Raw genomic sequence first — 44,737 nt, 5'->3', positions numbered from 1 at the left:
CAGCCGAGGGATCCGCCGGCCGAGCACACGCACTATGGCTGCAGATCCAGGAACCGGGCCAGGCACTCATTACCGGCGGAGTAATCCTCAGGATGCGCTCCCAGATTCCTGGTGAAGGCGGACGCCCGTACAGGCAAGCTCAGCGCCTGATCACCCGACTACGAGCCGAGGTGGCAACCAACGAGACGATGCCAACAGCCAACGAAAGATGACTCTGATGCTGCGGATTTGGCGTGGGCAGAAAGGCCCTGCTACGAGGCCCGGCATGTATTCGGTACGGATTCGGGGACCGCTAGAAGCATGCCGGCGGGCCTGCCGTACCCTCTGCGCATGCATGTCGCGGAATGGAGCGGAGGTCAGCTAACGGTAGTGCGCCCCCCGTCGGGCGGGTTCCCGCGGCACAGCCACGACGAGTACGTGATCAGCGTCAACCTCTGCGGCCTGGAGCGGGTCCGGCTGGATCACGCCTCGTTCGACGTGAACCTGGACGAGTTCACTGTCTACAACCCCGGCCAGGTCCAGTCGTGTACCACCCAGGTCCCGGCCGACGCGTCGTTCGCGGCCGTGAGCTGGTACGTCCCGCCAACGGTGGTGGAATCGCTGACTGGCGACGCCCCGGTCGACTTCGAACGGCCCGTCGTCCGCTCTCCACATCTACGCAACGAGTTCCTCGCTGCGGCCAGAGCATTCCGTGAGCTAGCACCGGAGGTGCACCCTCCGCCTGCCGAATCCGCGGTTCTGATCCAGGAGCGGCTCATGCTCGTGCTGTCGCAGCTGCTCGACCTGGCCACAGGGCGGCGCGCGCGTGCTCCAGAACCCGCTGACGCCCGGATTGCCGCGGTGCTCGACCGGCTCCGCGCTGACCTGTCCGGCGCGCCCCGGCTGGGCGAGCTGGCCGACGAGGCCGGGATGTCCCGGGAGCATCTGATCCGGACGTTCACTCGCACCACTGGCACCCCGCCCTACGCCTGGCACCTGTCGGCACGGCTGGCCGAGGCGCGGAGCCGGCTGCGCAAGGGAGAGCCCATCGCCGACGTCGCTCACGCGCTCGGCTTCGCCGACCAGGCGCATTTTCACCGTCACTTCGCCGCGGCCTACGCCACCACACCGGGCCGATACCGTCGGCTGTCCCAGATCAACATCTGACAAGACCGTACGCCCCGCCCCCACAACAGTGGCCGGCATGACTGAGATCTTCATGGTGGCTCTGTGGTTGGGCCTGGTGTTCAACGCGGCGCCGGGTGCGGTGTTCAGCGAGTCTCTGCGGCGGGGAATCCGGCACGGGTTCGGCCCTGCCTTCGCGGTTCAGGTCGGCTCGCTGGTGGGCGACGCCGTCTGGGCGGTGCTCGGCCTGGCGGGGGTGGGGGCGCTGTTCGCGGTGCCGACCTGGCATGTGCCGCTCACTGTGGCCGGGTGCTTGTTGCTGGCCTGGTTGGGGGTGGCGGGCCTGCGCGACGCGCTCGCGAGGAAGGGGTCCACTCCGACGGCAGAGCCGTACGCCAAGCAGGACCGCAAGGCCATGGCTGTGGGGGCGGGCATGTCGCTGGCGAACCCGTGGAACGTTGTCTACTGGTCGGGCATGGCTGGTGGGGTGGGCGCCGTACTGGGCTCGGGCGGCGTGGCGGAGCTGGGAGTCTTCTTCGCCGGGTTCATGGCCTCCTCGATGCTGTGGTGCCTGATCGCAGCGGGGCTCGTCGTGGTGCTGCGCAGGGCGCTGCCACCCCTGGCCGTACGTGTGCTCGAAGCCTGCTGTGGTGTCTCGCTACTGGTCTTCGCGCTTCTCCAGCTGAGCCAACTCATGTGACCAGTACCTTCGACAGGTTTGCGCATCAGGAGCTGCTCCCCGCACCCGAGGGGATGGTCCATCTGCGCACGAAGGGAGCACGACCCCGCTGCCCTGCTCCCTGCACTCGCGGGGATGCGGGTGACCCTGACCGAGCGGAACGGCACGGCGCTCTTCACCGGGCTGACCGCCGGCAGCTCGTACACCTACAAGGTCGTCCGGGTCGGAGGGAACATCACCCCGGCCGAGCGCCGCGATCGCCCGGTGGACGCCCTGCAGGTCCTTGCCCCACTGGCCGCCCATCGCCGGGCGCTCCCGCAGGTCGGCCAGGGCCTCGGTGGACAGTTCATCCAGGCGTGGGCTGCGATTCAACAGCAGCACCTGGCAGATAACAGCCTCCAGCTTCTGGGCATCGCGGCGATACCCCCAGTCGGCAAGCACCGTGCAGACCTGCTCGACCGCCGCGTCCACGGGCTCAATCCGGAAGACCCGACGGGCCAGGCTCGGCCGCATGAACCGGCCGAGCCGCTCGAAGGCCGTGAACTCGCCGAGCAGGAGGCGTAGGCGATCAGGAACGGCCGGGCATTGGGGCCGATCTGCCCACCCCAGGAACGCCGGAACTCGGCGCCGTCCGCGTTGATCAGGTCCGTCCACTCGTGCACCGACCAGCTCCAGAAGGCCCGGCGGAGCTCACCGCAGCGAAGCAGCACAACTCCTGCCGCATCCCGCGCAAACTGCCGCTGATGGCGGTCCTCCGCTGGCCAGTCATGGCTGGCGCCGCCATCCGATGGGTGTCGGGATTCACCCGCGCTAACCGGCTGGACGCCCTCGGCTTCCTCGCGACCTCAGTACGGTCCGATGACACCGAAATCCGCGCAGGTGCCTCCTGCGGAGGTCAACCAAGAACGGTCGGAGAATGCCGACCCGTACGATGGGCCTCGTGATCCATGCTGCGTCGCCGACAAGCCGCCGCACCAGCCGCGTGTTCGCGCTGCTGGTGATGGCGGTGCTGGCTGGTGTGCTGGGCATGCACGCGCTGGCTCCCGGCGGTGCCTCCGAGGCGCAGGCAGCCTCCGGCCACGACATGGTCACCCATCACTCGACGAATGTGCCTGAAGCGAGCCCGGGATGCTCGCACACCGACGGCGGGACGAATCATCTCGACCACGCGGACTCGACCTGCGCGGCGGCCGGTGTCGGTTCCCCATATGCGCCGCCGGCGTTGCCCGTCGCAGTCGAAGTCGTGCACACCGCCACTGCGCTGAGCGGCATCGATGGGACGGGCGTGGCCAGCCGGGCCCCGCCTGACCTGTCGGAACTGCAACTTCTGCGGATCTAGAGCGGCCCGCTCGGCACCCCTTGGCTCCAGACCTTCGCTGGAGCGGTGCCGTGTCTGTGCATGCCCTCATTTCCGTGAATCCGCGCGCCCTGTCGTGGGCTGCGCGTCAAGGAGTTGCACCACCATGAACAAGAAGCGTTCTCTCATCCGCCGTAGCGCCGTCGCCATCGCGGCTGGCGCGTCTGTGCTCGTACTGGCCGGCTGCGGCGGCAACAGCAACAGCTCGGCTGGTAACGAAAGCCAGGCGTCCCCGTCTGCCGCGTCCTCCGCAGCGCAGGAGCAGCATGCCGCTGCGGACGTTGCGTTCGCCAAGGGGATGATCCCGCACCACCGGCAGGCAGTGGAGATGGCGGACCTCGCAGCCTCCCGTGCTCAGTCGGCCGAGGTGAAGAAGCTCGCCGCGGACATCAAGAAGGCGCAGGACCCGGAGATCCAGACGCTTTCGGGGTGGCTGACGTCGTGGGGCGAGGAAGTGCCGGCCGAGGGAGCCATGGACCACTCCATGCACGGCATGGAAGGGATGATGAGCGCCGAGGAGATGGACAAGCTGCAGCAGGCGTCGGGCAGGGCCTTCGACACGGCGTTCATGCAGATGATGATCAAGCACCATGAAGGTGCGGTGGCCATGGCCAAGACCGAGCAGGCCAATGGCGCCTACGAGCCCGCCAAGAAGATGGCCGACGCCATCATCACCTCCCAGACCGCGGAGATCACCCAGATGAAGAAGCTACTGAGCCAGGGCTGACCGGAGAACGAGGGCGGGCGTCCATGGGCGCCCGCCCTGCCTACCGGATACATCCCAGCGTGAGGCTAGGAGGCTTCCCGACGGATGACCTTGGCTGATCGGTGCAGCCGGGACTCGCTGAGATGCCGCGGCGCCTGCAAGGCTTCCGGACCGACAAAAAGAGCGGGGGAAGGCCTCGCTGGAATGCCCTCCATCTCGCCGCCGGACAGCGCGGCTCGTGCGGCGGCCTCGGCCAGGCGGCCGACCGGTTGCAGGTGTACGAGCAGCAGCAGCGTGGCCAGCAATGTGATCAACAGCTTCGCGATCACCAGGTGGTGGCGGAGGATCCCCCACGCAGTCCCCACCGACTGCACCGGACCGTTCAGCAGCGAGACGACGGCAAGCAAGACGATCACGGTCCAGCCCACCAGGTCCATGGATATGTGGGCGCCCCGGATTGTCTGGGGGCGACTGCTCGCCAGACCGGCGATGGCCAGGGCGAGGTAGGCGGCGACCGCGCCGAGCCAGCCGAGCGAGAACGTGACGTGGGCGGCAGTACCGCCTTGCGCACACGCGTGGGGAACGGCCTCATGGCGTGTGTCCCACCAGGCCGGCGACTTTCGCAGCGACGTACCGCGCGACGAGCTGGCGTCCTCCTGCCTGCACGCCGTTACCGCGGCTTCTGCGGCGGCCACCGAATCGGCAGTCGACCGACTCGTCCGTGTAACGCTGCACGGCTTGCACCCAGCCCCCTGACGGGCGAGACGCCACCGTCAGTCGGGCGGGTGCAACCCATTACGACGTGTGGACGTGCTGCGAGCCGTCCCCCAGCAGCAGGGCGACAAGGCGTTCGGTGGTCTCCCGCGCGTTCAGCGCAGCGTCGGGGCTGCGGGTCATCAGCAGGTGGTGGACGGTGCCGACGAGCGCGAGCGCGGTGGTGTCGGTATCGGTGTCCTGCGCCACGCGGCCGAGTTGCCGCTCCGCCTCCAGGTATCCGGTGATCGACTGCTGCATCGCCGTGAATCCCGGCGCACCCGACTCCAGTGCTTGGCGGGTGTGGAGTGAAGCGCCAGGACGCGTCATGGCCAGTCCGACGACCGCCGGGTCCAGGGAATCCAGCAGGGCGAGTGCGACCTCGGCGAGATTGTCCGCCACATGACCGTGACCCACTCGCCCGTTCAGCTCCTCGGCGTGCCGGGCGCTGCGCGCGAAGCGGTCCAGGACGAGCTCTGAGATGAACTCGTCCAGACCGGCGAAATGAGTATGCAGGACTCCTTTGGCGCAGCCCGCCTCGGCTGTGACCGCCCGGCTTGTCAGCGCCGAGGCGCCGTCGCGGGCCACCACCCGTTCCGCAGCCGCGAACAACCGCTCCCGCAGGTCGGGAATCGCCACTCCACGCGGTGACATCAAGACTCCTTCCGGCGAACCCCATTGCAAGTATGGGCGAACGCCCATACTGTTTGGGCACACGCCCATTCTAGGGCCGCGGCACATCGTCCGGTCGACAGGCTTGGAGGCATCGCATGGATCACCTCGTCAACACGAGTCAGGCGCAAGCATGGAACGGCTACGAAGGCAGCCAGTGGGCACGCAACCAGAGCCGCTGGGATGCCATCAACGACGGCTTCAACCAGCCGCTCCTCGACGCGGCGGCGATCGGTGACCGGGACCATGTCCTGGACATCGGCTGCGGAGCCGGCCAGACCACACGGCTGGCCGCCGACCGGGCCCCCAAAGGCCGGGCCCTGGGTGTGGACCTCTCGGAACCCATGCTGGAGCAAGCTCGCACGAGCGCGCGGCACGAGGGGCAGGTCAACGTGTCCTTCCATCAAGGAGACGCCCAGGTCCACCCCTTCACGCCCGCGGAATTCGACGTCGCCCTCAGCCGCTACGGCGTCATGTTCTTCACCGACCCCGTCGCTGCCTTCACCAACATCGGACGCGCGCTACGCCCCTGCGGGCGCGCGGCGTTCATCTGCGCGTCGGAACCCGAGGCAAACGAGTGGATCCAGGCCTTTGACGAGCTGCGTGGCATCCTGCCGGTCGGAGACTTCGGCAAACCGGGAGCGCCGGGAATGTTCTCACTCGCCGACCTCGATCACTCGCTCGGCATCCTCTCCGCCGCCGGCTTCGAAGGCGCCAAGGCCGGGCGAGTAGAGGCAGCCGGCAACTGGGGAAGGGACGCAGAGGACGCCGCAGCGTTCATGCTGAACTCTGGCCCTGGACGACACATGCTCGCGCAGGCGGAACCGGAGCACCAGAAGCTCGCTCACCGCACCCTGACCGATGTATTGCGGGTCCACGAAGCGGACGGTGCCGTATGGCTCCGCAGCGTCGCGTGGCTGATCACCGCCAGCCGCCCTGGGGATCGGCGGGCATGAGCGAGAACCGAATCCATACGGTGGCGACAGTGAAATCAGGTCGCCCGAAGGGTGGGCGGATCCTGGTCGTCGGCGGCTACGGAGCCGTCGGTGCGACGGTGACGGCCGTGCTCGGCGATTGGTTTCCCGGCCGGGTGGTGGTCGGGGGCCGCAGCGAGGCCACGGTCCGGCGGCTCGGTGGCGTACGCGTAGACGTCGCCGATCCGGCCGGCTTCCGGAAGACACTGGAGGGGCTGGGGGAGGTGGCCGTGGTGGTGCTGTGCGTCGAGCCGCCCGACACCGGCGTGGCGCGTGCCTGTCTGGAACGCGGCGTCCATCTGGTCGACATCGGCGCCACTCGGGGATTGCTCGAGGGCGTGGCCGACCTGCACGACCTTGCCGCCCGCGCCCGAGCGACAGCGGTGCTCAGCGTCGGAGTCGCCCCGGGACTGACCAACCTCCTCGCCCACCGGGCGCACGAAGCCGTCCAGGGTGCGGAGCGGATCGACCTCACGGTGCTGCTGGGCAGTGGCGAGCGGCACGGTATCGATGCGGTGCGCTGGACGGTCGAGGGCCTGGCCGAACCTCCGGCGGCTCGCCCGGAGCGGACCGTGCTGCCCGGATACGGGCTGCGTACGGCGCACGCGTTCCCGTTCTCCGACCAGCACACGCTGCCCCGGACGCTCGGCGTGGGGCGGGTGACCACCCGTCTGTGCCTGGACTCGCGGCCGTTGACCTCGGCGCTCTTCGGGCTGCGGCGTGCCGGGCTACTGCGGGCCGCCCGTCGGCCGGGTGTGCAACGCGCCCTCACCGGGATCTTCAGCCGGGTCCACATGGGTGGCGACGGATTCGCCGTCCGTGCCGACGCCTGGCGCGGCGGTCACCACACGGCGTATGCGCTCACCGGACGGGAGCAAAGCCGTGTCACGGGACTCGTCGCGGCGCATGTCACGAGGGAGTTGCTCACCGGAACCCCGCCCGCCGGGGTCCATCACATCGAGCAACTCCCGGCCCTGGACTCGCTCCTCGAGGTGCTGGCGCCACACGGGGTCTCCCTCCAGCGCCTCTGAGAGCCGAAGTCTTGTCGTGCCCGGGCGCGCCGCCCTGGCTGCAACGTTCGCAGTCCCTCGTCGGCAAGGCAGCGTGCCCTGCGGTTAGCAGCAGCCGGAACCTCTTCTCAGAAGAGCGCCGGCCGGCGATGGTGTCGAGTTCGGCCGCACGGGGGCGTGGGAATCCGCGAACCTGCGCGCTTTGCCGTGCACCGCCGCCAAGCTCGCCACCACCATCCCCCGTCCCGGCTGCGGACCTCTGCGTCGGACCGTATCACCGACTGTGCCGACGAGCCGCTCACGCCATCGCCAGCAGCGCCGGCACAGTTCTGGTTCTCTCCGCGACCCACGGCTTCGTGACGCTCGACGAGCCGCTCACGCCGTATGAACTACACATGGGCGAGCCCGGCCCGACCAGTTGGCGCCCAGGCCGTGCGCCTCGGCCTCCACCACACCGCCCAGCTGGTATCGCCCTCGGACGCCCTGCAGAAGCGAGCCCGCGCGCTGCTGGCCGACCAGGGCATCGGCTACCACGCCGCCCTCAACCTCGCCCGAGAGCACGCCGAGTCGCCGCGCACGTCGACCTCGGGGTGCGTGAACCGCACGGTCTTGCCCAGTGACCGGGCGTAGGCGATTTCGGCTCGGGTGCTGTCTCCGATGTAGTCGCCGACTACGAGCACCTCATCAGCGAGCCGGATCTTCGCCCGGTGCAGATCGTCGAGTCGAACCTTCAGCGCCTCGGCCTCGACAGGATCGGCCCAAAGTTCGTGCGGCGACTTCATGTCACAGCCTGGTTTGACGACAATCTTTCCGTCTTTGGTCTCCCGCAGATCGGCCTCGTTCATCTCGGTCATGAAGCGGGTGGAGCCGCAGATCACGACGATACGCGGGAGGCTCAACAGCTTCTTCGCGTCGGCGAGCTTCTCCTCGGGGGTGAGCAGTTGCGGGTATGACACTGGTTCCTCCTGGTGGTGTGGTCCAAGGGGTGCCTGCGGAGACGAGAACGAGGGTGTCCAAGATCGTTTTGTGACGAACGACGTGGACACCCTCGCGACAGCACTCTATGCGACGACCGTCGACATGCTGAAGGAGTATCCCGACCTGGCGCCGTGGCGCCCCGAGCGACGACGTATGGGTCGTGGACTCCACCCCGGTGGAATGCGGCCGCTGCCGCGAGACCGTCAAACGCTCCGACCTGGCAGGTTGGGCCGATTACGGCTACTGCGCCAGCCACAGTCGCTTCTTCTAGGGCCTGTGCCTGCACCTGGTCTGCACCCTTCAGGGCCTGCCCATCGCCTTCGCCTTGACCGGGGCCAAGGGCGCGAGACCCTCCTTGACCTCCTGGCAGCCGTATGCGAGCTTCTGCGAGAGCGCCCCCGACAGACTCTCATCGGCGACAAGCACTACTTCGGCCGTGGTTTCGAACGCGAACTGTCCGAGCATGGAGTCCAGTTGCTGCGGCCTGCCCGTAAGGGTGAACGGGAACGGTCTGGCGCAGCCCTGTTCAACCGCTGCGACAGGTCATCGAATCGATCAACGAGACCTTCAAGGGACAGCTTGACCTCGAACGGCACCGAGGGCGCGCACCCGGAGGTGTCATAGCCCGCGTCATGCAACGCATCCTCGCGCTGACCGCCGCGATCTGGCACAACGACGCCACCGGACAAACCGTCCTACGCTCACTGATCGCCTACGATCACCGACCCCTTGGAATAGATCATCTAGGCAATTTTCCTGACAGGGAGGACCTGTTGACACAGCAGGAGCCCCCGAAGGCCGCGAGGCCTTCCGAAGCTCCTGCGTTCCCACCCACGCGAATCATGGTGACGGTGAACGAAGCCGCCAATGCAGTGCACCAACAGTAGTTCGATGCTCGACTGCCTCGCCAAGGGAACCAACTGCGCCCGGTCAGGGGCGGACGACCGTCAGGCCTACCGCATCCGCGGCCCAGCCCGCCGCCACCGCGCAGAGCACTGGAAGCACCAGCAAGGCCACACCCATCGCCGACGGAAACCTCCCTCGCTCGCGCACAACTTCACGCGGCGCGAACGCCTTGCCCGTCGCGGCCTTCGTGTGCGTCGTCGACACCGGAGTGGCGACGCTCAGAGCCACCAAGGCCACCTCACGCCAGCGCAGTCGTTCGTCCCCGTGCACCGGGAGGGTCCACGACGACACCCAGCCCCGGAACGGCAGCAGCGCCAGGGCGAGACCGCACAGGAAGCCGACACACGCTGCGAGCGTGCCGGGCCAGGGCTCTTGCGCCACGTACCGAATGAGAAACGCCACCACGACGATCGCCGGAACCGGGATCAGCAGCGGTATCGGCTACTCACGTCGGTCCGGGAGCCAGCGCAACAGCAGGCAGGAGAGCACGATCTCGGGGATCAGGACAGCAACGACCCACAAAGTCAGGGGCATGGGACGTTCCGTCAGATGTCGAGGAGGGTGCCGAGCGCGGCGGCCGTCAAGAGGGTGATGGTGAAGCAGGTGCCCAGGAAGACCACGACGTGCTTGGGCGTCGCGCGCTCCATCGTTCCGCCGGCGCGGACCAGGGCCACTTGGCGTCGGATGTACTTGGTGAAGACGGCCATGGCCATCAGCAGGCCCAGCATCCAGACGGTGTAGAGCTGCAGCGCCGTCTGCACATCCTCGCCCCGCATCGCGGTGTCCCCGACCGCCGAAAGGCCGCCGGCCAAGCCGGGGGCTGTCGCGAGGAACACCTTCCACTTCCTCGTCGTCGCCCAGGACTGCATGACCGCGCCGAACACGATGGCCACCGCGGCAGCCGCGATCCACCAACCAGTGGTGGAGGACCAGAAACTGAACACGGAAGACCTCCTAGGTGCTGCGGGACCGCCTGGATGGGGCAAGCCTGCGACTCGCCCCGTCCACGCGTCTGTGCGGGCTGCTTACCAGGTGAAGATACAGATCACGGTAGTCGTGACGTCGTAGCCGATGTCCACGATCTTCTCACCGATGACCTCTCGTCGATGCCTGCTCTGCGGAGCATGCTCCTCGTCAGCTTCGACTTGCCGATGAAGCTTCCGCCGAGCACGAAGAGGCCGAGAGCGGAATGGAACTCCTTGCTGTCCCAGCCGTATCCCCAGCACGCCAGGCCGGCACCCGAAAGCTACCTTGCCGGACTCCACCTCCGCGCCTCAATGATCTGGATCGACAACCTCCTGACGGCCGCCGACTGATCACAACCTCACACAGGCCCTAGATCCACGGGTGTGTTGGCCGCGATCTCCCGCGCGCCACGGCATGCTCGAAGACGATCAGCAGCCGCTCCTTTGAGGGGGTCAGGAAGTTGCTGCGGATGCAAGCCTTCAGCACCGGATCGGCGGCGAAGTCAGCGAGCAGCCCCGGGAGCGCCGCCGCAGGGGCAGGTGCGTGGAACTCGTCGACCAGGCCTCTCAGCAGTGCGCTCAGGTCCCCGGCCAGCGTCCCGGTGTCTGGGGTCGGAGCATGGTCCGTGGTCGTGAACACGGCCTCGAAGACCAACTCCGGCTTGCCCCGCCACCGCCGGTAGACAGTGTCCTTGCCGACACCGGCACGGGCAGCCACCGCCCCGATCGATGTCGCGGCGTACCCGACCTCGATCACCAGCTCTGTGGCCGCGCTGACGACCGCCTCGTGCGAGCGGGGATCCCTGGGACGTCCCCTGGGGCGATCGATTCGCCTGCGCACGGGGACAGTTGGAGGCCGTCGAACAGCGTTCGTCCGCCGATCCGATGACCGAGCCCGGTGACCTCCGGTACCGCCCGCGTGTCTGCGGCGGTGTCCTGTGCTGTCTGCATGGGGGGTCGTCCTCACCGTGTTGTCGGTGTCCGGGAACGCGAAAATGCGGTGGGGCGCTCTGGACCGCCCCACCCCATCACTGCGTCCTAGAAGCCGTCACCGGGGCGGTCGTCATTGCCACAAGTGTCCGGGGTGAGCCAGAGGTTGATGCAGGCGGTCACCTTGCGGACGTAGTTGGTCTCGTCCATGCCGCTTCTGACCGTGTTGCCGCTGCCCCTGGAGTTGTCGAGGCGCAGGCCGGTGTTGTTCCGGCGGTCGTACAGCGTGTAGACGGAGTAGCCGTCTCCCGCGGTGTCCTTGATGGCGACCTGGCCGTTGGTGCCGTGGCTCCAGGCCTTCGTGCCTATGCCCGATGAGTCCAGGTTTTCCCCGGCGCCGGCGAATGCCTGTCCGGCCCCGGACAGTGCGAGTACGGCTGCGCCGCCAACCAGGATCCTGGTTGCAGTTCTGCCGATGGACATGAGCTCTCCCCTGTTGGTCGATGCGCTACTGAAGACGCGGACGCGGTGACGACTCTTCGCTCACCGTCCCGGCGCCGTAGGTCCCCCTGCGCCGGCCGCCGCGTCATCGACTCTCTCGCGGCCGCGGCGCAGCCACCACCGTCATGTTGTTGCACTGCACGAAGCTGAGCCGTGCAGGGGCATCCCTGCGCGGACGTCGCCAAGGCCAGGCAGCTCATAGAGTCTTTGAAGGTCTTTGCAGCACAGGGTCGGGTTGAGCAGGGCCGCGATGTGTTCGTGGACGTGCTCCGCTGGGGTTCCCACCCGAGCGGTTTGCGGGGGCAGCTGAGTTTCGGCGACATCATCAGGACTCGCGCGTGTGGGCGGACAAGGTCAGCGCCTTGGGCGCAAGCCCGAGCTACGGCGGGCCCTCGTCGCCGCCTGCCTCGGAGCGTGGAAACCGGCCGCGAAGCTTCTCGCCGAGGCCGGACAGGTCTGAGAACGGCGTGCCTACTACCAACATCCGTCCGCCCTCTGCGGGCGGGCGAGGGGCCGCTGGCTACGGGCCTGGAACGCTGCGCGCCCGAGCGATCCGGACGTGCCACTACTCAAAGCACGTGCCCGAATCCACTACGCGTGGAAACTGCGGGGTGCCGCCCGGGCCCGCCACACCTCCGCCCGGGAACTGATCGCGTCGCGCGAAGACATAGCGGTGGCAGCGTCCGTCAATCCGGACGACCCCACCCCATGTCACATCGTGCGTGCGGGGGAGGGCTGAGGGGGCCGGGTGGCGTCATGGCGATTGGCACACTGCGGGTGGTGCCGGGCTGGTGGGGTGCGGGGGTGGGTCGGGCCGTGGGTGCCGCTGCCGGTCTGGCCGCGGGTGGCGATGAGGGACCAGGCGATGGAGACGGTGATGGTGGCGGCGATGACGCTCAGGGCCGGCCCTGCGGTATGCGCGAGTCAGCTGGGCGGCTCGGCGGGTTCGGTAAGGGCGTCGATCTGGTCGGCGAGGCCGGGGTGCGTGGCCAGGTAAGGGCGGGTGGCACGGAGGGGAGCGAGGAGCGACACGGCGTCGTCGTCCGCGAGGGCCGAGTGGAGCCTGCCGAGCGGGCGGCGGGCCTCTGCCGGGAGGTCGGTGAGTGCGATGATCTGGCCGGCGAGACGGCGCAGGTCGGCCGCATTGCGGCGGGCCCAGGTGGCGGTGGTGCGGTCGGCGGCGCGGGCCTGTCGGGTGGCCTGGACGCGCTGTTCGCCGGTGGTCCCGGCGGGGCCGGGGCGGCCGCGCAGATAGCGGCGCTCGGCGGCCTGGCGGCTGGCGACGCCGAGGGGGTGGGCGAGGTCGGCCCAGCTGGCGCCCGCGTCACGGGCTGTTTCGATCAGGCCGGTCTCCCATCCGGCGAGCTGCTCGCGTACCTGCCGCAGCAGCATCAGGGAGGCCAGGGCCTGTTCCGGGCCGGGACCGGAAGTATCGGGGGCGTTCGGGGTCTCGTGCTGGGCTTCGCGCAGGGCGTCGTCTATGGCGTTAAGGGCCGCCGCGGCGGCAAGGAACGACGCCGGGCTGTGGGCGCCGGTGCTGGACGAGGATGGCTGGTTGGCCGGAGTCACGGACACCTCCCTCGGGTCGTCATCAGACGGACGACATCGTGCTTGTCATCCATTGGATGACATGTTACAACGGTGTCAGTGAAGCGCATTGGCAGCAACTGCCTGAACCGCTGGAGGTGTTTTCACGATGTTGATGCGCACCGACCCCTTCCGTGAGCTGGACCGGCTGGCACAGCAGCTGATGGGCCCGGGCACCTGGTCGAAGCCGTCGGCAATGCCGATGGACGCCTACCGCGAGGGCGACGAGTACGTGGTCGCCTTCGACCTGCCCGGCGTCACCGCAGACGCGATCGACATCGACGTCGAGCGGAACATGCTCACGGTCAAGGCCGAGCGACGGCCGGTGGCGAAGGCCGACGACGTGCAGATGGAGCTGTCCGAGCGGCCGCTGGGCGTCTTCTCCCGCCAGATCGTGCTCGCCGACACCCTCGACACTGAGCACATCAAGGCCGACTACGACGCGGGCGTGCTCACCCTGCGCATCCCGATCGCGGAGCGCGCCAAACCCCGCAAGATCTCCATCGGCGTCGGCTCCGGTCACAAGGAGATCTCCGGCTGACACCGGCGGGACAGGTGCGGAGGACGGGCACCTGATCTCCCCCTCACCCCGCCCTCCGCACCCCCGTGGGCAGTCCGAACACGAAGGGTGGCGGCCGAGATGACTCTGCGACGCGAAGCGTTCCTCGACCACGTCAAGGAACGCGGCGAGTACGGCACGCCGGAGGAGGCAGAGCGCGCGGCCCGTGTGGTGCTCGCCCTGCTGGGCGCGCACCTGGTCGGCGAGGTCCGCGCCCAGTTGGCGGCACGCCTGCCGGAGGACTTCGCCCTGATCCTTCTCAACCCGCTGACCAGCGCCGAACCGCTGCCGCCGGAGCGGTTCGTCCGGGCGACCGCAGCCTGGATCGAGGGCGCCACCGAGCAGACCGGGACCTGGGACGTCAGTGCCGTGCTGTCCACGGTCGCCGACACGGCCGGCGATGACCTGCTGGGGCAGATCCTGCTCCAGCTCCCCGTCGGCTACGACCTGCTCTTCGGCCGCCCCCAGCCCACCTGACCATCGGTGCCATACACCGGCACCCACCCCCACCTTGACTCCACGAAAGGCATGCACCGCAGTGATCACCGATGTGCGCGTACCGCTTGAGCAGCAGCAGCCGTACGGGACGGCGTACGAGCACATGCTGGAGAAGGTCCGCTACGAAGGCACCTACCCCACCCGTGAGAGAGCTGAAGAAGCCGTCCGCCTGGTCCTGGCAGGGCTGGGACGCCAGCTGACCGGCGACGAACGCGTCGACCTGGCCGCCTGCCTGCCCCTGGAGGCCGCACGTGACCTGACCGCGCAGATCCCCGACACGCAGCCCCTGACCGGCTGGGCCTTCGTCAAAGACCTTGCCGCCCGCTCCGGCGCCTCCCTGGCCACCACCCGGTGGGACACCGGTTCCGTCTTCGCGGCCGTCTCCGCCTACGCCGGCCCCGACCTGATCACCTGCATCCTCCACCAGCTCCCCACCGGCTACGCGCTGCTGTTCGGCCGAGCCGAACTCACCCCGGCCGCGTAAACGGCCGTGCTCTTCCAGCGCCAGGGGCGATCCGCCCGCCGTGGCGGCCGCCGCGGTCCAGCAGGTGCCCGCCCCGGCCCGTACGGGCCGGGGCGCTGGCTCCCGTAGCCGGAGACGAACCGTTCACCCCTCCGGCGCAGGTCGTCCAGGACGCCGGATCGCCATGTGAAGTGACGGACGCAGGCCAGGGCCGTCGGGCTCGTGGCCGGGACCCGGTGATTCCCGGAGGCCATCGTGACGTCCAGACCGTATGAGGACGATCTGGCGGGGTCGCCCTTCAGGCCCGGTCGGGGCCGGCCCCGGGCCGCCAGCAAGCAAGGCGTCCATCGCGGCACGACGGCACCGGCCCGTGCCCCGCAAGGAGAGGCCGCCGCAGCCCCGGCTGACAGCCGGGCTCCGGGTGGGGCCGGAGCCATGGTGAAGGCGACGTTGCCCGGGACACAGAGGCGTCCCGGGCAGTACGTGTCGGCGCCAGCCGCGAAGCCGCTTGGGCGGTCGCAGGTCTTCGCTGTCTCAGTCCGAGGCCGGCGGAGCGGATGATTCGGCGGCGCGGCGGTATTCGTCGTTGATGCGCTGGGCTTCTTCGAGCTGGTCTTCGAGGATGATGATGCGGCAGGCGGCCTCGATCGGGGTCCCGTGGTCGACGAGCTCCCGGGCCCGGGCTGCGATGCGCAGTTGGTAGCGGGAGTAGCGGCGGTGCCCGCCCGCGGAGCGGAGCGGGGTGATCAGGCGGGCTTCGCCGATGGCTCGCAGGAAGCCCTGGGTGGTGCCGAGCATCTCGGCGGCCCGGCCCATGGTGTAGGCGGGGTAGTCGTCGTCGTCGAGACGGCCGAAGGTGTCGTCTGCTGTCATTGCACCTCTCTGTGGAACACGCTTGAGGGGCCCTGGTGTCGTACGACACCAGGGCCCCGAAGGAACTGCTACACCATCTGCCGGCCCTGGTACTGCGCCGGCGTTCTGTTTCCGCTGGCCCGACGGGAATGCTGTCGGGGGCGCGGGGATCGCGGTTGCTTGACCGGAGACCACCTCACTATCGATGTCCTGCGGTACCCGGGCTCAAGACTTCCGCCCGGGCGATCCTGATGGGCGCCTGGCTCCTCCGTTCTTCCTCGGTGATCAACTACGTACTGCTGGTACTACGTACTGCTCAGCGGCCTGTGACAGCGCCGCCCTTCGGCAGCCGGCCCCGTCGCCCGTCTTGCATCTGCTCTGGCTTGGAACCCCACTGCGGAACCTCCCGGTGCGCGCGTCCGCAGCCGACGCCTTCACCGAGGTACTGCTCACTGACCTTCACTGCTGGGTACTGCGTCCTGCACTTACCGGTACTGCTCAACTGCGGTACTGCTCACGGCGGCCCCTGATCACTGCGGGCCACCCGGTCCGGTCGCCAGTCCCGTCGCCGTTCTGTAAAAACCCTGGCTTCGAAACTCCGCCACCGCACCGTCCTGCCAACTGCAACTGCGAGTACCGCTGCCCGGTAGTTCGTCTCTACCAGGCCCTGCCGACTTCCTTGACTACGAGAGAAACCATAACCAGGCCACCACTCAATGTCTACTCCGGTCAGCATAGATTTTTGGGCGTTCAGCGATGAGGTAATCGAACTCAGACAGTGATGACACGGCTGTTCGCATCACAGCCGGGCACAGCACCGCGCAGACAACCGGGCATCCGTTTACCTCCGCGCCGACTGGGCCCACCAGCTCGACCGCCGAGACGACGACGAATGCCCCAGCTACGCCCACACCACCGGCCAAACCCTCCTCCCGCCGTACGCGGCCGACATCGCCGCCCACCTCGCCCACCGCCGCGCGGACGGCGTCGGCACCTCCGCCGCTTCCTCGCCGACCCGAAGAACCCCGAGCTCGAAGCCTCCGACCGTGCCCTGACCGAGGTGATGCTGCGCACCTGCTGGCGCATCGTCGTCGATCCGCTCTGGCTTCACCGCGGCTCCTGCCAAGGCACACAGCTCGGCGGCGGCCCCGCCACGCCCACCGACTGGATGGCTGCACGTCGCCTCGACGTGGAGATTCTCAGCGACCAGGGCGCCGCCCTGTGACCGGCCCCGGCCCCTACAAGCCTCCGCGCTACAAACCCCGCGGCTGGGGCGAGGAACTGCGCCGCCGCCAGCACAACGCGGGGGCATGACCGCGTGGGAGCTCGCCGACGCTGCTCCCGCGCTGCGGCGGATGCGGCGAGCAGAAGCCGGACGTCAAGGCGTGCAGGACCCGTTCACCGAGGCCCTGTACCCGGGAGCCACCGACCACGAGACCGTCCACCTGTGCCCGCCCTGCGCCACCGCCCGCTTCGAGGAGAGCTGACCGCAGTCCCGTCACTCCCTCGCTGCCCGGCCTTCGGATCGGAGGCCGGGCAGCGGCGCGCGCCCCTCGCCACTGGGCCGTGGCCCCGCCAGCGCCCCATCCCTCAGTAGGCCCGCCGGGGCAGCCCGACCGCCGGACACCGCCTCACGACTCGTTGCCGAAAACCCACCCCGACATATGGCCAAAACTGGCACTGTCGGGTGATGATCAACCCACCCCCCACAGCACCACCCACCCATGGGGGCTGCCTTGACTCTGAACCCGCCCACCGCGCACACCCTGGCCCGCGCCACCGTCCACCGCGCCGGCCCCATCACCACGCTGGTCACCGTCCAGGGCTGGTACACCGAGCAGCTGCTGGCCCCCATTCGCACCGAGATACTCCTTGAGGTCACGGGACGGAGCAGGGCAGACCTCGCCGGTAGTTGCTTGTGGGTCATGGCCCGCCTCGACGCGACCACCCCCGCTGGGCTTGCCCTGCACGGCTGGTCCCCGGACGAGCCGGCCGCGCCCGGGCACACGAAAGCGGCGCCGCTCGGCGGCGGCGCAGACATGTGGGCCGGGACGTTGGCGACCACCGTGCCTGCCACACGCTGGGCCGCTTGACCTCAAGAATGGCCAGAGGTCTGCGGGTCCCTGGTGCCGATGGCGGGAGCTGGTCGGTGCCAAGGAGGGCGAGGGGCAGACCGATGTGTTCTACCGGCGGTAGAATCTTGCGTATGAGCAAGCCGACGAGCATCAAGACCAGCGAAGAAGTGCGCGACAGGCTGCGGATCCTCGCGGACGAGCGCGGCACTACGATCACGGAGCTGCTGGAGGAGCTCGCTACTCGCGAGCTCACGGCTGCCGAGCGCGAGCAGCGCGCCCTCGAGGCGGCTTCCGAGCTCGGCGTCGAGTACACCGAGCAAGTCGAGCAGGCCGGTCAGGACGCCTGGGCGAAGATCCGCGCCCATCAGGGCGGCGCCGCCGCATGAATCTGACGGCCGTCCTGGACCACACAGCGCTGACCGCCCTGTATCGGGCGGACCCCTTCTTCACCGGCCTGTACATCGAAGCCTCGCGCGGCACCGGTCGCGTCCTGGTTCCGTCGCTGTCCGTCCTCGCTGCCGAGCGTCAGGTTGCAGGAGCGGGCAAGCACGCCGCGTCGCTGCGGTTCGCGGAGAGCGTCCCCTTCAGCACGGCGCACGCCGTCGATGCGATGGACTGGCCAAGTGTGGACTGGCCGGTGGCTCACGCCGCGGCGATCGCCTGGCAGGCGGTCAAGGCGGGTGAGCCGCTCACGGTTTTGTCACTTGAGCCCGAGCTGTACGCGGGAACAGGGATCACCCCGCTGAATCCCACCTGAGCGCGTCGCATCCAGACGCCGGCGCACGTCGCAGGAACGGCGGCCGTTTCCACTGGAAGCGGCCGCCGACTCCATTCTCAGCGCGCGTTACGCAGGTACTCGCGCCGTGCGATGGCCAGCGTCCGCCATCGGCTGCGGGTGGGCTGCTCGCCGTCCAGCCACCGCGCCACGGATGCGCCGTGGAGAGAGCGGTCGGCCATGAACTGGGCGATGTCGACGTAGTACGCGTAGTCGCCGCCGCGAGTGAGACTTTGCAGCCGCGAGAGGGCAGCGCGGATCTTGTCGTAGTCGTTTCGGACGGCGTGGTGGAAGCACAGGGCGAGTTCCAGCGCGGCTTGTGCGGCGGGCAGGCCGGCGTTGCTGATTTCGGTGCGGAGCAGGCGGACGGGCTCGAGGCTGCTGATGGCCCCGGCGTCTCGTACGATGGCAGCGATCTTCGTGGTGAGGGTGGTGGCGCGGAGGTCGAGCCCCGTCAGCAGCTGTTCGGCAAGGTGGAGTTCGTCGTCGGCGGCCTCGGGGTTGGTGCCGGCCAGGACGAAGGCTCGCTGCTGGTGGCGCGTTCGCCGGCGACATTGTGCTGTTCGGCCTCATGGCGGGCGGCTTCGTATGCGGCGGCCGCGCGTTCCATGTCGCCGTGGGGCCAGAGGATGTCGCCTTCGACGCGGTGGTGGCGGCCTTCCCAGCCGAGAGTGCGGGCGTTGTCGTACGCGTCTGGGAAGTCGCCGGCGAGGCGGGCGAGGTGGGCCAGGCCGCGCCGGGCAGCGGCGACGAGCTGCATGCCGCGTCGGGAGTCGTCGGAGCGGCCGATGTCGCGCTGGGCCTTGGCGAGGTAGTAGACGGCCATCTCGTGCAGGTCGGTGGGGAGCAGTCCGGTGTTGACGACGGTGGTGAGCCGGTCGGCAGTGACGGTGCGGTGCTCGTGCTGGCGGCGGGCGAGCGCGCTGAGCAGTTCGACCAGGGCGTCGGCCGCGGTCTGCGACCTCTCAGTGTCTGGCCGGGCGAGTGGGGCGATGGGCTCCCATACGGAGTCGCTGACGTAGCTCCATGCCGCGCTGGCGAGCCAGTCAAGGTCGAGCCGGAAGTCGCGGGCAAGGGCGAGGCCTTGGCGCAGACACCCGACCAGCAGCACCCGGTCCCGGCCGGAGCCGGCGGCCCACTGCCCGCCGAGCGCTCCGAGGGCCCGTTCGGCGGCCTGCTGCCAGTCGCGCGGGGACCAGCGGTCGTCGGCCTGGTCGTCGGCTCCTCTCTGGCCGGTGGAGCGGATGAGGCCGTGCAGGTGGTACGGCCACAGCCCGAAGGGCTGCTCTCGGACGAAAGGCCTCTCGACCAGCCGCATCGCCGGCGCCTCGTGGGTCATGCCTGCCGCTCGGGTCGCCAGGGCGAGGTCGAACGCGTCCAGCAGCGCGACGGAGCGCAGGACGTGACGCTCATCCGGTGTGAGGTCGGACAAGGTGCGGGCGATCAGGGCCGGGAAGTCGTGGTCGAAGTCGCCCGGCAGCGGGTCGCGGCCCGTACGGCGGATTTCCAGGAACCGCATCACCGACAGGACAAGGTAGAGCGGCAGGCCGTGGGACCGGTCGGTGATGACCTGGCGGATCTCGTCGCCGATGAGGGCTGTCCGTCGCGGGCGAGCCGGCTGGCGAGGTAGTCGTCGCAGTCCTCGGGGGAGAAGTCGCCGATCAGCACCTGCCGCCTGCGGCCGCGGCCAGCGAGCGCGGATGTGGTGCGGGCAGCTGGGATGTCGTGCGCGACCAGGCCGGGCCAGGCGGTGGGCCCGGTGGAGTCGAGTTGGCCCTGGAGAGCGGAGTCGGCCCACTGCAGGCGGGAGCGGCCGGTGATGACGAAGAAGGCATTGGGCATGAGCCACACCACCCGCTGCAGCAGGCGCTCCATGTCCCGGTGGGTGCGGTCCCCGACGTCCTCGAAGGTGTCCAGCAGGATCACCGGCGTCACCTTCTTGTCCGCCGGGAGCTGGGCCAGCTCCCAGGCCAGCAGGTGCGGGTAGAAGGAGAGCGTCTCCAGGTCCGGCTCAGCTTCCAGCAGGTCGGCGAGCCGCGCGCATCTGGCGAGTGCCCGGGCGGTCTGCCGGCGCTCGCGCAGCGCCCGTACGAGGGAGCCGGTCACCGCACCTACCGCCGTGCCGACGCTGCCCGGTAGCAGCAGTGCCTGGGCGACGTCCGCGAGCGCGGACTGCATCTGCTGCGGCATTGCCTTGCCGAACCGGCGGGCCAGTCCTCCGCGGCGGAGGTACTCCTCCAAAGGCTCGCCCGGGTGCTGCTGCTCCCAGTAACGCCGTAGCGCCAGGTCGAATGCGGGCAGCGGTCGGCCGAGTTCAGCGAGCGAGGCCCGGATCGTCAGCACGACCTGCTCGAAGTCGGTGCCGGCGGAGCGGGCCAGGTCGATTCGTACGGGCAGGATCCGCTCACCGGACCAGGTGGGCTCCCCCTACTGGGCAGGCCGGTGCTCAGCACCGGCCAGCGCGGCCTCCAGCTTGCGGGACAGCGTCGTCTTGCCGATGCCACCGACTCCATGGAACACCTGCAGGTTGTCACGCGGTGCCTCGAGGTCCTCGGCGTCGAAGGCTGGGGCAGCGGTGCGCCGCAGGTGCTCGGCGAGCGCGGCACCTACCAACTCCCACTGAAACTGGCGGTTCGTGAACGCCTCCGCCGTCGACAGGCCGAGGTCATTCGTACTGAACAACGCCCTGAGATCCCGACCTGCCACGCCCAACCCCCCGAGAAACGTTGATCACCTGGGCCCAACCTATGCCGGAGCGAGCCCCCTTGAGGGAAGCATCCCCTGGATGCTGTGACGTGCGCAGGAGCTGCGCCCGCCGATCGTGGCGCGTCGCGGCACTGGGCCACCGGAATCGGCCAGGGAGACAATGGCCGTTTCACATCAAGATCAACACAAAGGTGGTAGTGCCGTGTCCGATACCCCCAACCGCGACTTCTCCCAGCTGGAAGGCGGCGATGAACTGCAGGCGGCTGACATCGTCCGGGACGTGGTGACCTGGTACAACACCCAGCTGGCTGCTGAACGCAGGGCGCCGGTTCCCGACGAGGACCGGATCGAGGAGCTCAAGCAGGCCCGGCAGGCCGCGCTAGCCGACCAAGCGCAGCTGGCGACCGCCGACCCAGAGGAGGCGGCCCAGGTCGCCGCTGTCTACGCCGCCCGGCTGAAGGAGCTCAACGAGTCGTAAGCCGGCGCCCCGCGCAGTACGGGCAGGGACCCGACGTGTGGATGCGGCCAGTCGATCCGGGCCGGCTGCACCCGCACGGGCATCAGTGGGCGGGCGAGCGCGGCGATGTCGTCCAGCTCCGCCCGGTGCTGCGGCAGAGCACGGCGCAGCGCCTGGTGGAGCCGGAGGAATGCGGTGGCCTCCTGCTCGGTGTACGGCCGCAGCCGTTCTGCGGCCAGAGCCCACGATGCGCGCCCGCCTCGTGGCGCAGCAGCGCCTGTCCGTCCCGCCGGATCACTGTCACGGCTGCAATCGCCGGATGCCGCTCGGCGAGCTCGACGACGTCGGCCAGCGCGCGGAAGCACTGGTCGTGCCCGGCCCGGGAGGTGAAGCGGGCGTAGCCGCCGATCTGCAGAGAGCGGGCGTAGCGCAGCGCCGTCGACAGCAGGCTGTCCGCCTCCCGGACGGCCAGGACCACCAGCTCGATGCCGTAGCGGTCGGTCGCAAGCGGCAGCGCGCTGGAGAGGAATTCGTCTGTGCTGCCCGGCGCGCCCTCGATGAGCATGTCGCCGCGCCGATGGCGCACGTACGCCTCGGCCTCGGCGAACCATGCGCGGTAGTCGGCCCGGATCGCGGCGCCGGCATTGCGGGGGTCCTCCTTCAGGAGTCGCAGGTAGTCCGGGTGCGACGCCTTGAAGTCGTCGCCGACCAGGTGAGTCGTCCCCGGCCTCATGGCCCGTCTGACCATCCTGGCGGCAAGCAGCTTTCCCGCGCCTGGCTGGCCCAGCACGTACACGGCTCGCGGGTCATCCCGGCCGACGATGTTGTTCAGGTAGGACGGGGCGAGCAGTTCGTCGAAGACCCAGCGGTGTTCCTCGGCGGACAGCCGGTGGTAGTCCACGCCCGGCGCCGTCCGGCGCGGCTGAGCGATCCGCCGGACCGGCTCGGCGAGCGCGGCGGCGCGCTCGGCGTCCCGCTGGACCGCAAGGCGCCGGTCCTCATCGGCCAGGTCGCGGTGCAGGCGCTGGTCGGTACGGGCCAGGTCACGACGGAAGGCTTCCGTCTCCCGGGCGCTCCACGGCCGCCTCCACTCGTACGTCACCGCTTTCTCGGCTGCGGGCCGACGCCGCCATGTCCCGGCAATGAGCTCGTTGTCGTACAGGACGGTGCCGTCTCGCCGTACGACGGTGATGCGGTCGGCCAGTTTGCTCGGCCTCGATGACCGACAGCGTCGTCAGCATCTCCTTTGCGCAGGAGTCATGGTTCTCCCACGACACGTACCGCCCGCCCGCTCCACTGATCGCCTCGGTCAGGAAGCGGTCCAGGATCCCGAGCTGGCTCAGCGCCTGCGGGGTCGCGAGCGCGACCACCTCGATCCGGGAGCCAGCCTGCCGGTACGCGGCAGCGGACGTACGGAACTCGGCGGGATCGGCCAGGGCCGACTCAATCACCGCGTCGAAGCCGTGAATGCGGACGTACTCCTCGACGGCAGCCTGCCAGCGGCGCGTGTCCGGCCGGACCTTGACTCCGGCCGTGCGCACATCGACGGCCAGGAGTGCGGCGTAGTGCTGGTGCGCGGCCTTGTACAGGTCACTGCCGATCCGCACCGAGCCACCGCGATGGTCGAGCACCGCCTGGACGAGGTCAGCGACTTGGGTCTTCCCTGCGCCCGGCTGGCCGCCGACGATCACGACGACCGGCCGGTCCTGGCGGGCAGCGCCTTTCGTCCACGCCGGAAGGATCACCCGGGTCAGTACGTCGCGGCTTTCGTCGTCGGACAGCGTGACCGATACGACGTCCCCGTCTCTCACCGGTTCTCCTGGGCAGCCACGAGCGTCTCTTGCTGAACTGCAAGTCGTGCTCTTCGTAGGTGTCTTCGTGTGCTGGCCAGCCGCCAGAACATAAGACAACTATACCATACACATATCACGATCGCAGGATGCGGCATGCCTGAAGGTGCCCGTTGTGCTGCTTGGCTGATGCGAGACGGGGGCGGCCTGACGATTCGCGGGCACGCAAAAGGCCGGCGCCCAATCCGCCGAAGCGGGTGGCAAGGGCGCCGGCCAACCGAAAACACACACTCCGCGGGAGAACCCGAGAGGTGGTCTCGCTGGCGAGTGTATCCGCCCGGCGCCACATGGGGCACGCGCTTTCTTGCCGACGGTGACGCAAAGACGGTATTGTTGTCTCGTTGGCGTGTCGTGGCAGCGCGCCAGCACCGAACACACACCTCACACCAGGAGCAGCCCGTGCCCATCTACCTCGCCCGGCGCGACACAGACGTTCGCGTCCAGGAACTCGAGGCCCCCCGCCGTCATCGACGCCGCACGCCACGCCGACTCTCACAGCGCACGCCGTTCGTGGCCGACCACCGCCGCAGCCGCGGCCGCCGAACTTGCCCGCGACCTGGCCGCCGACGTCACCGTCCAGTGGCACTCAGACGGCCTCCTCCTGCCGGACCTCGCTCGGCCCCGGGCGACACCGCTGGCATCCGCGTCCACACCACGCGCCGCGCCCCGCACACCCTCTACATCATCACCGCCACCTACCTGGTCCCGCTCACCCACACCGCCGGCACCCTCACCTACCTGCGGCCGCTCATCGACGCCGCCACCCGCAGCTGCGACGGATGCGAGGCGGAGCCCGGCGAGCCGTACCTGCCGAACCGCCTGCCAGACCCCGCAACCACCTGACGCCCGCCCCGGGCGGGGCGCCCTCGCCGACGCCCCGCCCGCACCGTGATGGAGAAACGAAGCAGATGATCCGCGCCGGACGCCTCAAGTACGCACAGACCATGGCCGACCTGGCCGCCCAACTGGGCATGCCGCTCGGCACCTTCCGCAACAAGAAACCCCACACTCAGGAAGGGCACCCCACCCCGATCAGCTCGCCGACCTCGAGGGCACTGCTGTGGGACAGTGAGCAGACCAAGGCATTCCACGCCGGCCAGAGCGTCCCGGTCCTGCCGAACGTCGACGACGACGAGGACCTGCTGGACCGCCACGAGGCCGCCGCCGAGCTCGGCGTCACGCCGGCCAGCTGGAACAAGTACAAGAGCGACCCCAAGCTGACCGAGCACGTTGTCCTCGTCCCCGAAGGAGACGGTACGGAACACTGGCCGCGCCACGTGGTGCGCGAGTACAAGGCCGACCGGCCCGGCCGCGGCGCCGGCGGCGGCCGCCGCACCGGCAGCGGCGACATGATCCCGCGCGATGAAATCCTGCCCCGGATTGCCGAACTCCTCGACGACAACCCGGCCATCACGCTCACCGAGGTCGCCGACACCCTGGGCGTCGCGAAGTTCCCCACCGCCCAGGCCGGCCTCGCCCAGCTCCGCGGCCGACGCATCGCCGACCTGGTCGAGGCCACCCCCGAGCTCACCCCGCTCGAGGCCGCCGAGCGCCTCGGCTACCCCACCGTCACCCACCGCGGCGCCGCGACGATCGCCGAGGCAGAACTGCGCATCCGCCGCGCCCGCCCGTACCTGCAGCAGGTCGCCGACGCCCTCGCCCAGGCCGGCGTCGCCGAGCCGGTCCAGGTCGAGGTGCGCCAACTCTCAGGCGAGCACCTGGCGGCCGCCGTCCCGCTCGCCGCAGGCCAGAGTTCGCCGGCGCTGGTGTGGGACGAGCGGTACGGATGGCGCACCGCGACCAGCCGGCGCCACCCGATCGGCAAGGACGCCGGCACCGCTCCGGAAGGCGAGGGCATCCGCTACCTCGGCAGCGGCACCCGGCCGGAGCCGGCCGAACTGCTCGAGCAGCTTGCCGACGGCCGCAAGGGCTCCAAACGACCCAAGGCCTGAAACCGCCAAGGAGTCATCCGGCCTGCAGGTAGCTCGCCGCAGGCCCCACCATGCCAGGGCCGAAGCGGGCGTTGAGCGCGTCGATGGCCTGCTCGGCGCGCAGCCGGTGCTCCCGGTCGGCGGCGAAGGACAGCTGTCCGGCCACGGCGGCCGCGTCCACCAGCTGCTCGCAGCGCAGGGCGACCGCCCGTACCCGAGCCCGCTGCAGCCTCAAGGCCCGGTACATGTCGTACGAGCAGCAGATGACCAGAACCCCTTGGTCCAGACGGTGAGTGAGCATCGCGTTCCCTTCACGGCGGCGAAACGGTAGTCGCCCAGCCCACCTTCTGTGATGCCCCGCCCGCCACACGCCACGCTGACCGCCGTACGGCCGGTGCGGGCTCCGCTGGGGCCGGCCGCAGCTGTGCAGGGTGCGGGCGCCTGGGAGAAGCTCTGCCACGCGCCGGCAGACCGGCACGCTCGGGTGTGGGAAGGGCGCCCCCCGCTGGTCTGGGCCGTCCACGAAGCCCGTATGCGCAGCGGCCACACCCTGATCCGTTCGACACGCGAGGAGGACCAGGGTGAGCACGGCTCTGAGAACGGGCTGCGGTCGAGCTGCCCGGGCAGTTTCGGCCGGTGCGGGTGGTGGTTCATCCGGCGGCGATCACCCCCGCTTCAGGCGCCGGAGCGGGGAGTTGCTGGGTGATGCAGTGAATCCCCGCATCGCCGGTGGCCAGCGCGGTCGCCTCGACACCGACGACGCGGTGCTCGGGGAACGCCTTGGCGGCCGCTTCCAGCGCCTCGGCGTCCCGGCTGGTGCCGGCCAGCGGCATGATCACTCCGCCGTTGGCGATGTAGAAGTTCATGTAGTTCACGACCGCATCCTGGCCGTTGACGCGGACCGGCTGCTGCGGAGGCAGTTCGAGAACCTCAAGGCTGCGTCCGGCTGCGTCGTTGGCGGCCTCCAGTACGGCGCGGTTGGCCTTCAGTCGGGCGTGATCGGGGCGTGCGGGGTCGCCGCACGCCTCCACCAGGACCCGCCCAGGCGCGATGAACTGGCACACGTGGTCGACGTGCCCGTCGGTGTCGCCGGCGAGGTGGCCGTAGGGCAGCCAGATAACCTCGGTGGCGCCGAGCAGGGCCTCGAACTCCGCCTCCACATCGGCGCGCCCGAGCCGTGGGTTGCGATTGGCGTTCAGGACGCACTGCTCGGTGGCGATCAGGGTGCCCTCGCCGTCGACGCTGATCGCGCCGCCTTCGAGAACCGTCATGGTCGCCCGGCGGTCGATGCCCAGGACGGGCAGGAGCCGCTCGGTGATCTTGTCGTCCTGCGCATACGGGTGGAACCTCTCGCCGAAGGAGTTGTAGCGGAAGTCCACGCCGACGCGGCCCCGCGGGCCGTGGACGACGATCGGCCCGGTCGCCCGGAGCCAGGCGTCGTCCATGGGAACGTCCACGGTGGTGATCTCGACCCCGCACAGGGCCCGCACGCGCTCCGCCGTGCCCGGCAGGACGAGCACGATCACCGGCTCGAAGGCGGCGATGGCCTGGACGATCTCCGCGTACTCCCGCTCGACGGAGCCGAAGCTCTCGCCCCACAGCGACTCACACGGCGGCCAGGCCAGCATGCACGCCTCGTGCGGTTCCCACTCGGCCGGCATGAGGAAGCCGGTCACGAGGCCCCCTGCGGCGTGGGGAAGGACCTGACGGCTTCCTCGGCGGCCGCCCAGTCGCCGTCGAAGCAGTCCGCGAGGACGTGCAGCCACCGCTCGATCCCGAACGCCACACACGAGGTGTGGGCCTCCTCGCCCGCGTAGGTGATGCCAGCGCGCTCACCGAAGAAGTTGCGGTGGTAGTTGACGGAGGCGATCGCGAGGCCGCCGTCGGCGACGAACTCCTCCTTGGTGGGGAAGAGCCGCTGCATCACGGCCCGTGAGCCGCCTGCGTCGAAGAAGGGGTCGGTGGCGACGTCGGTGGTGAGGGTGAGGCCCAGGTGGGCGGCGAAGTCGAGGACGAGGGCCTTGTGGGTGGTGAGGTGGTCCTTGACCGTTTCGGCGTCGCCGACGGCGATGATCTCGCGCATGGTGAAGCCGTGCAGGCGGCGCAGGCCGTCGTAGTGCGTCTCGCGCCGGAAGCACTGCGCGATGGTGGTGAACCTGGCCGGCTCGTCGATGTGGGTTCCCGTCAGTGACAGGTAGGCGTTGTAGCAGGCGGCCGACGGCAGGACCAGGCCGGCCTCTGCCAGCTGGTGGCCGCCGAGGGCGGTGCCCGGCTTGGCGGGGTGCGTCGGCAGATCGGCGATCGCGTCCGTGTTGACCGCCGCCGCGGCCAGGACCAGGTGCGGGAAGTTGGTGAAGTAGTCGAAGCGCGCCAGGTCGGCGACCGGGATCAGCGGCGGGTAGAGGACCTCGGCGGCACCAGCGGTGGCAGCCCAGCCGGTGAACACCGTGTCGAGGGCGGCCCGGAGCCGTACCGCGTCGGGGCCGAGGGTGACCAGTCCGTCGGTGACGGCGACGGGTGCGCGGAGTTCGGGGCTAGGTGTGCGCATGGCCGGCACCTTTCGTGAGCAGCGCGTTGATGCGGTTCAGGGTGCGGAAGTTGTTGACGTCCGTCGTGGCGAGGTCGACGGGCTCGCCGGTCAGTTCCTCGATGAGCAGGAGGAACTCGACGAAGGCGAGTGAGTCGAGGATGCGGGCTTCGATGAGGTCGCGGTCCCAGGCGATGGTCTCCACGGAGGGGCTGAGCTTGCGGAGGAAGTCGAGGACGGTTTCCATCGATGCGTTCGTGGCCGTCGTGGCGGTCGTGTTCTCAGGCGCTGACATGGTCGCTCCCCCAGGAGGTGCTGAAGATTCCGCTCGCGACGAAGAACCGGTCGACGCGGGCCATGAGCTTGACGTGGAACGCCTCGCGCACCGGGTGCGACAGCGCCTGGCGGCGGACCACGAGGGGGTTCTCGACGCCGCAGTCGCGGAAGATCTGCGGGTTGTAGAGGCTGCGCACGGAGTACGTCATGTAGTCCTTGACGTACTTCTCGATCTCGTCGCGGCGGTCTGGGTCGGTGGCCAGGGCGCGGTCGTAGAGGCGCTTGACGAGCTGCTTGCCGAAGGCGACGTGGCGGCTCTCGTCGTGGTGGTGTGCCGAGTGGATCTCGCGGAGGATGTCCGGGATCAGCGGGTCCTTGCCCATTCGGCTGTTGTAGTAGTCGAAGATCTCTTCGAAGATGAGGATGCGGGAGAAGACGATCACGTCGTCCCACAGGTCTCCGAACCCCTCGCGGCGCAGCGGGGAGGCTGCCTCGGGGTAGATGCCGCCGGTGTACCGGTAGCAGAACTCGGCGAAGAACCACATGTGGGCGTTCTCTTCGCCGATGAAGTGGTGCAGGTATTCGTTGTAGTCGGCGAAGTCGGGTGTGTGGATGCGCTTCGCGACCTCGATCATCAGCTCGCGGATTCCGTGCACGTGCAGGCTGAAGAAGTTGACGGTCTCGTAGCGTGCGAGTGCCTTCAGCGTCTTCTCGTCGTCGATCAGATCGGTGCCGGAGACGGTGAGGTAGTCGGAGTTCATCCACCACTGTTCCTCGGGCACGGAGTCGGGCCAGGTGAACTTGGTGTACGGGTTGTAGTAGTCGTCGCGGGACTTCTCGGAGAGACGCGCGAGCATGGTGCTGAAGCCGGAATCGTCCATGGTGATGCGTGCTTTCGGTTGGTGCTGGTACGTGGCGGCCGCCGGGACGGCGGCTCCGGTCATGCGGCGGAGTCGGCCAGCGTGACGAGCGAGTGCTCCAGTTCGCGCAGGAAGGACTCCATGGCGGCCTCGGTGACGTGCCGGATGTCGCAGGTCAGCGAGAACTCGAGGTGGGAACCGTCGTGCTCGCCTGCTTCCTCCCCGTCGTCGACGATGAGGTAGAAGGGCTCCTGCTCGGTGACCGGGAGCCAGGTGAGGACGGTGTCGGCCAGCATGGCGGCGGCGGACACGTCGCGCCGTACGGCCGCGTCCGCCGGCAGGGTGCGGCGGTCGTTGACGCAGTAGGGGAACCACAGCGGTGCGTCCGGGCCGTCGCCCAGCTCGGTGAGGAGCCGGTTCATGCTGTCGGCGTCGCACCCGGAGTTCTGGAAGGCGGTGATGGCCGACAGCCAGGACCGTTTAACCGCCTGGGGCAAATCGGCGCCCGCGAGGTCCACCGAGAAGTAGGTCTCTTGCATCAGGGTGGCCACGGCGGTGCGGCTGTCCCGGCCGAAGCGCTGCGAACTCGTCAGGTGCAGGTCGATGCGGTCGCTTCCGGTCAGGCCCCGCAGCAGCAGGGCCGTCGCGCCGACGATGACGGCCGCGACGCTCAGGCCGGTGTCGTCAGCGATACGGGCGGCCGCGTGGTGGGCGGCGCGCGAGCGGAGGGCCGCCTGCCGGTACGCCGTCTCGTCGGGGAGATCTGCCACCGCGGGAGGCAGCCCGAGGGGCGGCCGGTCGCGGTAGAGCGAGGCCACGTGGGCCAGAGTGCGGTCGCGCTTGCGGATGCCCGCGGGAGACTCCTGCCAGGCTGCCAGGCCGGCCGAGGTCATCGTGCCGGGCGGCAGCGGTGGCAGCGTGCGGCCGTTGCGGAAGTACTCGGTCACCTCGTCGTCCAGGTGCTGGAGGGCATACCAGTCGACCGCCATGTGCGAGAAGACGTACACCCCGCCCCACACGAGGCCGTCGGTGACCAGGAGCACCAGGCGCAGGGGTAGTTCATCGGCGAACCCGAACCGCCGGGTGGCGAAGAACGCCTTGATCGCTTCGATCTCCTCGCCCGCGGTCGTCAGCGTGTTCACGAACTCGACGGGCATGTGCCCCTCGGTCAGCACGCGCTGAACGACGCGGCCGTCCCGTCCTTTCGGGAAGACCGAGCGCAACGCCTCGTGACGCGAGAGGAAGAAGGAGAGTGCGTCGACGCAGTCGTCCTCGGTGGGTCGGGCGGCGGGCGGTACGCGGAACTCCTCGACGACGTTGTAGACGTGATCGTGGGGTGCCGACTTCTCGATCAGCGCCCAGATCTCCTGCTGGCTCCAGTTCAGCCCGGCTTCGACGGCGTGGTCTGCCGTGAAGGGGGCGCGGCGCACGCGCGAGGGGAAGGGCTGTCCGCTGAGATCCCGGTCGGCGTTCACCGCGTCACCGCTTCCGGATCCGTCCGGCTGGCTGCGAGTTCTTCGGCGATGGCTGCGGCGAAGGCGTCGACGTCGTCCGGTGTGGTGTCGAAGGAGCACATCCAGCGGACCTCGCCCGTCCGTTCGTCGCGCACGTAGAAGGGGTGGCGTTTCTGCAGGCGGGCGGTGGCGTCGGCGGGCAGGACGGCGAAGACCGCGTTGGACTGCACCGGTCGGACGATGCGTAGGCCGGGCAGGCCGGCGACGGCTTCGGCCAGGCGGAGCGCCATGGCGTTGGCGTGGCGTGCGTTGGCCAGCCAGAGTCCGGATTCGATCAGGGCGATGAACTGCGCGGAGATGAAGCGCATCTTGGAGGCGAGCTGGGCCGTGGCCTTGCGCAGGAATTTCGTGCCGCGGACGGCGTCCGGGTTGAGCACGATCAGGGCTTCGCCCAGCAGCAGGCCGTTCTTGGTGCCCCCGAAGGAGAGGACATCCACGCCGGCGTCGGTGGTGAGGGCGCGCAGGGGCACGTCGAGCGCCGCTGCGGCGTGGGCCAGCCGGGCACCGTCGAGGTAGACCGTCATGCCACGGTCGTGCGCGTAGGCGCAGATGTCGGCGATCTCCTGGGGGGTGTACAGGGTGCCGAGTTCGGTGGGCTGGGTGATGGCGACGACGGTCGGCTGGGCGCGGTGCACGTCGCCCCGCCCTCCTGCCTGCTGTTCGATCAGTGCGGGCGTGAGCTTGCCGTCCGGGGTCGGCACGGTGAGCAGTTTGACGTGGGCGATCCGCTCCGGGGCGCCGCATTCGTCGGTGTTGACGTGGGCGCTTTCGGCGCAGATGACGGCGCCCCAGGGCACATTCATGGCCTGGAGCCCCACCACGTTCGCGCCGGTTCCGGTGAGCACGGGGTAGACGCGCGAGTACTCGCCGAAGTGCTCGCGGAAGACGTGCTGGAGTCGTTCGGTGTAGGCGTCGTCGCCGTACGCCGCCTGGTGGCCTTCGTTGGCGGTGGTGAGGGCGGCCAGGATGTCTGGGTGTATTCCTGCGTAGTTGTCGCTGGCGAAGCCCCGCGACGCGGGGTCGTGCAGTCGGGAGATCAATCCTTCGTCCTTCACTCGCGCGGTAGGCCCTCGTCGGGGCGCCGCGGTGTCGGCTGGATCACGGGAAGCATGGGGATGCGGGAAGAAATGGGCCTGCAAGGGGTCACGGGCTGCTGATGGCAGCCGCACCTGTCCCAACTCCCCCCAGTCATCCGGTGTGGAGATCCTACGAGATGATCTAGTAATCAGCGCAAGTCTTCCGGCACACTTCCGTTCAAGAGGAAACTTCTGCCGTGCAGGCTTGACTTGCGTGGCAGTTACCCGTAAGCGCACACAGGAAGAACGGACCATGCGGAGTTCCCCGGCAAGCGCCCTGCGACGTGCCCACAGAGGTGTCGTCGCCACCTTCGCCCTCGTCGGTGTGGTGAACGGCATCCTGGCAGCCAGGTTGCCGGGACTGGCCACCAAATTGGGTCTGGACACAGGCGATGTGGGGCTGGTCATCCTGTCCTGGGGCGTCGCGGCCACGGTGACGATGCAGTGCATGCGGTGGATCGTCACGGCTCTGGGGAACCGGCTGTTGCTGCGCGTGGGTACGCCGCTGGTCACCGTCTCCGTCGGGCTCATCGGCCTCAGCCCGTCATTTCCGGTGCTGCTCGCCGCCGCGGCCGGCTTCGGGGTGACCTCCGGTGTGGCCGAGGCGATGATGAACGCCCAGGGCAGCCTGGTCGAACGGCGTGCCGAGCGGCCCCTGATGAACGGGTTCCATGCCGGGTGGAGCGCCGGCGCGGTGGCGGGCGGACTTCTCGCTGTGCTGCTGGCCTCGCTGGACGTCCCGTACACCGCCTCGGTGCTGGGCGTCGCAGCCGTCTCCTTCCCGCTCGCCTTGACGGTGGGTCGGACGTACCTCGACGAGCCGGCCGAGGAGGACGAGACCGAGCACCGGCGCGGCCTGCCCGGCATCGTCTACCTGATCGGCGCCGTGGCCTTCATGGCGCTCCTCATCGAGGGCCTGGTAGCGGACTGGAGCGGCCTACTCCTGACGCGGGAACTGCACACGACGGAGGCAGTCGCTGCCGTCGCGTATCCGCTGTACGAGGTCGCCACGTTCACCGGGCGGCTCTTCGGCGACCGGCTGCGTCCGCGCTTCGGCAGCCGCGGGATCCTCGCGGCGGCCGGAGTCGCGACCGCCATCGGGGTGCTCCTGGTGGTCCTGGCGCCTTCCGCCGTCTGGGCCATCTCCGGGTTCGGCCTGACGGGTCTGGCGGTCTGCGTTGTGGTGCCCCTGTGCATGTCGCTGGCCGGGGCCGCCGTCCCGGGCCGCTCAGACGCCGCCATCGCGCAGGTGTCGGCGATCGGCTACGCGGGGCTGCTCGTCGGCCCGGTGCTCATCGGCTTCGTCGCCGAGGCCACCACGCTGCGAACGGGGATCGCCACGGCCGTCGGCGTTGCCCTGTTCATCGCCATCGGGGCAAGCCGGATGCCGCGCGGCCTGCCCGTGGCCGAGCCCGCCGCGGAGCAGACCGGCCGGCCGAAAACGGTGGGGGCTCCGCGCGACAGCAGCGCGGCGTGACCTTCGCCGCAGCGGGCCCTTAGGTTCCGGAGCGCTCCCCGCTGCAGACGCAAGCTTCAACTCCGCAGCTCGCGGCCCGAAAACGGTTCGTGTGATCACTGCACGTGGCACGTGGGCTCCTCCTGGTGCGTTTCGGCGTTCCAGCCTCGGCCTCGGCCTCGGCTGCCGGAGGCAACGAACTCACCGCGCCAGAGCCTCGGGCGCAGCACCGCACCGTCACCGCGGGCTTCCTTGCCACCTGGCATGCCTACGCCAACACGCGGCGCTCACCGGCCACCTCTTGGCCTTCTTCGACGCCAATGCCTCCACCGTGGCCGCCCTCCTACACGTAGCCGCACCGAGCACCCCTCCGACTACTGGGCCCGAGCTCAGCGCCCGCCGCCGTCCGGTTCCCTTCCCTCCGCCACCTCCCACGGCTCGGCGATCGTGCCGTCGGGCTCCCAGCCGTACCGCGTCAGTCTGGCGGCCTCCTCGGCCCGGCCCATCTCTTCCAGCAGCTCCGCCATCGACCGCAGGGCATTGCGGTCCCCAGCGTCAGCGGCGCGCCGGTACCAGACCAGCGCCTCCGCCCGACGCCCGACGTCCCGCAGCATCGATGCCGCCCTGCCCAGCTCGCCAGGGTCCTTTGGCGCTGCACGCACGTACCAGGTGAGGGCCTCCTCCACCCGGCCCGCCTCCTGCAGGGTCCTCGCCACGTGCAATGGGGCGTAGGTGGCTCCCGCATCGGCGGCGCGCTCGTACCAGGTGAGCGCCTCCGCCTCCTGCCCCGCCAGCTTCAGCATCTCCGCGCCCCACATGTGGGCGAGCTCGTCGCCCGCTCTGGCCGCGAGGTCGTAGTAGGTGAGGGCCTCCGCCTTCTGCCCCGCCCGTTTCAGGATCACCGCGACCTCCCGCAGGGCCCCAGCATTGCCGGCCTCGGCCCGCTCCCGTAGCCAGGCGAACGCCGCCTCGTCCCTCCCTGCCTCCGCCAGCAGCGAGGCTGCCGCCCCAAGCGCGTGGGTGTTCCCCGCGTCGGCGCGCTCGCCGAGCCACGCGAGCGCCGCTTCCGTGCCGTGCGACTTCTCCATCAACTCCGCCGCGCGGTCGAGGAAGAGGAAACCGCCGACCATGTCGACGGCCCGCAGGTACCAGCCGAGCGCCTCCTCTCGCTGGCCCGCCGCATCCAGCCTGCGGGCAACCCACTGCAAGGAGCCAGAGTCGCCCTGCTCGAAGGACTTCTGGTACCAGGGCAGCGCTTCGTTCATCCGGCCCAGCTTCTCCAGAGTCTGGGCGATGTGCAGCGCCAACGGAGCACCGGCCTCGGCATCACGCAGGAACCAGACGAGCGCTTCCTCCAACCGTCCTTCCTCCTTCAGCATCCTGGCCGTGGCACGCACTGCGGCGAGGCTTCCGGCGTCGACGGCACCCCGCAGCCAGGCGAGCGCCGCGTTGACCCCCCGCGCCTCCCGCAGGATCCGCGCCTCGGTGTGGACGGCTTCGGCGTCATCGGCCGCAACAGCACGGCGGTGCCAGGTGCGCCACTCCTCCGTCCGGCCCGCGTCTTTGAGTAGGGCGGACGCCAGCCGCCATTCCTCGTGCCTGCCGGTGCCATCGCCGTCCGCGGCGGCGGCGTAGAGGCGCATCGCGATCCGCAGCAGGCCCCGGTCCCGGGCAGCGGTCGCAAGGCGGGCACGGTCGCCCGGGGCGGCGTGCCGGACGAGTGCGTCCCACGCCGCGGCGGGTACGCGGTCGCCGTGTCGGCGCTGTCGGCCGTGCTGTTCGAGGTAGTCGGCCAGGCGGTAGGCCGGCTGGTCGGATTCCGACCGATGCCCGGCCCGGGGGCGGATCCGGGTGAGTGGGCCCCGGGTACCGCGCAGCGGCATCGCCGTGTAGGCGAGGGCGCGTTCCAGCCAGTCGTCGTCCAGCAGGTCCCACTCGATGTCGGTGAGGTAGCCCTCGGTGCCGGCCTCCAGCAGGGGCTGCGGAAGCGCGAGACCGTGGCCCAGCCGTCGAGCGTCCATGGCGGCCTCGATCAGCGCCCGCGAGGCTGGCGGCGCCGCACGATAGCGTTCGATCAGGGCGGGTGCGCCCGCGAGGTACTGCGTGATCTGCCCTTGTTCGGCGTGCTGGAGGGCTTCCGCCAGGCGGCAATCGCCGGCGGCCGAGGAGCGGGCCGCCGTCAGGTCCTCACTGGTGAACACGCTGGGCACGGCAATGCTCCGGTTCTTGACCAGCTGGCGGGCCTGCGCGTGAGGGTCCGGGCCCCGACTCGACTCGGAGGTGAGGGTGGCCCAGTGCTCGGGCCAGATGGTGCCCAGGATCAGAACCGGCCCCCTGTCGGGCGCGTTGAGCAGGGCACGAAGTTTGCTGGCGACCTGCGCGCCGTGCTCCGGGTCGAGCAGGTAGTGCTGGGCCTCGTTCAGCCACACCACGGTCTGCGGCGCCACCTGGTCCAGCTGTCCGATCAGGGCCGACGCGCGGTCGGGCTCGACTGGGTGCCACAGTCGCCAGCCGTCCGGCAGCCGCCGGACCGCCTCCCAGCAGGCCCGGGTCTTGCCCGTCGATGAACCGCCGACCAGCACCGCGATGTCGCTTCGCCCGCCCGCCACCACGGCGGCGACCACCTCGGCCAGCTCCGCGTCGAACCCCCGGGCGGCGTAGGCGGGCAACGCGCCGAGCTCGGTGCCGGCGGCCGCTGGGGACAGCGCCGGGTGCACCTCCAGGTCGTCGAGGACGAGCCGGTCGTCGTACTCGCCGATCGGGCGGCCCGCGGGGACGCACATCAGCGCCTCCACCCACAGCGCGCGCACCCGTGCGGCCACGTCGTACTCGTCCCACCTGGCCCGGCGTGCCAGCACGACTGAGACTGCGACCGCGTCCGACTGGCCGGGCGGCAGGGTAGGCGAACTGATACAGCGTCCGATGGTGTCCCGGCTCGGCGCACCTGACAGTTCGTCGTCCTCGGCGACGTCCGCGGCCATCACGTCGAGGCTGGGCGCGCCCGCCGCCGCGTACAGCTCGTATAGCAGGTCCTTCAGGTCCCGCAACGGACCCGGTGCCGGCAGCGCCCGGTCCAGCGTCCGCGGCCGCCGGACCGGGCGGCCCCCCTTGTCGCGACTCATCGCATCATCCTGCCCGACGGGGGACCACGGCGGGGCCCGTTCCGGGTCGCTGCCGATTCGGTCAGAGTTGCTTGTCGCAACTGGGAGCTGATCTTCCTTCGGGCCGCAGCGTGGTGCCCAAGCCGACGCCGGCCGCCGGCCCGGCCCCGGGGACCCAGCCGTTCGAAGGAGAAGAACATGACGACGCCCAGCCGCCCCCTGCCGAAGCAGCCCGATCCGGCACCGTTCTTGACGGTGCATACCGCCCTCATCCTCCTCGCTGCGGCCTTCATCGGCTCGGTGGTCGGGGGCCTGACCTTCCTCAGCGGCGGGCCCGTCGCCAGCGCGGTCCTCGCCGGGCTGACTGGCTTCGGGGCGAGCATTCCGGTGCTACGATCCCTGATCCGCTGAGGCATGACCGACCCAGCTGAAGGCCTGCGGGCAGCACACGCGCACGGAGGCCGCGTCCCTGACGGACGCGGCCTCACGGGTTCCGGTCCGACAGCGGGACCCGTGCGCCTGCGCCGACTTCGGCACTTCCGTACAGGCGCCCAGGTCCCATGACGGATTCGGTCAGGTTGGAGACCAAGTGGCCGAATGACGAAGCTCGTCACGCATCAGCGCCCTGCCCTTGACGGAGCCCTTGCTCGTGGTGAACATGAAGTCGCCGCCGTCCAGCAGGAACCAGACGGGCGCGACATGCGGCCGTCCGTCGGCCCGGGTGGTGGCGATCTTCGCGGTCCTGGTGCCCTCGCTCACGAAGGCATGCCATTGAGTCTCGGTCATGGGTGTGGCCATCGGTCCTCTGCTTTCCGGGGGATGCGGGGGGGATGCGGGGCGGAGGCAGCCGCTCGCCGGCCCCGCCGCCCCGCGCCGTGTCGTGCGCCGGTGCGTCAGAAGAGACCGTTGCCGTGCGGCAGCCGACCGGGGATCGGGGCGATCACGTCCCAGTGCTCGACGATCCTGCCGTCGGCGATGCGGAACAGGTCGTAGTAGGCGACCGGACCGCCGAACTCGCCCTCCGCCTGCACCAGCGCGAAGTCCCCTTCCGCCATGACGCGGTGGATCGTCCGGTACACCACCTGCTTGCCCTCCTCGGCCCAGCGGGCCGCGGCCACCCCGAATCCGTCCAGCCCGTCGCCCGCCTCGGGGTTGTGCTGGAGATAGGTCTCGGTGGAGGTGAACACGCCGGAGAGCGAGTAGTCCGCGCCCTTGAGTACCTTCTCGGCGTACTCGGCGATCAACTCGCGGTTGGCTTCGGTGCGTTCCGGGTCGCCCGGCTCGGTCGGGCCGTCCGTCTGGGAACGGCCGCTGACGGTCACCTCGACGACGGGAGCGAGAGCGTCCCAGTGCTCGGCGAGCCTGCCGTCCTCCACCCGGTAGAGGTCGAAGGCGACCTGCGGCCCGGGGCCGAAGCCGTGATAGATCCCGTGCAGGGCGACGAGGTCTCCGTCGGCGATGGCGCGGACCGGCTCGTAGCGGAAGTCCGCCGGCAGCGAGCCGACCAGCTCGCGCAGGGCTTCGCGGCCGTCGGCGGCAAGGGCGCTGTGTTGCCGGTAGGCGAGTGAGACCCAGCGGTCCACGGAGGAGGGGTCCTTGTCCCCGAAGAGCTCCGACACGGCCGTCAGGACCAGATCCTTGTTGTTCATGATGCGCGTATCCCATGGTGCGGGGTGCGGCGGACCCGTCGTCCGCCGACTACCCTCCACCGTTGCCGGGGCCACCGCGCCGCACGAGGCCGATTTCCGAACCGGTGAGGTCACAATCGGACAGGAAGTCGATCATCCACCGGTGCGTGGGCGCACGGGGCGCCGCGCGGATGCCGCGCTCGTCAGAATTTTCCGCTGTTGTTGGCCTCGGCCGGACCGGGAACCGGTTCGGGGTTGTCCCAGTGTTCGACGATGCGACCGTTCTCGAGCCGGAAGACGTCGAACACGGCCAGGGGTGTCCCACCCAGGTCGACTTCACTGAGCGTCACCACGAAGTTACCCTGGCCGATCAGCCGGTGCACCGTGCGGTAGGTCAGCGCCTTCCCCTCCGCGGCGAGGCCCGTCAGGTGGTCCCTGAGACCGTCGACGCCGTCGGCGATGTGCGGACTGTGCTGCACGAGGTCGTGAGAAAGGTAGTCGCCCATCCTCGCGATGTGGCCGCCCTGCAGAACCACGGCGATGAACTCGGCGACCCTGGCCTTGTTCTCAGCGGTCCGTTCGAGATCCGTGATCCGCGTGGCTCCGTCCGTCTTGGTGTGGCCGGAGGGTGTGGTGAGCCCGCCAGGGGCGATGGTGTCCCAGTGCTCGACGATGCGGTCGTTGTCGTCGGTGTCGAAGAGATCGGCGGTCACCCATCGAGTCGTTCCACCGAGGGTCTGGGCCACGTGGAGAAAGACGTACGGCCCGTCCTCGACGGCACGGACGACCTCGATGTCCCGCTGAGGATTTCGCTCGAGGAACGGCTCGAAGAAGGCGAGGAATCCCTCCTTGCCGTCCGCGACTCCGGTGCTGTGCTGGATGTAACGATCACCGATGGATCTGTCGAGGGCCTCGCGAAGGGCGCCGTCGCGAATTCCGCCCAGATAGAGCCCGAGCGCGTTGTCCAGTTTTGCCGACATGGGACGGAGTCCCTTCCTGTGATCACCGAACGGGTCGTACGGAAACGCACCGGGCTCACGCCTTGAGCGACTGTCCCCGGCCGCGTTCCGCCGCAGGCTAGGGCAGGATCCGGGCCACCCCGCTGATAGGCTGGCGACACGGTCTGGTGAAAAACCGACAAGGAGCTCATGAATGATCCCTGAGCTCACCTTCTCTCCACCCATCGGCACCCCGGCGGGGGTGGAGGTCCTGACACTCGCGGAACTGCGCTCCCGTGTCGGCGCCGAACAGCTGGCGGGGCCCAACCGGCACGATTTCCACGTCCTGCTCCTACTCGGCGACGGCAGTCTGCGCCAGACCGTGGACTTCGCCGAGTATGTACTCGGGCCCGGGTCCTGGCTGTGGATCAGACCCGGTCAGGTGCATATGTGGGGCGACATCACCCAGGCCGCCGGGACCCTGATCCTGTTCGAACGGGACTTCCCGGATCCGGCCACCGCGGCCGCCGCCGGGCTCGACGACCCGTACGGCTCGGTCGTGCGGACCCCGCACGTGGATGATGCCGCCGCACTGAGCGGTGCCGTCCGCCAACTGGAGCTCGAGTTCCGCACGGCGCTGCGGATGCCGCTCGACGTCCATGTCGCGGTGCTGCGTCATCTGCTGGACGTCCTCCTTCTGCGTCTCGCGCATCTGACGTCGCCGCCCGACGGTCCCGCTCCGGAGGCGGGCTCGGCGTACGCGAAGTTCCGTGACGCGGTCGAGCGCGACTTCGCCCGCACCCGCCGCCTCGAGGACTATGCGCAGGCTCTGGGCTACTCCGCACGTACGCTCTCCCGGGCGACGCTCGCCGCCGGCGGCGTCGGGGCCAAGGAGTTCATCGACCGCCGGGTCGTCCTGGAGGCCAAGCGCCTGCTCGCGCACGGCGAGTTGTCCGCGGCCCGTATCGCGGCCCAGCTCGGTTTCTCCAGCGCCACGCACTTCACCAAGTACTTCCACCAGCGCACCGGTCTGACACCCATCGCCTTCCGCAGCTCGGCGCGCGGGCATCGCACCCCGGCCCCTGACGAGATCCCGCCCGCGGGCGAGCGCTCCGTTCACGAGTGAATCTGCGACGCCCCGCCGGTGCAACCAGCGTGCAACGTTGCGCCGGGTTGGCTAAGGGCCGTCCCGTAGACGCGGCTCCATCCACGGGATGGTAAGTCCCCAGGACACGGTGCTCGTGCGACCCGCCGACTATGCCCCGGGGGACACTCTTTGGGTTCTTGGTCAGCCGCAGCGCTTCCGTTGTGTGGTCGACTACCCGGCTGACTCCAAGACCGCCCAGATGTTCCCGGGTGTTCAGTACGTCTTGTGCGATGACGGCTTCAAGGTGACCGACAGTGGCGTCTATTCGACGCGCGCCGACCGTGCCCTGGCTGGGTACTGGCAGCGCACCGGCAACCAGCTCCTGCCCGCCGCCGCCTGAACACCCGCCCGCCACCCGGGCTGGTCCGGGGAGCGGCCCTCAGGAGGAGCCGCCATGCGCACCACCGTTGACCACTTCACGATCGCCCAGGCAGTCGCCCTCGACCAGGCGCCGACCTGGTCCGCACGCGCAGATCACACCGAGGCGCTGAGCATCGCCGAATTCGGGATGCCGACTCAGGCTCAGCCGCTCGCGCAGCGCGGCGTGCTTGTCGAGACGAGCTGGAACCGGCTCGGGGGCGTGCCGCAGTGACGGTATCCGCTGATGATGCTGTGGCCGGGTGAGCCGTCGATCTTCCGGGCGCCCATCCTTCCGCGAGCCTGCACGGAGGACGGCCGGCCTCGCGCTAGTAGTCAGAGGAGTCCTACGTTCCGGGCGTCTGTCATGGAAGGGAAGCCCCATGTCCACAACCCCCGCAGGCTACGCTTACGACGACTCTGGCCTTACGCCGTCCCCTGTGTCCATGGCCGACCTTGAGATGCTGCAGAGTTCATTGCTCTGGAGCGACTCCGATGTACAAGCGCTCAGGCGGGCCGGCGACATCCTGGTGCCACAGACCGAAGCGATCCTCGACGTCTGGTACGGCTTCGTCGGCGCCAACCCGCACCTGGTGGCTGCATTCGCCGGAGTCGACGGTGATCCGAATGGCGCATATCTCGACGCCGTCCGGGCGCGCTTCGGTCGCTGGATCAGCGACCTGTGCACGCGTGAGTACGACGAACGATGGCTCGCCTACCAGCACGAGATCGCGCTGCGTCACCACACTGCGAAGAAGAATCGCACCGACGGCGTCGAGTCGTCGGCGGAGTACGTGCCGCTGCGCGATCTCATCGCTCTCATCGTCCCGATCACGGTGACGGTCCGCGACTTTCTCGCGCAGGAGGGGATGTCGGCACAGGAGGTGGACGAGATGTACCACGCATGGCTGAAGGCGGTCACGCTGTCGGTCGCATTGTGGACGCAGCCTTACAGCCCGGACCTGTGGTGACCTCACCTCCGGCCTCGACAACGACCCGGACCACGAGGACGACACCCAGCGCTGGGTCGTGGGGCGGATCGACGACCGCGGCTGGTTCACCTTCCTGGAGACCGGCCCGGGCGAGTCCCTCGGCCTGTGCCTCACCGAGCTGCCCTGCTCGTTGATGGAACTGCCCGAGGACGTCGCGGCTCCGCCACCAAGGGCGGACAGTGGCACCCCGGGGCAGCGGCACACTCGGCAGCCACCAGGTGGCCGAGCCGCCCCAGGCGACGTCCGTCTTCGACATCGACGACCTAGCCGAAGACGGACCGGGCCTGATCGCGGCCACCTCCGCTCTCGCCGCGGGACTGATCCAGCACTTCGGCTACCCGGAGGCGCTCCAAATGACCCCGGACGGCACCATCCGGACCAAGTACTGGAGTGCACAGCGCTACGGCCCCCGCGTACAGCAGTGGGCCACCCAAGCCAACGTCGACATGACGGACGACACCACCGACTGAGTCGCCCCCGGGCGGAGTCACACAGCGTAGAACTGGTGAGGGCGGGCGCCGCGCCATTCCACGAGTTGCGGATCGTCCATCGCGTTCTCCGGTTCCGTCACGCCCGCGGCTTCGAGGAACACCACCAGGTCGTGGTCGGAGAATGCCACCCCCAGGGTTTCGGCACGGCCGTGGTGGTGCGCCGTCACCCGTCGGCCACCCGCTGCGGACGGCCGGTGCACGACGATTGGCGCGCTCTCCATGCTCTACAGGGTGCGCCGCCGGGTGGCCCAGTGCATCCCACCGCGGGCTGCGTCGACAAGGGGAGGGCACGGACAAGACGGCTTCGGACCGTGTCTTGCCGGGGGGCGCGAGTGGCGGGATGCCCTTGGGGGCGTATGGGTGGGAGGGGAGCGCGTCGGCCGCACACACCTCCAGGCCGTCGTCTCCCTGGACCCCGCTCGCAGCCGGCGGGGGTTACCCGGATCGGCGGGCAGCGGTGGACTTTGCGGTCGCGCCGCTGCCCGCTACCGAGGGACGGCCGTGGAAGTTCGGACCGCGGCCGTCGCCCTTGTTTCGGCAGTCCTTCGTGCGAGCTTGCGACAGGGGCCTCGGGGGTGCGGGCAGCAGCACAGACCCCGTCGCCGGCGCTGCTGCCTGGGCTCTCCTTGCCGGGTTTGGTGTCAGTGGGTTGGTCAGTGACGGCATGTCAGGTCGGTGTGCGGTCGATGACGAGTGAGCTGGGAAGACCCGCCGACGAGAAACTGCGTACTGCCACCGCACGCAGCTACGGTGGACGCCACGGGGCAGGCCGCTCCTCATTCCTGTCGGCCTGCCCCTACCGTGTCCCCTTGGTCTGCTGCACCGATGACCCGGTTGTGAGGCGCTGATGGCCTCGGTCGGAGCTGGGCAGGGAAACCGGTCCGCTGGCGCGCCCGAACACGGTAGGTTCCCGAGTGGCCTGCACCAGCATGGAGTGTGTGGGAGAGGCCCCGACCCCCGGTGACGGGACGCAGTACGGCCGGGGCCGCACCCACACGTGACGTCACCTGAGGCCCGCTCCAGCCCGAGTGCGGCGAGAGATCGACTCCCAGAAGGCCACCGTCGACGTGGATCCCGATTATGGTGACGCGTCCGGTGGCGGTGTTCCGTACGTCGTTTCCTGTCTGACCATCCCTCCCTGCGGCCCGGTACGGGCACGCGGCGCGCCGGGGGCGCACCTGTCTGCCAGAGGCCGGCCGCCCCCGGCCCCTGGCGACCGCTCGTCGATGCACGGCGGTGCGCGGCATCCTCCCCTTCCACAGTTGGCTGCGTACCCGCGCCTCGGCCCGGATGGCCGGCGAGTGACCGGCGACCTTGGCCTCGAGCATCGCGACCCGTCAGGCAAGGGCGCGCCGCACATTGTTCTCGCAGGCTGACGGAGCCCGCTCGGCGCCTGATACGGCCGCACGCCGTGCCAGGGCACAGCCGCATCCCTGGGACCCGCGAGGTCGTGGCTGCTATCGGTGGGGGAGACGCGGCAAAGCCTCGTAGATGGCGTTGGCAGCGCTGTGCACGGCGACCCCCGCTGCGGAGTCGGGATCCATGAGGCTGGGACGTGGCTGGCCGTGACGAGAGCGCCTGGGGACGTCGAGGATGTTGCTCAGGATCGGTGCTCCGAGCTTCGCCAGTTCGCTGAGGACGGTGTCGTAGAAGTCGTCCTGCTCGCTGTCGGGGACGCCGTAGGTCACGAGCCCGGCGAGAGGGGCTGGGAGGAATTGGTCGTGGGCGGTGAGGCGCTGGCGATGGCGGTCGCACAGCATCGCGGCGGCCTGGGCAGGCGTGTAGGGGTGTTCCCGCCGCACCTTGGCTCCTTTCTCGTATGCCCACTGGCGGGTGTGGCGCGGCGCCGGCTCGTCGGCCACGACGGCGACGCACGCATCTGTCGTTGCGTTGGAGGCCCACATGGTCCGCACGACCAGGACGTGGTCGAAGTGCGGGCGCACCTGGTCCAGTGCCGCGCGCAGCGTGTCGTCGGGCATTGTGCCGTCGGCGTAGTCGTGCCGGATGGTCAGAGTGCCAAGCACGCCCTTCCCGGGGAGGCCGAACTGCTCCCACCGGACCGGACGTTGATCCTCGGGGCGCGGAACGGCAGGGCGCAGACGAGGCGGGGTGAAGACGTTGAGTGGCTCGGCGTCTTCCTTGACGACCAAGGCCCGGAGCCCTGACCGGGCCCAGACGGCGGCGACTTCGAGCGCCATGCCAGCGGTGTCGTCCAGGTCGAGGTCGCTGAGCACCCCGATCACTTTCGCAGGCGTGCCGGTGTTCTCCCCGCGCTTGGCGAGTACAGCCCGGCGGGCTGCCTGGTAGGGATGGCCTGTGAGATCCATCTGAGCGCGGATCCGGCGGGTGTACGCGCTCGATCGGTGTTTGGACATGGCGTACCTTCCTGGGGCTCCACGCGCCCCCGCAACGGCCATGTCGGGCAGTCGGGTCGATGAGTGCACGGGCACATGCGGAGCGGGACTCCGGCGCGCCTTGGTTCCCGCGGACCGCGCGGCGTGGACGCGCGGCATTGGCGGAGCGGCGTACGTGGCTAGCCGACGGCGACGGTAGCCGGTTTCGCCTTGGGTGACGGGCGGCCTCACCCGAGGGTGGGCGTGTCGGACTGTGCGTCGTGTCCCAGGATTCCGCGGGGTTGGCGAGGTGCGGCGGTGCGGTCTGGTCGTCCTCGAATGGGCCTCGCCCGAGGCCGATCCCGTCAGGGTGGCCCGCCGTGAGCGGTGCGGCATCCCGCCCGAGGTGGGCCATATGGAGAAGTGGCAGCTGGCCCTGGACATGATCGACGAGACCCGGTCCTGGGGCATCGACGTCCCCCTGGCCGTCGCCGACGGCGGTTTCGGAGACACCGCCGCGTTCCGGCTCGGTCTGGAGGAACGCGGGCTGCACTACGTGGTGGGCATCTCCACGACCGTCACCGCCCAGCCGGGCGACGCGGTGGTCAGCATGCCGCCCTGCAACGGTCGCGGCCGGCGTCCCGTGGCCGCCTATACCTCCGGTTGTGGTGAAGACAGGCATCTCTCCTACGCCCGGAGGTGTTCTCTTGATCAACTACCGACGCGCGTCAGCAACCTCTTGGCCGAGTACAC

Annotated in this window: 52 protein-coding genes and 3 pseudogenes; 27 read left to right on the top strand and 28 right to left on the bottom strand. The window is 69.6% G+C overall.

What is annotated here, in order from left to right; genetic code table 11:
• The first annotated feature begins 300 nt into the window (after nt 1-300).
• From AC068D_RS34840 to AC068D_RS34820, 5 genes are all read left to right on the top strand, one after another.
• Nucleotides 301-1,146: a helix-turn-helix domain-containing protein gene (locus AC068D_RS34840; protein WP_478827156.1), complete on the top strand. Its 846-nt coding sequence runs from the start codon at nt 301-303 to the stop codon at nt 1,144-1,146.
• 37 nt (nt 1,147-1,183) lie between these two features.
• Nucleotides 1,184-1,804: a LysE family transporter gene (locus AC068D_RS34835; protein ID WP_478827154.1), complete on the top strand. Its 621-nt coding sequence runs from the start codon at nt 1,184-1,186 to the stop codon at nt 1,802-1,804.
• A gap of 114 nt (nt 1,805-1,918) precedes the next feature.
• On the top strand, nt 1,919-2,347 hold the full coding sequence (locus AC068D_RS34830; protein ID WP_478827153.1) for a hypothetical protein: 429 nt from the start codon (nt 1,919-1,921) through the stop codon (nt 2,345-2,347).
• A 376-nt stretch (nt 2,348-2,723) separates the two neighbouring features.
• Nucleotides 2,724-3,122 (top strand): DUF6153 family protein, encoded by a 399-nt coding sequence (locus tag AC068D_RS34825; protein ID WP_478827152.1) that lies wholly within the window; start codon nt 2,724-2,726, stop codon nt 3,120-3,122.
• A gap of 124 nt (nt 3,123-3,246) precedes the next feature.
• Complete coding sequence (locus AC068D_RS34820) at nt 3,247-3,867, top strand: DUF305 domain-containing protein (protein ID WP_478827151.1); 621 nt, start codon at nt 3,247-3,249, stop codon at nt 3,865-3,867.
• 65 nt (nt 3,868-3,932) lie between these two features.
• Here the strand turns inward: AC068D_RS34820 and AC068D_RS34815 are convergent, their stop codons facing one another.
• Both AC068D_RS34815 and AC068D_RS34810 read right to left on the bottom strand, forming a co-directional pair.
• On the bottom strand, nt 3,933-4,541 hold the full coding sequence (locus AC068D_RS34815) for a hypothetical protein (RefSeq protein WP_478827150.1): 609 nt from the start codon (nt 4,539-4,541) through the stop codon (nt 3,933-3,935).
• 100 nt (nt 4,542-4,641) lie between these two features.
• A complete protein-coding gene (locus tag AC068D_RS34810; protein ID WP_478827149.1) occupies nt 4,642-5,253 on the bottom strand; it encodes a TetR family transcriptional regulator in 612 nt (203 codons plus the stop codon).
• A gap of 116 nt (nt 5,254-5,369) precedes the next feature.
• On the opposite strand from AC068D_RS34810, the gene AC068D_RS34805 reads away from it, so the two are divergent.
• Both AC068D_RS34805 and AC068D_RS34800 read left to right on the top strand, forming a co-directional pair.
• Nucleotides 5,370-6,227, top strand: a complete 858-nt coding sequence (locus AC068D_RS34805) for a class I SAM-dependent methyltransferase (protein ID WP_478827148.1) — start codon at nt 5,370-5,372, stop codon at nt 6,225-6,227.
• A complete protein-coding gene (locus AC068D_RS34800) occupies nt 6,224-7,276 on the top strand; it encodes a saccharopine dehydrogenase family protein (RefSeq protein ID WP_478827147.1) in 1,053 nt (350 codons plus the stop codon). The genes AC068D_RS34805 and AC068D_RS34800 overlap by 4 nt, the downstream gene beginning before the upstream one ends.
• A 506-nt stretch (nt 7,277-7,782) precedes the next feature.
• On the opposite strand, the gene AC068D_RS34795 is transcribed toward AC068D_RS34800, so the two are convergent.
• Complete coding sequence (locus AC068D_RS34795) at nt 7,783-8,211, bottom strand: hypothetical protein (RefSeq protein WP_478827146.1); 429 nt, start codon at nt 8,209-8,211, stop codon at nt 7,783-7,785.
• Nucleotides 8,212-8,375: 164 nt separating this feature from the next.
• Here AC068D_RS34795 and AC068D_RS34790 point away from each other — a divergent pair.
• Nucleotides 8,376-8,955, top strand: a pseudogene (locus tag AC068D_RS34790) (transposase); the annotation flags it as partial.
• A gap of 208 nt (nt 8,956-9,163) precedes the next feature.
• Here the strand turns inward: AC068D_RS34790 and AC068D_RS34785 are convergent.
• From AC068D_RS34785 to AC068D_RS34765, 5 genes are all read right to left on the bottom strand, one after another.
• Nucleotides 9,164-9,520 carry a hypothetical protein gene (locus tag AC068D_RS34785; protein ID WP_478827145.1) on the bottom strand — a complete coding sequence of 119 codons (357 nt, stop codon included), beginning with the start codon at nt 9,518-9,520 and terminating at the stop codon, nt 9,164-9,166.
• A 164-nt stretch (nt 9,521-9,684) separates the two neighbouring features.
• Nucleotides 9,685-10,083, bottom strand: a complete 399-nt coding sequence (locus AC068D_RS34780; RefSeq protein ID WP_478827144.1) for a hypothetical protein — start codon at nt 10,081-10,083, stop codon at nt 9,685-9,687.
• 391 nt (nt 10,084-10,474) lie between these two features.
• Entirely contained in the window at nt 10,475-10,945 is a 471-nt protein-coding gene (locus AC068D_RS34775) for a TetR/AcrR family transcriptional regulator (RefSeq protein WP_478827143.1), read from the bottom strand.
• A 197-nt stretch (nt 10,946-11,142) separates the two neighbouring features.
• Nucleotides 11,143-11,517, bottom strand: a complete 375-nt coding sequence (locus AC068D_RS34770; protein WP_478827142.1) for a hypothetical protein — start codon at nt 11,515-11,517, stop codon at nt 11,143-11,145.
• 942 nt (nt 11,518-12,459) lie between these two features.
• Nucleotides 12,460-13,104: a type III effector protein gene (locus AC068D_RS34765; RefSeq protein ID WP_478827141.1), complete on the bottom strand. Its 645-nt coding sequence runs from the start codon at nt 13,102-13,104 to the stop codon at nt 12,460-12,462.
• Between the two features lie 127 nt (nt 13,105-13,231).
• Here AC068D_RS34765 and AC068D_RS34760 point away from each other — a divergent pair, with 127 nt between their 5' ends.
• From AC068D_RS34760 to AC068D_RS34750, 3 genes are all read left to right on the top strand, one after another.
• Nucleotides 13,232-13,663 carry an Hsp20/alpha crystallin family protein gene (locus AC068D_RS34760; RefSeq protein WP_324975789.1) on the top strand — a complete coding sequence of 144 codons (432 nt, stop codon included), beginning with the start codon at nt 13,232-13,234 and terminating at the stop codon, nt 13,661-13,663.
• Nucleotides 13,664-13,762: 99 nt separating this feature from the next.
• Nucleotides 13,763-14,158: a DUF2267 domain-containing protein gene (locus AC068D_RS34755; RefSeq protein ID WP_478827140.1), complete on the top strand. Its 396-nt coding sequence runs from the start codon at nt 13,763-13,765 to the stop codon at nt 14,156-14,158.
• A 61-nt stretch (nt 14,159-14,219) separates the two neighbouring features.
• Nucleotides 14,220-14,663, top strand: coding sequence for a DUF2267 domain-containing protein (locus AC068D_RS34750; protein ID WP_478827155.1), 444 nt, complete (start codon nt 14,220-14,222; stop codon nt 14,661-14,663).
• Nucleotides 14,664-15,176: 513 nt separating this feature from the next.
• Here AC068D_RS34750 and AC068D_RS34745 read toward each other — a convergent pair.
• Nucleotides 15,177-15,515 (bottom strand): MerR family transcriptional regulator, encoded by a 339-nt coding sequence (locus tag AC068D_RS34745; protein WP_478827139.1) that lies wholly within the window; start codon nt 15,513-15,515, stop codon nt 15,177-15,179.
• A gap of 1,042 nt (nt 15,516-16,557) precedes the next feature.
• Here AC068D_RS34745 and AC068D_RS34740 point away from each other — a divergent pair.
• The 5 genes from AC068D_RS34740 (at nt 16,558) to AC068D_RS34720 (ending at nt 18,326) form a co-directional block, all read left to right on the top strand.
• Entirely contained in the window at nt 16,558-16,719 is a 162-nt protein-coding gene (locus AC068D_RS34740) for a hypothetical protein (protein WP_478827138.1), read from the top strand.
• 85 nt (nt 16,720-16,804) lie between these two features.
• A complete protein-coding gene (locus AC068D_RS34735; RefSeq protein WP_478827137.1) occupies nt 16,805-16,981 on the top strand; it encodes a hypothetical protein in 177 nt (58 codons plus the stop codon).
• Between the two features lie 249 nt (nt 16,982-17,230).
• On the top strand, nt 17,231-17,587 hold the full coding sequence (locus AC068D_RS34730; protein ID WP_478827136.1) for a hypothetical protein: 357 nt from the start codon (nt 17,231-17,233) through the stop codon (nt 17,585-17,587).
• Nucleotides 17,588-17,700: 113 nt separating this feature from the next.
• Nucleotides 17,701-17,955, top strand: coding sequence for a hypothetical protein (locus AC068D_RS34725; protein ID WP_451303796.1), 255 nt, complete (start codon nt 17,701-17,703; stop codon nt 17,953-17,955).
• Nucleotides 17,952-18,326 (top strand): PIN domain-containing protein, encoded by a 375-nt coding sequence (locus AC068D_RS34720; protein ID WP_478827135.1) that lies wholly within the window; start codon nt 17,952-17,954, stop codon nt 18,324-18,326. Before AC068D_RS34725 ends, AC068D_RS34720 begins: the two co-directional genes overlap by 4 nt.
• Before the next feature lie 77 nt (nt 18,327-18,403).
• On the opposite strand, the gene AC068D_RS34715 is transcribed toward AC068D_RS34720, so the two are convergent.
• From AC068D_RS34715 to AC068D_RS34700, 4 genes are all read right to left on the bottom strand, one after another.
• Nucleotides 18,404-18,526 carry a hypothetical protein gene (locus tag AC068D_RS34715; protein WP_478827134.1) on the bottom strand — a complete coding sequence of 41 codons (123 nt, stop codon included), beginning with the start codon at nt 18,524-18,526 and terminating at the stop codon, nt 18,404-18,406.
• Nucleotides 18,527-18,798: 272 nt separating this feature from the next.
• Nucleotides 18,799-19,863 carry a hypothetical protein gene (locus AC068D_RS34710; RefSeq protein ID WP_478827133.1) on the bottom strand — a complete coding sequence of 355 codons (1,065 nt, stop codon included), beginning with the start codon at nt 19,861-19,863 and terminating at the stop codon, nt 18,799-18,801.
• Complete coding sequence (locus AC068D_RS34705; protein ID WP_478827132.1) at nt 19,863-20,687, bottom strand: hypothetical protein; 825 nt, start codon at nt 20,685-20,687, stop codon at nt 19,863-19,865. The genes AC068D_RS34710 and AC068D_RS34705 overlap by 1 nt, the downstream gene beginning before the upstream one ends.
• A gap of 84 nt (nt 20,688-20,771) precedes the next feature.
• Nucleotides 20,772-21,026, bottom strand: coding sequence for a hypothetical protein (locus tag AC068D_RS34700; protein ID WP_478827131.1), 255 nt, complete (start codon nt 21,024-21,026; stop codon nt 20,772-20,774).
• A 226-nt stretch (nt 21,027-21,252) separates the two neighbouring features.
• Between AC068D_RS34700 and AC068D_RS34695 the strand changes: the two genes are divergently transcribed.
• Nucleotides 21,253-21,528, top strand: a complete 276-nt coding sequence (locus tag AC068D_RS34695) for a hypothetical protein (protein ID WP_478827130.1) — start codon at nt 21,253-21,255, stop codon at nt 21,526-21,528.
• A gap of 82 nt (nt 21,529-21,610) precedes the next feature.
• On the opposite strand, the gene AC068D_RS34690 is transcribed toward AC068D_RS34695, so the two are convergent.
• Entirely contained in the window at nt 21,611-22,609 is a 999-nt protein-coding gene (locus AC068D_RS34690) for a zeta toxin family protein (RefSeq protein WP_478827129.1), read from the bottom strand.
• The gene (locus tag AC068D_RS34685) at nt 22,551-23,318 is read right to left on the bottom strand and encodes a zeta toxin family protein (protein WP_478827128.1); all 768 of its coding nucleotides are present in this window, start codon (nt 23,316-23,318) and stop codon (nt 22,551-22,553) included. Before AC068D_RS34685 ends, AC068D_RS34690 begins: the two co-directional genes overlap by 59 nt.
• A gap of 618 nt (nt 23,319-23,936) precedes the next feature.
• On the opposite strand from AC068D_RS34685, the gene AC068D_RS34680 reads away from it, so the two are divergent.
• Complete coding sequence (locus AC068D_RS34680; RefSeq protein WP_478827127.1) at nt 23,937-24,200, top strand: hypothetical protein; 264 nt, start codon at nt 23,937-23,939, stop codon at nt 24,198-24,200.
• Between the two features lie 65 nt (nt 24,201-24,265).
• Complete coding sequence (locus AC068D_RS34675) at nt 24,266-25,309, top strand: DUF6292 family protein (RefSeq protein WP_478827126.1); 1,044 nt, start codon at nt 24,266-24,268, stop codon at nt 25,307-25,309.
• A gap of 13 nt (nt 25,310-25,322) precedes the next feature.
• Here the strand turns inward: AC068D_RS34675 and AC068D_RS34670 are convergent, their stop codons facing one another.
• The 7 genes from AC068D_RS34670 to AC068D_RS34640 form a co-directional block, all read right to left on the bottom strand.
• Nucleotides 25,323-25,589, bottom strand: a complete 267-nt coding sequence (locus AC068D_RS34670; RefSeq protein ID WP_478827125.1) for a hypothetical protein — start codon at nt 25,587-25,589, stop codon at nt 25,323-25,325.
• A gap of 349 nt (nt 25,590-25,938) precedes the next feature.
• Nucleotides 25,939-26,964 (bottom strand): agmatine deiminase family protein, encoded by a 1,026-nt coding sequence (locus AC068D_RS34665; RefSeq protein WP_478827124.1) that lies wholly within the window; start codon nt 26,962-26,964, stop codon nt 25,939-25,941.
• Complete coding sequence (locus AC068D_RS34660; protein WP_478827123.1) at nt 26,961-27,836, bottom strand: aminoacyl--tRNA ligase-related protein; 876 nt, start codon at nt 27,834-27,836, stop codon at nt 26,961-26,963. Before AC068D_RS34660 ends, AC068D_RS34665 begins: the two co-directional genes overlap by 4 nt.
• Entirely contained in the window at nt 27,823-28,110 is a 288-nt protein-coding gene (locus AC068D_RS34655; RefSeq protein WP_478827122.1) for an acyl carrier protein, read from the bottom strand. The genes AC068D_RS34660 and AC068D_RS34655 overlap by 14 nt, the downstream gene beginning before the upstream one ends.
• Nucleotides 28,097-29,035: a diiron oxygenase gene (locus tag AC068D_RS34650; RefSeq protein ID WP_478827121.1), complete on the bottom strand. Its 939-nt coding sequence runs from the start codon at nt 29,033-29,035 to the stop codon at nt 28,097-28,099. Before AC068D_RS34650 ends, AC068D_RS34655 begins: the two co-directional genes overlap by 14 nt.
• Nucleotides 29,032-30,426: a condensation domain-containing protein gene (locus AC068D_RS34645; RefSeq protein WP_478827120.1), complete on the bottom strand. Its 1,395-nt coding sequence runs from the start codon at nt 30,424-30,426 to the stop codon at nt 29,032-29,034. Before AC068D_RS34645 ends, AC068D_RS34650 begins: the two co-directional genes overlap by 4 nt.
• Entirely contained in the window at nt 30,423-31,505 is a 1,083-nt protein-coding gene (locus tag AC068D_RS34640; RefSeq protein ID WP_478827119.1) for a threonine aldolase family protein, read from the bottom strand. Before AC068D_RS34640 ends, AC068D_RS34645 begins: the two co-directional genes overlap by 4 nt.
• Nucleotides 31,506-31,794: 289 nt before the next feature.
• On the opposite strand from AC068D_RS34640, the gene AC068D_RS34635 reads away from it, so the two are divergent.
• Entirely contained in the window at nt 31,795-33,018 is a 1,224-nt protein-coding gene (locus AC068D_RS34635; protein WP_478827118.1) for an MFS transporter, read from the top strand.
• A gap of 368 nt (nt 33,019-33,386) precedes the next feature.
• On the opposite strand, the gene AC068D_RS34630 is transcribed toward AC068D_RS34635, so the two are convergent.
• On the bottom strand, nt 33,387-36,119 hold the full coding sequence (locus AC068D_RS34630; protein ID WP_478827117.1) for a hypothetical protein: 2,733 nt from the start codon (nt 36,117-36,119) through the stop codon (nt 33,387-33,389).
• A 177-nt stretch (nt 36,120-36,296) separates the two neighbouring features.
• Between AC068D_RS34630 and AC068D_RS34625 the strand changes: the two genes are divergently transcribed.
• Nucleotides 36,297-36,509 (top strand): hypothetical protein, encoded by a 213-nt coding sequence (locus AC068D_RS34625; protein ID WP_478827116.1) that lies wholly within the window; start codon nt 36,297-36,299, stop codon nt 36,507-36,509.
• Between the two features lie 198 nt (nt 36,510-36,707).
• Here AC068D_RS34625 and AC068D_RS34620 read toward each other — a convergent pair.
• The 3 genes and pseudogenes from AC068D_RS34620 to AC068D_RS34610 all read right to left on the bottom strand — a co-directional run.
• A pseudogene (locus AC068D_RS34620) lies at nt 36,708-36,896 on the bottom strand (pyridoxamine 5'-phosphate oxidase family protein); the annotation flags it as partial.
• Between the two features lie 95 nt (nt 36,897-36,991).
• Nucleotides 36,992-37,747, bottom strand: a complete 756-nt coding sequence (locus AC068D_RS34615; RefSeq protein ID WP_478827115.1) for a nuclear transport factor 2 family protein — start codon at nt 37,745-37,747, stop codon at nt 36,992-36,994.
• Nucleotides 37,748-37,929: 182 nt separating this feature from the next.
• Nucleotides 37,930-38,706, bottom strand: a complete 777-nt coding sequence (locus AC068D_RS34610) for a nuclear transport factor 2 family protein (protein ID WP_478827114.1) — start codon at nt 38,704-38,706, stop codon at nt 37,930-37,932.
• A gap of 172 nt (nt 38,707-38,878) precedes the next feature.
• On the opposite strand from AC068D_RS34610, the gene AC068D_RS34605 reads away from it, so the two are divergent.
• The 5 genes from AC068D_RS34605 (at nt 38,879) to AC068D_RS34585 (ending at nt 41,630) form a co-directional block, all read left to right on the top strand.
• Nucleotides 38,879-39,790 (top strand): helix-turn-helix transcriptional regulator, encoded by a 912-nt coding sequence (locus AC068D_RS34605; protein ID WP_478827113.1) that lies wholly within the window; start codon nt 38,879-38,881, stop codon nt 39,788-39,790.
• Nucleotides 39,791-39,878: 88 nt separating this feature from the next.
• Nucleotides 39,879-40,151: a hypothetical protein gene (locus tag AC068D_RS34600; protein ID WP_478827112.1), complete on the top strand. Its 273-nt coding sequence runs from the start codon at nt 39,879-39,881 to the stop codon at nt 40,149-40,151.
• Nucleotides 40,152-40,205: 54 nt separating this feature from the next.
• Entirely contained in the window at nt 40,206-40,403 is a 198-nt protein-coding gene (locus AC068D_RS34595) for a hypothetical protein (RefSeq protein WP_478827111.1), read from the top strand.
• A 211-nt stretch (nt 40,404-40,614) separates the two neighbouring features.
• Nucleotides 40,615-41,139, top strand: a complete 525-nt coding sequence (locus tag AC068D_RS34590; RefSeq protein ID WP_478827110.1) for a protoglobin domain-containing protein — start codon at nt 40,615-40,617, stop codon at nt 41,137-41,139.
• Nucleotides 41,140-41,339: 200 nt separating this feature from the next.
• Complete coding sequence (locus AC068D_RS34585; RefSeq protein WP_478827109.1) at nt 41,340-41,630, top strand: hypothetical protein; 291 nt, start codon at nt 41,340-41,342, stop codon at nt 41,628-41,630.
• Nucleotides 41,631-41,647: 17 nt separating this feature from the next.
• On the opposite strand, the gene AC068D_RS34580 is transcribed toward AC068D_RS34585, so the two are convergent.
• Nucleotides 41,648-41,872, bottom strand: a complete 225-nt coding sequence (locus AC068D_RS34580; protein ID WP_478827108.1) for a hypothetical protein — start codon at nt 41,870-41,872, stop codon at nt 41,648-41,650.
• A gap of 1,236 nt (nt 41,873-43,108) precedes the next feature.
• Nucleotides 43,109-44,026 (bottom strand): hypothetical protein, encoded by a 918-nt coding sequence (locus AC068D_RS34575; protein ID WP_478827107.1) that lies wholly within the window; start codon nt 44,024-44,026, stop codon nt 43,109-43,111.
• Nucleotides 44,027-44,327: 301 nt separating this feature from the next.
• Between AC068D_RS34575 and AC068D_RS34570 the strand changes: the two are divergent.
• Nucleotides 44,328-44,737, top strand: a pseudogene (locus AC068D_RS34570) (transposase); the annotation flags it as partial.

The organism is Streptomyces sp. NPDC043861 (genome assembly GCF_056435905.1).
The sequence above is the reverse complement of the archived record's forward strand: the minus strand, read 5'-3'. Positions and strand labels throughout refer to the sequence as shown.

Excerpts from the sequence above, each read along its gene's own strand:
- AC068D_RS34820 (WP_478827151.1), top strand. The coding sequence starts at position 3,247 with ATGAACAAGAAGCGTTCTCTCATCCGCCGTAGCGCCGTCGCCATCGCG.
- AC068D_RS34755 (WP_478827140.1), top strand. The coding sequence starts at position 13,763 with ATGACTCTGCGACGCGAAGCGTTCCTCGACCACGTCAAGGAACGCGGC.
- AC068D_RS34625 (WP_478827116.1), top strand. The coding sequence starts at position 36,297 with ATGACGACGCCCAGCCGCCCCCTGCCGAAGCAGCCCGATCCGGCACCG.
- AC068D_RS34670 (WP_478827125.1), bottom strand. The coding sequence starts at position 25,589 with ATGCTCACTCACCGTCTGGACCAAGGGGTTCTGGTCATCTGCTGCTCG.
- AC068D_RS34650 (WP_478827121.1), bottom strand. The coding sequence starts at position 29,035 with ATGACCGGAGCCGCCGTCCCGGCGGCCGCCACGTACCAGCACCAACCG.
- AC068D_RS34590 (WP_478827110.1), top strand. The coding sequence starts at position 40,615 with ATGGCCGACCTTGAGATGCTGCAGAGTTCATTGCTCTGGAGCGACTCC.
- AC068D_RS34760 (WP_324975789.1), top strand. The coding sequence starts at position 13,232 with ATGTTGATGCGCACCGACCCCTTCCGTGAGCTGGACCGGCTGGCACAG.
- AC068D_RS34830 (WP_478827153.1), top strand. The coding sequence starts at position 1,919 with ATGCGGGTGACCCTGACCGAGCGGAACGGCACGGCGCTCTTCACCGGG.
- AC068D_RS34735 (WP_478827137.1), top strand. The coding sequence starts at position 16,805 with ATGACCGCGTGGGAGCTCGCCGACGCTGCTCCCGCGCTGCGGCGGATG.
- AC068D_RS34615 (WP_478827115.1), bottom strand. The coding sequence starts at position 37,747 with ATGAACAACAAGGATCTGGTCCTGACGGCCGTGTCGGAGCTCTTCGGG.
- AC068D_RS34600 (WP_478827112.1), top strand. The coding sequence starts at position 39,879 with ATGGTAAGTCCCCAGGACACGGTGCTCGTGCGACCCGCCGACTATGCC.
- AC068D_RS34740 (WP_478827138.1), top strand. The coding sequence starts at position 16,558 with ATGCTGCGCACCTGCTGGCGCATCGTCGTCGATCCGCTCTGGCTTCAC.
- AC068D_RS34800 (WP_478827147.1), top strand. The coding sequence starts at position 6,224 with ATGAGCGAGAACCGAATCCATACGGTGGCGACAGTGAAATCAGGTCGC.
- AC068D_RS34605 (WP_478827113.1), top strand. The coding sequence starts at position 38,879 with ATGATCCCTGAGCTCACCTTCTCTCCACCCATCGGCACCCCGGCGGGG.
- AC068D_RS34575 (WP_478827107.1), bottom strand. The coding sequence starts at position 44,026 with ATGTCCAAACACCGATCGAGCGCGTACACCCGCCGGATCCGCGCTCAG.
- AC068D_RS34635 (WP_478827118.1), top strand. The coding sequence starts at position 31,795 with ATGCGGAGTTCCCCGGCAAGCGCCCTGCGACGTGCCCACAGAGGTGTC.
- AC068D_RS34655 (WP_478827122.1), bottom strand. The coding sequence starts at position 28,110 with ATGTCAGCGCCTGAGAACACGACCGCCACGACGGCCACGAACGCATCG.
- AC068D_RS34745 (WP_478827139.1), bottom strand. The coding sequence starts at position 15,515 with ATGACAGCAGACGACACCTTCGGCCGTCTCGACGACGACGACTACCCC.
- AC068D_RS34630 (WP_478827117.1), bottom strand. The coding sequence starts at position 36,119 with ATGAGTCGCGACAAGGGGGGCCGCCCGGTCCGGCGGCCGCGGACGCTG.
- AC068D_RS34595 (WP_478827111.1), top strand. The coding sequence starts at position 40,206 with ATGCGCACCACCGTTGACCACTTCACGATCGCCCAGGCAGTCGCCCTC.
- AC068D_RS34835 (WP_478827154.1), top strand. The coding sequence starts at position 1,184 with ATGACTGAGATCTTCATGGTGGCTCTGTGGTTGGGCCTGGTGTTCAAC.
- AC068D_RS34710 (WP_478827133.1), bottom strand. The coding sequence starts at position 19,863 with ATGCGGTTCCTGGAAATCCGCCGTACGGGCCGCGACCCGCTGCCGGGC.
- AC068D_RS34805 (WP_478827148.1), top strand. The coding sequence starts at position 5,370 with ATGGATCACCTCGTCAACACGAGTCAGGCGCAAGCATGGAACGGCTAC.
- AC068D_RS34720 (WP_478827135.1), top strand. The coding sequence starts at position 17,952 with ATGAATCTGACGGCCGTCCTGGACCACACAGCGCTGACCGCCCTGTAT.
- AC068D_RS34810 (WP_478827149.1), bottom strand. The coding sequence starts at position 5,253 with ATGTCACCGCGTGGAGTGGCGATTCCCGACCTGCGGGAGCGGTTGTTC.
- AC068D_RS34770 (WP_478827142.1), bottom strand. The coding sequence starts at position 11,517 with ATGTCCATCGGCAGAACTGCAACCAGGATCCTGGTTGGCGGCGCAGCC.
- AC068D_RS34675 (WP_478827126.1), top strand. The coding sequence starts at position 24,266 with ATGATCCGCGCCGGACGCCTCAAGTACGCACAGACCATGGCCGACCTG.
- AC068D_RS34580 (WP_478827108.1), bottom strand. The coding sequence starts at position 41,872 with ATGGAGAGCGCGCCAATCGTCGTGCACCGGCCGTCCGCAGCGGGTGGC.
- AC068D_RS34840 (WP_478827156.1), top strand. The coding sequence starts at position 301 with ATGCCGGCGGGCCTGCCGTACCCTCTGCGCATGCATGTCGCGGAATGG.
- AC068D_RS34715 (WP_478827134.1), bottom strand. The coding sequence starts at position 18,526 with ATGGCCGACCGCTCTCTCCACGGCGCATCCGTGGCGCGGTGGCTGGAC.
- AC068D_RS34725 (WP_451303796.1), top strand. The coding sequence starts at position 17,701 with ATGAGCAAGCCGACGAGCATCAAGACCAGCGAAGAAGTGCGCGACAGG.
- AC068D_RS34660 (WP_478827123.1), bottom strand. The coding sequence starts at position 27,836 with ATGCGCACACCTAGCCCCGAACTCCGCGCACCCGTCGCCGTCACCGAC.
- AC068D_RS34610 (WP_478827114.1), bottom strand. The coding sequence starts at position 38,706 with ATGTCGGCAAAACTGGACAACGCGCTCGGGCTCTATCTGGGCGGAATT.